The 57,671-nt window shown below is 64.3% G+C and carries 47 protein-coding genes and 1 pseudogene (1 of these 48 running past the window's edge); 17 read left to right on the forward strand and 31 right to left on the reverse strand.

Annotated elements, in window-relative coordinates; genetic code table 11:
- Positions 1–157 precede the first annotated feature (157 nt).
- The 9 genes from AC0L21_RS25530 to AC0L21_RS25570 all read right to left on the reverse strand — a co-directional run bounded on the left by AC0L21_RS25530 (position 158) and on the right by AC0L21_RS25570 (position 9,113).
- Positions 158–1,309 carry an ABC transporter substrate-binding protein gene (locus AC0L21_RS25530; RefSeq protein WP_473264499.1) on the reverse strand — a complete coding sequence of 384 codons (1,152 nt, stop codon included), beginning with the start codon at positions 1,307–1,309 and terminating at the stop codon, positions 158–160.
- A 78-nt stretch (positions 1,310–1,387) separates the two neighbouring features.
- A complete protein-coding gene (locus tag AC0L21_RS25535) occupies positions 1,388–1,819 on the reverse strand; it encodes an acyl-CoA thioesterase (RefSeq protein WP_085351696.1) in 432 nt (143 codons plus the stop codon).
- A 10-nt stretch (positions 1,820–1,829) separates the two neighbouring features.
- Positions 1,830–2,591: an SDR family NAD(P)-dependent oxidoreductase gene (locus AC0L21_RS25540; protein WP_473264500.1), complete on the reverse strand. Its 762-nt coding sequence runs from the start codon at positions 2,589–2,591 to the stop codon at positions 1,830–1,832.
- Positions 2,592–2,617: 26 nt separating this feature from the next.
- Positions 2,618–4,504 (reverse strand): feruloyl-CoA synthase, encoded by a 1,887-nt coding sequence (locus tag AC0L21_RS25545; protein WP_473264501.1) that lies wholly within the window; start codon positions 4,502–4,504, stop codon positions 2,618–2,620.
- Positions 4,501–5,310 (reverse strand): crotonase/enoyl-CoA hydratase family protein, encoded by an 810-nt coding sequence (locus AC0L21_RS25550; RefSeq protein WP_007605285.1) that lies wholly within the window; start codon positions 5,308–5,310, stop codon positions 4,501–4,503. Before AC0L21_RS25550 ends, AC0L21_RS25545 begins: the two co-directional genes overlap by 4 nt.
- A 258-nt stretch (positions 5,311–5,568) precedes the next feature.
- The gene (locus AC0L21_RS25555) at positions 5,569–6,030 is read right to left on the reverse strand and encodes a DUF3237 domain-containing protein (RefSeq protein WP_473264502.1); all 462 of its coding nucleotides are present in this window, start codon (positions 6,028–6,030) and stop codon (positions 5,569–5,571) included.
- Between the two features lie 12 nt (positions 6,031–6,042).
- On the reverse strand, positions 6,043–7,362 hold the full coding sequence (locus tag AC0L21_RS25560) for a TRAP transporter large permease (RefSeq protein WP_473264503.1): 1,320 nt from the start codon (positions 7,360–7,362) through the stop codon (positions 6,043–6,045).
- Positions 7,363–7,364: 2 nt separating this feature from the next.
- Positions 7,365–7,874: a TRAP transporter small permease gene (locus AC0L21_RS25565; RefSeq protein WP_007599673.1), complete on the reverse strand. Its 510-nt coding sequence runs from the start codon at positions 7,872–7,874 to the stop codon at positions 7,365–7,367.
- Positions 7,875–8,096: 222 nt separating this feature from the next.
- Complete coding sequence (locus AC0L21_RS25570) at positions 8,097–9,113, reverse strand: TRAP transporter substrate-binding protein (protein WP_473264504.1); 1,017 nt, start codon at positions 9,111–9,113, stop codon at positions 8,097–8,099.
- Positions 9,114–9,328: 215 nt separating this feature from the next.
- Here AC0L21_RS25570 and pobA point away from each other — a divergent pair, with 215 nt between their 5' ends.
- A complete protein-coding gene (gene pobA, locus AC0L21_RS25575) occupies positions 9,329–10,498 on the forward strand; it encodes a 4-hydroxybenzoate 3-monooxygenase (protein WP_473264505.1) in 1,170 nt (389 codons plus the stop codon).
- A 300-nt stretch (positions 10,499–10,798) separates the two neighbouring features.
- Positions 10,799–11,218, forward strand: coding sequence for a PaaI family thioesterase (locus AC0L21_RS25580; protein WP_473264506.1), 420 nt, complete (start codon positions 10,799–10,801; stop codon positions 11,216–11,218).
- A 119-nt stretch (positions 11,219–11,337) separates the two neighbouring features.
- On the opposite strand, the gene AC0L21_RS25585 is transcribed toward AC0L21_RS25580, so the two are convergent.
- The gene (locus AC0L21_RS25585) at positions 11,338–12,222 is read right to left on the reverse strand and encodes a LysR family transcriptional regulator (RefSeq protein WP_473264509.1); all 885 of its coding nucleotides are present in this window, start codon (positions 12,220–12,222) and stop codon (positions 11,338–11,340) included.
- Positions 12,223–12,342: 120 nt separating this feature from the next.
- On the opposite strand from AC0L21_RS25585, the gene AC0L21_RS25590 reads away from it, so the two are divergent.
- Positions 12,343–12,966: a pyridoxamine 5'-phosphate oxidase family protein gene (locus tag AC0L21_RS25590; protein ID WP_473264510.1), complete on the forward strand. Its 624-nt coding sequence runs from the start codon at positions 12,343–12,345 to the stop codon at positions 12,964–12,966.
- 161 nt (positions 12,967–13,127) lie between these two features.
- Here AC0L21_RS25590 and AC0L21_RS25595 read toward each other — a convergent pair whose 3' ends face one another.
- From AC0L21_RS25595 to AC0L21_RS25605, 3 genes are read right to left on the reverse strand one after another with little or no spacing between them, the layout of a single operon-like run.
- Positions 13,128–13,859: an ABC transporter ATP-binding protein gene (locus AC0L21_RS25595; RefSeq protein ID WP_473264511.1), complete on the reverse strand. Its 732-nt coding sequence runs from the start codon at positions 13,857–13,859 to the stop codon at positions 13,128–13,130.
- Positions 13,856–15,625, reverse strand: a complete 1,770-nt coding sequence (locus AC0L21_RS25600) for a branched-chain amino acid ABC transporter ATP-binding protein/permease (RefSeq protein WP_473264513.1) — start codon at positions 15,623–15,625, stop codon at positions 13,856–13,858. Before AC0L21_RS25600 ends, AC0L21_RS25595 begins: the two co-directional genes overlap by 4 nt.
- Positions 15,626–15,632: 7 nt before the next feature.
- Positions 15,633–16,673 (reverse strand): branched-chain amino acid ABC transporter permease, encoded by a 1,041-nt coding sequence (locus tag AC0L21_RS25605; RefSeq protein WP_473264514.1) that lies wholly within the window; start codon positions 16,671–16,673, stop codon positions 15,633–15,635.
- A gap of 176 nt (positions 16,674–16,849) precedes the next feature.
- Here AC0L21_RS25605 and AC0L21_RS25610 point away from each other — a divergent pair, with 176 nt between their 5' ends.
- Positions 16,850–17,371 (forward strand): MarR family winged helix-turn-helix transcriptional regulator, encoded by a 522-nt coding sequence (locus AC0L21_RS25610; protein WP_473264515.1) that lies wholly within the window; start codon positions 16,850–16,852, stop codon positions 17,369–17,371.
- A gap of 57 nt (positions 17,372–17,428) precedes the next feature.
- On the opposite strand, the gene AC0L21_RS25615 is transcribed toward AC0L21_RS25610, so the two are convergent.
- The 10 genes from AC0L21_RS25615 to AC0L21_RS25660 all read right to left on the reverse strand — a co-directional run bounded on the left by AC0L21_RS25615 (position 17,429) and on the right by AC0L21_RS25660 (position 29,654).
- Positions 17,429–19,525 carry a putative bifunctional diguanylate cyclase/phosphodiesterase gene (locus AC0L21_RS25615; RefSeq protein ID WP_473264517.1) on the reverse strand — a complete coding sequence of 699 codons (2,097 nt, stop codon included), beginning with the start codon at positions 19,523–19,525 and terminating at the stop codon, positions 17,429–17,431.
- 217 nt (positions 19,526–19,742) lie between these two features.
- Positions 19,743–21,026 carry a glycerate kinase type-2 family protein gene (locus tag AC0L21_RS25620; protein WP_473264518.1) on the reverse strand — a complete coding sequence of 428 codons (1,284 nt, stop codon included), beginning with the start codon at positions 21,024–21,026 and terminating at the stop codon, positions 19,743–19,745.
- A gap of 194 nt (positions 21,027–21,220) precedes the next feature.
- On the reverse strand, positions 21,221–22,450 hold the full coding sequence (locus AC0L21_RS25625; RefSeq protein WP_473264519.1) for an ABC transporter substrate-binding protein: 1,230 nt from the start codon (positions 22,448–22,450) through the stop codon (positions 21,221–21,223).
- A gap of 239 nt (positions 22,451–22,689) precedes the next feature.
- The gene (locus AC0L21_RS25630) at positions 22,690–23,916 is read right to left on the reverse strand and encodes an ABC transporter substrate-binding protein (protein ID WP_473264520.1); all 1,227 of its coding nucleotides are present in this window, start codon (positions 23,914–23,916) and stop codon (positions 22,690–22,692) included.
- 120 nt (positions 23,917–24,036) lie between these two features.
- On the reverse strand, positions 24,037–25,272 hold the full coding sequence (locus AC0L21_RS25635; protein WP_473264521.1) for an ABC transporter substrate-binding protein: 1,236 nt from the start codon (positions 25,270–25,272) through the stop codon (positions 24,037–24,039).
- A gap of 31 nt (positions 25,273–25,303) precedes the next feature.
- Positions 25,304–26,320, reverse strand: coding sequence for a branched-chain amino acid ABC transporter permease (locus AC0L21_RS25640; protein ID WP_473264522.1), 1,017 nt, complete (start codon positions 26,318–26,320; stop codon positions 25,304–25,306).
- Between the two features lie 2 nt (positions 26,321–26,322).
- Positions 26,323–27,201, reverse strand: a complete 879-nt coding sequence (locus tag AC0L21_RS25645) for a branched-chain amino acid ABC transporter permease (RefSeq protein ID WP_007599708.1) — start codon at positions 27,199–27,201, stop codon at positions 26,323–26,325.
- Between the two features lie 12 nt (positions 27,202–27,213).
- Positions 27,214–27,927, reverse strand: coding sequence for an ABC transporter ATP-binding protein (locus AC0L21_RS25650; protein WP_473264523.1), 714 nt, complete (start codon positions 27,925–27,927; stop codon positions 27,214–27,216).
- Positions 27,924–28,721 (reverse strand): ABC transporter ATP-binding protein, encoded by a 798-nt coding sequence (locus tag AC0L21_RS25655; RefSeq protein WP_473264524.1) that lies wholly within the window; start codon positions 28,719–28,721, stop codon positions 27,924–27,926. The genes AC0L21_RS25650 and AC0L21_RS25655 overlap by 4 nt, the downstream gene beginning before the upstream one ends.
- Before the next feature lie 66 nt (positions 28,722–28,787).
- Positions 28,788–29,654, reverse strand: a complete 867-nt coding sequence (locus tag AC0L21_RS25660; RefSeq protein WP_473264608.1) for an IclR family transcriptional regulator — start codon at positions 29,652–29,654, stop codon at positions 28,788–28,790.
- A gap of 128 nt (positions 29,655–29,782) precedes the next feature.
- Between AC0L21_RS25660 and AC0L21_RS25665 the strand changes: the two genes are divergently transcribed.
- The 6 genes from AC0L21_RS25665 to AC0L21_RS25690 all read left to right on the forward strand — a co-directional run bounded on the left by AC0L21_RS25665 (position 29,783) and on the right by AC0L21_RS25690 (position 38,511).
- Entirely contained in the window at positions 29,783–31,879 is a 2,097-nt protein-coding gene (locus tag AC0L21_RS25665; protein ID WP_473264526.1) for a 3-hydroxyacyl-CoA dehydrogenase NAD-binding domain-containing protein, read from the forward strand.
- Between the two features lie 198 nt (positions 31,880–32,077).
- Positions 32,078–33,772, forward strand: a complete 1,695-nt coding sequence (gene pimA / locus AC0L21_RS25670) for a dicarboxylate--CoA ligase PimA (protein WP_473264527.1) — start codon at positions 32,078–32,080, stop codon at positions 33,770–33,772.
- A complete protein-coding gene (locus tag AC0L21_RS25675) occupies positions 33,769–34,956 on the forward strand; it encodes an acetyl-CoA C-acyltransferase (protein ID WP_473264528.1) in 1,188 nt (395 codons plus the stop codon). The genes pimA and AC0L21_RS25675 overlap by 4 nt, the downstream gene beginning before the upstream one ends.
- 154 nt (positions 34,957–35,110) lie before the next feature.
- The gene (gene pimC / locus AC0L21_RS25680) at positions 35,111–36,301 is read left to right on the forward strand and encodes a pimeloyl-CoA dehydrogenase large subunit (RefSeq protein WP_085351714.1); all 1,191 of its coding nucleotides are present in this window, start codon (positions 35,111–35,113) and stop codon (positions 36,299–36,301) included.
- Positions 36,302–36,433: 132 nt separating this feature from the next.
- On the forward strand, positions 36,434–37,576 hold the full coding sequence (gene pimD / locus AC0L21_RS25685; protein WP_473264529.1) for a pimeloyl-CoA dehydrogenase small subunit: 1,143 nt from the start codon (positions 36,434–36,436) through the stop codon (positions 37,574–37,576).
- Positions 37,577–37,737: 161 nt separating this feature from the next.
- Positions 37,738–38,511: an SDR family NAD(P)-dependent oxidoreductase gene (locus AC0L21_RS25690; RefSeq protein WP_473264530.1), complete on the forward strand. Its 774-nt coding sequence runs from the start codon at positions 37,738–37,740 to the stop codon at positions 38,509–38,511.
- Positions 38,512–38,525: 14 nt separating this feature from the next.
- On the opposite strand, the gene AC0L21_RS25695 is transcribed toward AC0L21_RS25690, so the two are convergent.
- Complete coding sequence (locus AC0L21_RS25695; RefSeq protein ID WP_473264532.1) at positions 38,526–39,419, reverse strand: hypothetical protein; 894 nt, start codon at positions 39,417–39,419, stop codon at positions 38,526–38,528.
- A gap of 1 nt (position 39,420) precedes the next feature.
- A complete protein-coding gene (locus AC0L21_RS25700) occupies positions 39,421–40,779 on the reverse strand; it encodes an MBOAT family O-acyltransferase (protein WP_473264534.1) in 1,359 nt (452 codons plus the stop codon).
- Positions 40,780–41,195: 416 nt separating this feature from the next.
- Here AC0L21_RS25700 and glpK point away from each other — a divergent pair, with 416 nt between their 5' ends.
- Positions 41,196–42,701 carry a glycerol kinase GlpK gene (gene glpK, locus AC0L21_RS25705; protein ID WP_473264535.1) on the forward strand — a complete coding sequence of 502 codons (1,506 nt, stop codon included), beginning with the start codon at positions 41,196–41,198 and terminating at the stop codon, positions 42,699–42,701.
- Between the two features lie 266 nt (positions 42,702–42,967).
- Positions 42,968–43,561 carry a GNAT family N-acetyltransferase gene (locus tag AC0L21_RS25710; RefSeq protein ID WP_473264536.1) on the forward strand — a complete coding sequence of 198 codons (594 nt, stop codon included), beginning with the start codon at positions 42,968–42,970 and terminating at the stop codon, positions 43,559–43,561.
- Between the two features lie 193 nt (positions 43,562–43,754).
- On the opposite strand, the pseudogene AC0L21_RS25715 reads toward AC0L21_RS25710, so the two are convergent.
- Positions 43,755–43,960, reverse strand: a pseudogene (locus tag AC0L21_RS25715) (threonine/serine dehydratase); the annotation flags it as partial.
- A gap of 153 nt (positions 43,961–44,113) precedes the next feature.
- On the opposite strand from AC0L21_RS25715, the gene AC0L21_RS25720 reads away from it, so the two are divergent.
- Positions 44,114–44,743, forward strand: a complete 630-nt coding sequence (locus AC0L21_RS25720; RefSeq protein WP_473264537.1) for a glutathione S-transferase family protein — start codon at positions 44,114–44,116, stop codon at positions 44,741–44,743.
- A 262-nt stretch (positions 44,744–45,005) separates the two neighbouring features.
- On the opposite strand, the gene AC0L21_RS25725 is transcribed toward AC0L21_RS25720, so the two are convergent.
- From AC0L21_RS25725 to metF, 3 genes are all read right to left on the reverse strand, one after another.
- On the reverse strand, positions 45,006–46,013 hold the full coding sequence (locus AC0L21_RS25725) for a DUF3592 domain-containing protein (RefSeq protein WP_473264538.1): 1,008 nt from the start codon (positions 46,011–46,013) through the stop codon (positions 45,006–45,008).
- 428 nt (positions 46,014–46,441) lie between these two features.
- On the reverse strand, positions 46,442–50,305 hold the full coding sequence (gene metH / locus AC0L21_RS25730) for a methionine synthase (RefSeq protein ID WP_473264539.1): 3,864 nt from the start codon (positions 50,303–50,305) through the stop codon (positions 46,442–46,444).
- 6 nt (positions 50,306–50,311) lie between these two features.
- Positions 50,312–51,232 carry a methylenetetrahydrofolate reductase [NAD(P)H] gene (gene metF / locus AC0L21_RS25735; RefSeq protein ID WP_473264540.1) on the reverse strand — a complete coding sequence of 307 codons (921 nt, stop codon included), beginning with the start codon at positions 51,230–51,232 and terminating at the stop codon, positions 50,312–50,314.
- Between the two features lie 390 nt (positions 51,233–51,622).
- On the opposite strand from metF, the gene AC0L21_RS25740 reads away from it, so the two are divergent.
- Positions 51,623–52,636: an LLM class flavin-dependent oxidoreductase gene (locus tag AC0L21_RS25740; protein ID WP_473264541.1), complete on the forward strand. Its 1,014-nt coding sequence runs from the start codon at positions 51,623–51,625 to the stop codon at positions 52,634–52,636.
- A 69-nt stretch (positions 52,637–52,705) separates the two neighbouring features.
- On the opposite strand, the gene AC0L21_RS25745 is transcribed toward AC0L21_RS25740, so the two are convergent.
- Entirely contained in the window at positions 52,706–53,551 is an 846-nt protein-coding gene (locus AC0L21_RS25745) for a prephenate dehydratase (RefSeq protein WP_473264542.1), read from the reverse strand.
- Between the two features lie 21 nt (positions 53,552–53,572).
- On the reverse strand, positions 53,573–54,313 hold the full coding sequence (locus AC0L21_RS25750) for a 3-deoxy-manno-octulosonate cytidylyltransferase (RefSeq protein ID WP_473264543.1): 741 nt from the start codon (positions 54,311–54,313) through the stop codon (positions 53,573–53,575).
- A 218-nt stretch (positions 54,314–54,531) separates the two neighbouring features.
- Here AC0L21_RS25750 and AC0L21_RS25755 point away from each other — a divergent pair, with 218 nt between their 5' ends.
- From AC0L21_RS25755 to AC0L21_RS25765, 3 genes are all read left to right on the forward strand, one after another.
- A complete protein-coding gene (locus tag AC0L21_RS25755; RefSeq protein ID WP_007599749.1) occupies positions 54,532–55,086 on the forward strand; it encodes a c-type cytochrome in 555 nt (184 codons plus the stop codon).
- Positions 55,087–55,295: 209 nt separating this feature from the next.
- The gene (locus AC0L21_RS25760) at positions 55,296–57,197 is read left to right on the forward strand and encodes an extracellular solute-binding protein (protein WP_473264544.1); all 1,902 of its coding nucleotides are present in this window, start codon (positions 55,296–55,298) and stop codon (positions 57,195–57,197) included.
- Between the two features lie 14 nt (positions 57,198–57,211).
- Positions 57,212–57,671 carry the 5' end (the start) of an extracellular solute-binding protein gene (locus AC0L21_RS25765; RefSeq protein ID WP_473264546.1) on the forward strand. 1,421 nt of this gene lie beyond the right edge of the window, so 460 of the gene's 1,881 nt are visible here — the first part of the coding sequence; the start codon lies at positions 57,212–57,214; the stop codon falls past the right edge of the window.

Raw genomic sequence — 57,671 nt, forward strand, 5'->3', positions numbered from 1 at the left:
ACTCTCTCCGTTCCCTCCCCCACAAGGGGGGAGGGAACGGAGAGAGTGCTGCTGCTGGCCGAACTCTATTTGACGCCACGCTCGCCAATCACAAACCCAAAACAAAAGAGCCGGCCCATCGGGGCCGGCTCTCGTCGTCTCAATCCTGCGGCCGCGCCTACTTCACCAGCACGTACTTGCCGTTCTTCACGGTGAGGAGGATGCGCGAGCGGTCGTCGAGGCCGTAGCGATCCTTTTCGGTGAAATTGTAGACGCCCTGGCTGGCGGCTAGCTCCTTCTCCGACAGCAGCGCCTGGCGAATCGCCTCGCGGAATTCCGGCGTGCCGGGCTTCGCCGTCTTGAGTGCCGCCGGGATGACGCGCTTGAGGATCTCGAAGGCGTCGTAGGAATGGCCGGCGAACTGGCTGCGGCTGCTCGGCCCGTATTTGCCTTCATAGGCGGCGTTGAGCGCGAGGCCGGGCTTCTTGGTGGCGGCCTCGTCCGGCTGGTCTTCCGGATCCATCACGGGACCGGCGGCCATCAACACGCCCTCGGCGGCCTTACCCGCGATGCGGATGAAGTCCATGCTGGCGGCACCATGGGTCTGGTAGATCAGGCCTTGGTAGCCACGTTCCCGCAGCTCGGTCTGCGGCAGTGCGGCCGCAGTGCCGGAAGCGCCGATCAGGATGGCGTCCGGATTGGCGGCGACGAGCTTGAGCACCTGACCGGTCACCGACGTGTCGGGGCGAGCGAAGCGCTCCTCGTCGGCGATGGTCATTCCCATCGGCACGCCCTGGGCCTTGAAGTCGTTGAACCAGAGGTCGCCATAGGAGTCGGAATAGCCGATATAGCCGACCGTCTTCACGCCCTTCGACTTCATGTGCTCGTAGAGCACCTTGCCCATGATCGGAATCGGCTGCGGCATCGCCACCGACCACTTCATGCGCTCCGGCGTGATCGGGAAGGGCGCCAGGCCGAAATGTGGAATGCCGACTTCGTTGGCGACGTTGGACACCGCGATGGTCGGCGGCGTCAGCGCCGAGCCCATGATGATATCGGCCTTGGATTCGGTCACGAAGCGGCGGGCGTTGGTGGTCGCAGTGGTGGGATCGCCGCCGTCGTCGAGCACGATCACCTTCAGCGGCACGCCGCCGATCTCCTTCGGCACGAACTCCAGCGCATTGCGCTCGGGAATGCCCAGCGCTGCGCCCGGGCCGGTCGTGGTGGTGGTGATGCCGATGGTGATCTCGGCGGTCTGGGCCAGCGCGGGCACGGCCGGCAGCGCAAGCGCGGCCGCGGTCACGGCGGCAGTCAGGTAAAAGCGTTTCATCTATTCCTCCCTTTATGTGTTTCTTTGAAAGCAGAAATCGGGGGGTAATTCAGCCCCCTCTTTTGGTGATGTGGCGATTTAGCTTCGGGCCTCGCTCCCGGTGAATTTGGCTACCATTTCCGCGGGAAATGGTGCCGATTTCAGTTTGTCGGGGTTAACGGGGTCGCGGCCGACAAGGACGCGGGTCTCGAAACCCTCGATCGCCAGCGCCTCGCCCTTGTAGACGCTGTGCTTCACCTCGAAGCTCGAGCGCTTGATGCTCTCGACCTTCGTTTCGATGGTGATCCAGTCGCCATAAGTCGAGGGGATGTAGAACTTGGCGCGGGTGTCGACCATGGGAATGCCCACCAAGCCATATTTGCGGACCAGGTCCTGCTTTGAGAACCCGGCGACTTCGAACAGGGTCGACGTCGAATCGTCGAACATCGCGAAATAGCGCGGGTAATAGACGATGTTGGCGGGGTCGCAGTCACCCCACTGGATCTGGACATCGCGCCGGTTCACGAACATATGTCGCGCCCTATTTCGGCGCCATGCGCAGCGAGCCGTCGAGGCGCACCACTTCGCCGTTGAGGTAGGAATTCTCGACCATGTGCAGGGCGAGTGCCGCGAACTCGTCGGCGTGGCCGAGCCGGCGCGGGAACGGGATTGCGGCGGCTAGCGAGTCCTGGGCTTCCTGCGGCAGGTTGGCGAGCAGCGGGGTGAGGAACAGGCCGGGCGCGATCGTCAGCACGCGGACGCCGAACTGCGCCAGCTCGCGCGCGATCGGCAGCGTCATGCCGACGATGCCGCCCTTCGAGGCCGAATAGGCCGATTGCCCGATCTGGCCGTCATAAGCGGCAACGGAAGCCGTGTTGATGATGACGCCGCGCTCGCCGGTGGCCTGCGGCTCGAGCTTGGACATCTCGTTTGCGGCAAGGCGGAGCATGTTGAAGGTGCCGATCAGGTTGACCTTGATCACCTTGTCGAAATCCGCGAGCGCCATCGGGCCGTCGCGGCCGACGACGCGCTTGGCAACGCCGATGCCGGCGCAATTGACCAGCACGCGCGCAGGTCCATGGGACTTCGTCGCCTGGGCGATCGCAGCCTCAGCGGAAGCCGCATCGGAAACATCGCAGGTCACGGCGACGCCCTTGATCTCGGCGGCCACGGTTTCCGCGAGCTTGGCATTGAGATCGAACACCGCGACCCTGGCGCCCTGCGCCGCCAGCTTTCGCGCGGTCGCCGCGCCCAGTCCCGATGCGCCGCCGGTGACGATGACTGCCTGATCCTTCAACAACATGGCGTTCTCCCTGTAGCGATGTTTTCTTAGCCGACCGATATCACACGGTCCGATGGATTGGCAGCGTAGAGCTCCTCGATCAGGAGGCTGCGATGCTCGAGCACCGCGCGCTGGTTGATCGAGCCCTTGTCGGTGACCTCGCCCTTGTCGATCGAGAGCGGCGTGTCCATGAGGATCGCGCGCGTGATCCGCGTCGAGGATCCCGTGGCCGCGCCGAGAAAGCGGGTCAGCCGTTCGCGAAATGCCTCGCGCACCAGCCGGTCGCGGGTCGCGACGACGAGGTCGTCGGTCGGCAGCGTCGGGTTGATCAGCCGGCAGCCGTCGAGATCGAGCACGACGAGCGCCGAGACCTCGTCACGGTTGATGCCGGCGATGACGACATCGCGCACCAGCGGTGCGCAGGCCGCAACGAAGCGCGCACGCAACGGGCCGACGCTGACCCAGGTGCCGCTGCCGAGCTTGAAATCCTCACCGATGCGGCCATCGAAATCGAAGCCGGCGTTGAGATCATCGGGATCGACAGGCTTGAGTGCATCGCCGAGCTTGTAGAAGCCTTCTTCGTCGAACGAATTTGTGGTGATGTCGGGCTGGCGCCAGTAGCCGGGCATCACGTTCGGCCCCTTGCAACGAACTTCCAGCTTGCCGTTGTTCGGCACCAGCTTGGCGTCGTTGCCGGATACGGGAAGCCCGACATGGCCGGAGCGGCTGGTGCGCGGGTTGACCGACATGAAGAACGGCGCGGTCTCGGTCGCGCCGAGGCCGGTCAGCATCGGCACGCGGTAGCCCTTTTCCTTCACCGCGAGCTCGTCGAGGCTGTTCCAGACGAACGGCGACAGCGCCGCGCCCGAGAAGAACATCGCGTGCAGCCGGTCGAAGAATTTTGCGCGCAGGCCCTGGTCGTCGCGCAGATAAGGCAGCAGCGACTCGTAGCCCTTGGGGACATTGAAATAGACCGTCGGCGATATCTCCTGGAGATTGCGCACGGTTTCCTCGATGCCTCCAGGCACCGGCTTGCCGGCGTCGAGATACATCGAGCCGCCATTGTAGAGCGTCAGCCCGATATTGTGGTTGCCGCCAAAAGTGTGGTTCCAGGGCAGCCAGTCGATGATGACGGGCGGCTCGTCCTTGAGGAAGGCGAGCGTCTCGCGCAGCATCACCTGGTTTGCGCAGATCATGCGCTGGGTGTTGATGACCGCCTTGGGGTTGCCGGTCGAGCCAGAGGTCAGCAGGAATTTCGCGATGGTGTCGGGGCCGATCTTGCCGTGGACCTCGTCCAGATCGCCGCGGATCGGCGTTGCCATTAGGTCGGCGAGCAAGGTGACCTCGCGGCCCGGCACGCGGCCGTAGGACGCCGCGATCTCGGTGCCGAGCGAGACGTTGGCCGCGAGCGCGTCGGCGAACTTGTCGGCGTCCTCGGCGAAGACGAGGCCGGGCGTCAGCAGCTTCATCAGGTAGGAGAGCTTGCCGTAATCCTTGGATACCAGCGAATAGGCCGGCGACACCGGGCAGAACGGAATGCCGGCATAGAACGCGCCGAACGCCAGCAATGCGTGGTCGATCGAATTGCCGGAGAGGATGACAACCGGCCGCTCCGCCGACAGCCCGCGCGCAATGAGCCCTGAGGCGATGTGCCGGCTCGCGGCGAGCAGCTCGGCGTAGCTGATCTTGCGCCAGAAGCGGCCACCTTCGCGCTCGGCCATGAAGACGCGATCCGGCGTCGCGCTCGCCCAGTGATGCAGGCGGTCGGTGATGCGGGCCGGATAGTCTCCGAGCGGCTGTTGGGGCCGCAGATAAATCGTGCCGTCGTCGCGCCGCTCGATATTCACGACGGGATCGCCGAATGAAATGGGCCGCAGCGGGGAAGTGCTCGCGCCGCGCTCCATGCTGGAAGAGGACGACGGCTGCGCGCTCATGATTTCGGCTTCACCTTTGCGGTCTTGTGTTCGAGGAACTCGCGAATCCTGCGCTTGGCTTCCTTGTCGCTCTGCGCCACCGTCGCCATCAGCGATTCCATCAACAGGCCGGTCTGCGGATTGGCCTCCGCGATCATCGGCAGTGCCTGCAGGACGGCGAAATTCGTCAGCGGCGCGTTGGAAGCGACCTTGGTCGCAAGCTCCATCGCCTTGCCGAGGCCGTTGCCGGCTTCCGTGACATATTGCGCAAAGCCGTAGGAGGTGCCTTCGGTCGCGGAATAGACGCGGCCGGTCAGCATCATGTCCATCATTCTGGCAACGCCGATCAGCCGCGGCAGGCGCACCGAACCGCCGCCACCGACGAAGATGCCGCGCTGCCCCTCCGGCAGCGCGAAATAGGTCGAGGGCTCGGCGACACGGATATGGGCCGCGCAGGCGAGCTCCAGTCCGCCGCCGATCACCGCGCCTCTGAGCGCCGCGATCACGGGCACGCGGCTGTACTGGATGCGGTCGAACACCCGGTGCCACATCTGGGAATGGAGAAGGCCGCCGGTGGCGTCATGGTCGGTCAGTTCGGAGAGATCGAGACCGCTGGAAAAATGGTCGCCGATGCCGTGGATGACGACCGCGCCGATATCCTCGGGCAGGGACGCAAAACACTCGCCGATTTCCAGGATGATGCCGTCGTTGAGCGCATTGCGCTTCGCCGGCCGATTCAGGCCGACGGTCAAAACCCGGTCCGCCCGCTCGATCTTCAAAAGCCCGGAGGCGCCCGCGTCAGCGGTCTCGGCGTTTCCCTGTGTCATTTGCGTCCTTGTCAGAATAGTTATGTTGTATAACGAATTCCGGGGGAGTCAACAAGGGGCTGGGCGCCTCTTGGGCCAGTCAGGCGGGCAAAAGGCGCCTTCCAAACGCGGTGTCGTCCCGGCGAAGGCCGGGATCCATAACCACAGGGAGAAGTTTGGCGAAGACAAGTCGTTCGGTACTCCGACTATCCGCGATCGACAGATCACGCGGTATGGGTCCCGGCCTTCGCCGGAACGACGCGAAGGGCACTGAAGCGTTCACATCACCTGATGCACGTCGATCACCACGCGATCCGCATGCCGCGCTGCTGAACCGACAAAAATGTGCTCCATCAGCCAGCGATACTTCTCATGCCCGGTCTCGAACTTCGGCACGGTGCGGAAATAGATCAGCTTCGGGTCCACCGGCTCGCCGCGCTTGAGTTTTTGCAACAGCTCGACCGGGCCGAAGCGCATGCCCTTGTTCTCGACATAGACGATAGCACCGTCGTCGGTTTCGAACGCGTACTTCGCTTCGAGATCGATCAGCTCATTCGGGCGGATGGTCTGGAAGTCCGCGCCGAACGGCAGCACCTTGCCGGTGATCGCGCCCGTCACCTCGCCGCCGATGATCGGGATGATGCGGCGAATGCCGATGCCGGTCTCGCCGGCGGTGACGACGTCGCCGATGCGTGCGGTAACGGTAAAGACGTATCTGGTTTCCAGCGTCGGCGTGGTCATCGCTTCACCTCATCAATGCGCCATCATCCGCGTCGGCAGCCATGTCGCCAGCAGCGGGAAGGCGATCAGGATCACCAGGCGCACCAGGTCTGTCGCCACGAACGGGATCACGCCCCTGAAGATGGTGGAGAAGGAGACGTCCTTCACCACGCTCTTGATGACAAAGACGTTCATGCCCACCGGCGGATGGATCAGGCCGAGCTCGACCGTCATGACGATGATGACGCCGAACCAGATCGGGTCGAAACCGAGATGCATGATCACGGGGAAGATGATCGGCACGGTGAGGATGATCATCGCCATGGCGTCCATCAGGCAGCCGAGCACGAGATACATCACCATGATCAGCGCCAGCACGCCGTAGGGGCCGAGGCCGAGGCCGGTGAGGAATTCCGTCACCTTCTGCGGGGTCTGCGTCACCGTGAGGAAATAGCCGAAGATCAAGGCGCCGATCAGCACGGTGAACACGGCGGCCGCCGTGCGCGTGGCCTGGAGCAACGAGGCCAGAATCTTCTCGCGGTCGAGCCGGCCGGTCGCCACGCCGATGATGAAGGCGCCGGCAGCGCCGACGCCGCCCGCTTCCGTCGGCGTGAAGCGCGGCAAATAGGGCAGGCCGTAAAGGCCGCCGATCACGAACACGAACAGCAGCACCGGCGCCCAGATGTCCTTCAGGCCGGCGAAGCGCTCGCGCCACGGCAGCACTTGGCCCTTGGGCAAAAAGTCGGGCCGGAAATAGCCGATCAGGAAGATCGTGATCATGTACATGGTCATCGCCAGGATGCCCGGGATGATGCCGGCGATGAACAGCTTGCCGATGTCCTGCTCGGTGATGATGCCGTAGACGGCGAGCACGGTGGACGGCGGCAGCATCGCGCCCAGCGTGCCGCCGGCCGCGATCACGCCGGTCGCAAACGATTGCGGATAGCCGAAGCGGCGCATCTCGGGGTAAGCGACCGCGGAGAAGGTCGCTGCGGTTGCGACCGAAGAGCCGCAGATCGCGGCAAAGCCGCCGCAGGCACCGACGGTGGCGATGCCGAGCCCGCCGCGCAAATGGCCGACAAAGCCGTTGGCGGCGCGGAACAGCTCGCGGCTCATGCCGGAATTGCTGACGAAGGAGCCCATCAGAAGAAACATCGGAATGACGCCGAAGGTGTAGTCGGTCACCGTGCGCATCGAGGTCTGGCCGACCAGCTTCAGCGCCGGCGTGGCGCCGACGAGATAGGAGAAGCCGGAGACGCCGACAAGGCCCATGGCCATGCCGACCGGCACGCGCAGCAGCATCAGGGCAAACAGGGAAACAAAGCCGATAACGGCGACGGCATCGGTGCTCATGATCACTCCGTCGCCTTCAGCTTGGGGTCGTGCATTTCTTCGGGATGGAAGATCAACCGGTAGGTGCGGATCGCGATCAGGAGCACGGCCGAGACGTCGCCGATCCAGGCGATCGCGAAGAACGGCCAGGTCGGCATGTGCATGTCGAAGGTCTGGACGTTGTCGTTGTAGGTGCCGCGCACCTTGTCGAACAGCGTCCAGGTCTGCACCGTCACCACGAACAGCAGCACCAGTGTCGCGAACACGTCGATCCAGCGCTGGTAGCGCGGCCCGACATTGCCCCAGACCAAATCGACCGTGATGTGGGTGCCGCGATAGGAGGTCGCGGCGATGCCCCAGAAGATGAGGATGCCGAGCAGCATGCGGCCGATGTCGAAGCTATCCGGGATCGCGTAGTTCAGCGTGTTGCGCAGCAGCACCGACAGGAAGATGTCGAGCGCGACGATGCCGACGAAAGCCGCGGCGATCCATTCGATCGAATCGATAACGCGATCCATCCAGCTGCGCTTCATGGAGTGGTCCTAAGTGATGTCATTCTCGTTCCCGACCCGGCTGCTGCTCTTCGCCTCTCCCCGCGTGCGGGGAGAGGCCGCATCGCATCGTAGATGCGATGCGGGTGAGGGGGACTCTCCACGAGTCCATCTCTCACTATTTTTGCGGAAGCAGCCCCTCACCCCAACCCTCTCCCCGTAAGGACGGGGAGAGGGGGAGGAGAGACCGATCGCGTCGCAGCGTCACTCCGCCAGCGCGTTGTACTTCTTCAGCGACGCCTTCAGCTCGCTAAGCGCCGCGTCCGGATCCGCGCCGGCCTTCTTCGCGCCGTCAGTCCAGGTCTTCACCAGCGGCTCGGCGGCCTTCTTCCAGGCGGCGGTCTGCTCGGGCGTCAGCTTGTAGACCTCGTGGCTGGACTCCGCCTTGACCTTGTCGATGCCGGCATCCTCGAACTTGCCCCAATGCTCGCCGACCACACCGGCCATCTCGACCGTGCAATTCTTGTCGATCGCGGCCTTCTGCTTGTCGGACATCGCGTTGTACTTGTCCTTGTTCATGACGAACACGAACGTCGTGGTGTAGAGCGGCGCCTCCATGTCGTATTTGGTCACCTTGTCGATGCCGAACAGCACCAGCGATCCCCAGGGGAAGGTGACGCCGTCGGCGACGCCGCGCTCGATGATGTCGCGCACTTCCGGCGCGGAGGATTGCACATTGGTGCCGCCCAACGAGGTGACGAAATTCGCCATGGTGGCGTGGGCGGGGCGGATCTTGAGGCCCTTCACGTCCTCCGGCATTACGATCTTCTTGGTGCGGGAGTGAAAGGAGGAGGGCGAATGGACGAAGGCGAGGCAGTATTTGACGTCCTTCATCTCCTTCTCGGCGTATTTGCGATACCAGGCGTCCAGCCCCATCGAGCCGCCCTTGGCGTCCGAGATCAGGAACGGCAGCTCGCCGGCGCCGATGATCGGGAAACGGCCGGGCTGGTAGCCGGGATTGACGTAGGTGACGTCGGCGATGCCGTCGCGCGCCATGTCGTAATGGTCGAAGGCCTTGCCCATCTGCTGGGCCGGGAACACCTTGCCCTTGATGGTGCCGCCGGAATCCTTCTCGACCGCGGCTGCCCAGTCCTCGAGCGATTTCTGCAGCGGATGCGAGGCCGGCACCCAGTGCGAGATCTTCAAATCGAAGGTCTTGTCCTGCGCGAACGCAGGGCTCACGCTTGCGGCCAGCAGCAACGCCAGACAGGCTTTCCTCATCACGCGTCTCTCCCTCTTTTGACGGCGGGCTTCGATGGCCCGGTCTCGTTAATTAACATGTTATCTAATTGGCCGGCGCGTTCAAGCCGGAACTGGCGCGGCGTGCCGCCGCGCACTCCCCTTTTGCCCAACCGTTATATGATATAATTATCGTGCGCGGACGGCTGCGACAAGCGAGCCGCGACGAAAGCCTACAGGATCGGGAGGAGCAAGTATTGCGGACAAAAGTCGCAATCATCGGGGCCGGGCCGGCTGGATTGTTGCTTGGGCAACTGCTGCACCGTTACGGCATCGACAATGTCATTCTGGAGCGGCAGAGCCCGGACTATGTGCTCGGCCGCATCCGTGCCGGGCTGCTGGAGGAGGGGACTGTCGGGCTGCTCGACCAGATCGGCGCCGGCGCGCGGGCGCATGCCGAAGGCCTGGTGCATGAAGGGATCGAGCTCGCCTTCTCGGGGCGCCGGCACCGCATCGACATGAAGGCTGCGACCGGCAAGACGGTCATGATCTACGGCCAGACCGAGGTCACGCTCGACCTGATGAATGCGCGCAACGCCGCCGGTCTCACCTCGGTCTACGAGGCCAGGGACGTGCAGCCGCATGATTTCGACGGCAGTCACCCGCGCGTAACCTACGTGAAGGATGGCGTCACCCACACCATCGATTGCGATTTTATCGCCGGCTGCGACGGCTTTCACGGCGTCAGCCGCGCCAGCGTTCCGGCTTCGGCGATCGAGGAGTTCGAGCGCATCTATCCGTTCGGCTGGCTCGGCATCCTCTCCGAGACGCCGCCGGTCAGCCACGAGTTGATCTATTCCAACCACGCCCGCGGCTTTGCGCTCTGCACCATGCGTTCGACCAAACGCAGCCGTTACTATGTACAGTGTGCGCTCGACGACCATGTCGACCAATGGCCCGACGACCGCTTCTGGGACGAGCTCAAGCGCCGCCTCGACCAGGACGCCGCCGATAGCCTGATCACGGGACCCTCGATCGAGAAGAGCATTGCGCCGCTGCGCAGCTTCGTCGCCGAGCCGATGCGCTTCGGCAGGATGTTTCTGTGCGGCGATGCCGCCCATATCGTGCCGCCGACCGGCGCCAAGGGGCTGAACCTGGCCGCGAGCGACGCGCATTATCTGTCGAGCGCGTTCCGCGAGTTCTACGATGAAAAATCCAGCGCCGGCATTGACGGCTATTCGGCGAAGGCACTGGCGCGGGTCTGGAAGGCCGTGCGCTTCTCCTGGTGGATGACCTCGATGCTGCACAAATTCCCCGACACCGGCACGATCGGCGCGCGCATCCAGCTCGCCGAGCTCGACTATGTCACGCAGTCGCAGGCCGCGATGACATCGCTGTCGGAGAATTATGTGGGGCTGCCGTTCTGAAAACAGCTGTCATGCCCCGCGACCCGGCTACGCCAAGGCTTCGCCGGGGTTGAGGTCCAGGGGCGCCGAAGCTTTAGCGAAGGCGGCAGGCGGGGCATCCAGTACGCCGTGGCTCCGCGACTCAATCCCAACCGGCTCGGGATACTGGATCCCCCGCCTGCGCGCGGGATGACGGTCTTCGCGAGGCGACAGCGCGGGCCCATTTCAAACGCCCGCGCAAATGTCGTTTAAAACTTTGTAGGTGATGCAACCGTCACGTCCCTCGCGTTCAATGGCGGCAACCACCAACGCGAGACGGACATGACAAGCACCGACATTCCCGCCGGCTTCGAGCCGCATTTCCGCAAAGCGCCCCTCACCGACCCCTGGGAGCCGCTTTACTCCAGGAAGACCGACAACGGCGTCACCGTGGGATTGCGGCTGGCAACACCGCACACCAATGCACGCGGGCTGATCCATGGCGGCCTGATCGCGGCGCTGGCCGATGCCGCCATGGGCTACAGCTGCGCGCAGGCGACGGGCTGGACGACCTCGTTGGTCACGATCTCGCTGTCGGTCGACTATGTCGGCGCCGGCGAGATCGGCCAATGGCTCGCGGTCGAGGGTGAGGCGATCAAGACCGGCAGCACGATCTGCTTCGCGCAGTGCCTCGCGAAGGCCGACGGCGTCGTGATCGCGCGCGCCAGCGGCACCTTTCGCGTCGTGCCGAAGAAGGGGTGACGTCTCGTGCCCCGGACGCAGCGCAGCGCCCTTGCGTTGCGCTGCAGAGCCGGGGCCCATTCATCCACGCGCAAAGAACTGGGTCCCGGCTCGCGCTGCGCGCGTCCGGGACACGAGATCTACCCGAATTTCCACTCCGCGGTCTCCACCACGAGATCGACGAAGGCGCGCACCTTGGCGGAGAGCAGGCGCGAGGTCGGGTAGACGATGTGGATCGGCAGCGCCGGCTGCTCGTAGTTCGCCAGCACGATCTTAAGCCTCCCGCGCCGCAAGCCTTCGGCGGCCTGATAGGCCAGCACCCGGGTCAGGCCGCCGCCGGCCTCGGCATATTGCAGGGCGGCGTCGGCGCTGTTGCTGGCGAACCGTGGCTTCGGCGCCACCTCGATGTCGCGGCCGTCCTGCACGAAGCGCCAGTTCGCGGATGGACCGAAGGCGATGGTCTGGTGCGCGAGCAGTGCCTCCGGCGTCTTCGGCTCGCCATGGCGCTCCAGATAGCCTGGCGTCGCCACTACGATGCGCCGCATCTCGCCGACCTGGCGCGCGACGAGCGAAGAGTCGGCGAGATGTCCGATCCGCACCGCGACGTCGACGGCGTCTTCCACGAGATTGACCAAATTGTCCGACAGCCGCAATTCGCAGGCGACCTCGGGATAGCGCTTGAGGTAGGCGATCATGACAGGCCCGACATGGAGCCGGCCGAAGCCGACCGGCGCCGACACCACCAGCCGCCCGCTCGGCCGGTTGCGCTCCTCCCGTGCCGAGCCATCGGCTTCCTCGACATCTGCGAGGATGCGACGCGCGCGCTCGAGATAGCGCGTGCCGACGTCGGTCAGGGTGACCTGACGGGTGGTCCGCTGCAGCAGCCGCGCGCCGAGATGCTCCTCCAGCGCCGCGATCAGCCGCGTCACCGCGGAGGCGGACAGCCGCAGTTTTCGTGCCGCCGGCGCGAAGCCGCGCAAATCGGCGACGGTGACGAAAACATGCATGGCTTCGAGGCGGTCCATGGCATTATTGCATATAACGCAATGATGAAGTGTCAAGCGGGTCGATTGTTTTAGCGGGCGAAAAGTCCATCTTAGATGGCGAAGACGCAAGGACGCGCCGGGATTTCAGGAGATGATCCGATGACGGCAACTCACACTTACGCCAGCGATGTGGCATTCACGCCGGCCGTGAAGTCAATCCAGACCCGAAAGGGATCACGCGAAGGCTATGCGCATGCCGAGCAGCGCGGCTGGCGCACCGAGGTCGATGGGAACCTCGCGGCATTCCTGGCCGACGCCAACAGCTTTTATCTTGCGACCGCCTCGGCCGACGGCCAGCCCTACATCCAGCATCGCGGCGGCCCGAAGGGCTTTTTGAAGGTGCTGGACAAGCAAACGCTGGCTTTCACGGACTACGCCGGCAATCGGCAATACATCACGCAGGGAAATCTGTCCGAAAATCCCAAGGCCTACATCTTCGTGATGGACTACGCCCATCGCCGCCGGGTGAAGATCTGGGGCGAGGCGCGGGTGGTCGAGGACGACGAGGCGCTGACGACATCGCTGATGCCGAAAGGCTATCGCGCGCGGCCGGAGCAGGTGGTCCTGTTCAAGATCGAAGCGTGGGACACGAATTGCCCGCAGCACATCCCGCAGAAGTTCGACGCGGGGGATGTGGCAGCGGCGCTGGCGGCAAGGGACGCAAGGATTGCGGAACTGGAGGCGGAGGTCGCGGCGCTGAAGGGGGAGAAGGCCGCAAGTTGAGCGGCCTCCTCGCCTCTCCCCGAGCCCTCCGATGTCATGCCCCGCGAAGGCGGGGCATCCAGTACGCCGCAGCGTCTCGGTTCAAGCACATCGGTCTCTGGAATACTGGATCGTCCGCTTTCGCGGACGATGACAGTTGAGTTCGAAGAAGCGTCTCAGAACTACAGCCCGCTCGCGGCTTCGTGCTGGAAGCCGAGATAGCTGGCGGCAACGCGCTCGTTTGCCGCGATGTCGCTGGCCTTGCCACTGAGCACGAACTCGCCGAGCTCCATGACATAGGCCTGATCCGCGATCTTGAGCGCGGCCTGCGCGTTCTGCTCGACCAGCAGCACGGAGACGCCGGCGGCGCGCAGTTCGGTGACGATGCGGAAAATGTCGGCGACGATGATCGGGGCGAGGCCGAGGCTCGGCTCGTCCAGCATCAGGAGCTTGGGCTCGCCCATCAGTGCGCGGCCCATTGCGAGCATCTGCTGCTCGCCGCCGGAGAGCGTGCCGGCGAGCTGCTTGCGCCGCTCCTTGAGCCTCGGAAACAGCGTGTAGACCCGCTCCATCGAGGTTTTCGCCTTGCTTCTCTCGATGCGGAAGGCCCCCAACTCGAGATTGTCCTCGACATTCATGGTCACGAACAATTCGCGGTGCTCGGGAACGAGGCCAAGTCCCATTGCGACGCGGTCCTCGATGTCGAGCCGCGACAGATCCTGACCTGCGAATGAAACGCGCCCCTTTAGCGGCAAGATGCCCATGATGGCGGAGAGCAGCGTGGTCTTGCCGGCGCCGTTGGCGCCTACGATGGTGACGATCTGGTTCTGGCCAACTTCGAGCGAGACCGAGCGCACGGCCTCGACCTTGCCATAGGCGACATGGGCGTCGGCGACGGACAACAGCGCGCTCATGCCGCCACTCCGAGATAGGCCTTGATCACTTCGGGATTGGTCTTGATCGTCGCCGGCGTTCCTTCCGCGATCTTGGTGCCGAAATCGAGCACCACGATGCGGTCGGCAAGGTTCATGACGAAGCCCATGTCGTGCTCGACCAGCAAGACGCTCATGCCGCCGTCGCGCAGCTCCCGCAGCAGGCTCGCGAGCCGCTGCTTCTCCATGTGGCGCAGGCCGGCGGCCGGCTCGTCGAGCAGCAGCAGCATCGGATCGACGCACAACGCACGAGCGATCTCGACGATCCGTTGCTGTCCCAGCGAGAGCGAGCCCGCGAGCTGATGCATCTGCTCGCCCAGTCCGACGCGCTCGATCTGGCGAGCGGCTTCGGCGAGCAGCTTTGCCTCATCAGTGCGGTCGAGCCGCAGCATCGAGGAGATCGGCCCCGAATGGCCGCGCAGATGCGCGCCGATTGCGACGTTTTCCAGCACGGTCATGTCAGGCACCAGCTTGACGTGCTGGAAGGTGCGGGAGATGCCGAGCTTGACGATCTCCTGCGGCGGCGCCCTGTCCACCTTGTTGCCGAGCACGGAGATCGAGCCCGAGCTGGCCGACAGCACGCCGGTGATCAGGTTGAAGGTGGTGCTCTTGCCTGCGCCGTTGGGGCCGATCAGCGCGACGATCTCGCGAGCCTGAACGTCGAAGGAGACGTTGTTCACCGCGACCACGCCGCCGAATTGCTTCCGCGCCTTCTCGACCTGGAGCAGGACGCTGGATTGGCCAGGCGAGCGGGTGCGCTGCTCCAGCTTGAGCGAGGTGTCCGGCTTCTTGCCACTGGTACGCTGCGGCAGGAACGACATCAGCCAGGGCCAGACGCCGCCGGGTGCGAGCTGGAGCAGCGCCACCAGCATGATGCCGAACACGATGGTCTCGACTTGGCCGGAGCCGGGCAGGATCAGCGGCAGATAACTCTGCAGCACTTCCTTCAGGACCACGACGAGCGCCGCACCGAGGACGCCGCCCCAGACATAGCCGGCGCCGCCGACCACGGCGATGAAGAGATATTCGATGCCCGCCTGCGCGCCGAACGGTGTCGGATTCACCGCGCGTTGAAGATGGGCGTAGAGCCAGCCGGAGAGACCGGCGAGCACGGCGGCATGGATGAACACCAGCATCTTGGCCCGCGGCGTGTGCACGCCGAACGCCTCGGCCGCGACATGGCCGCGCCGGAGGGCGCGGATGGCGCGTCCGGTGCGGGAGTCCAGCAGGTTCATCGTGAGCAGCGCCGAGAGGATCACGGCAACCCAGATCGCGTAGTAGATCGAGCCGGGCGAGAGCATTTTGAACGAGCCGATCGACAACGGCGGGATCGCCGAGATGCCGTCGTTTCTTCCCAAAAATTCCAGCTTGCTGAAGAGATAGAACAAGCCGAGTCCCCAGGCCAGCGTGCCGAGCGGCAGATAGTGGCCGGAGAGACGGACGGTGACGAGGCCGAGCAGCACCGCCAGCAATCCGCTGACCACCAGCGACAGCGGCAGTGTCAGCCAGGGCGACATGCCGTAGGCCGTCGACAGCACCGCGGTGGTGTAGGCGCCGAAGCCGACAAAGGCCGCTTGTCCAAACGAGGTCAGGCCGCCGACGCCGGTGAGCAACACGAGACCCATCGCGACGAGGGCCGCGAGGCCGATATTGTCGAGCAGCACGATCCAGAACGGGGGCATGCCCGGAACAAACGGGATCGCCGCCATGACAGCTGCGAAGATGAGGATGGGGAGCCGGCTCTGCATCTTGGCGTCAGTCCTTTTCTTCCTCGACCGCAGGCGCCGCGAGCGAGCGCAGCAGCAGCACGGGAATCAAGAGCATGAAAACGATCACCTCCTTGTAGTTGGAGGCATAGAAGGACGAGAACGCCTCGACGATGCCGACGACCAGCGCCGCGACCGCGGTGAGGGGATAGCTGACAAGCCCGCCGATGATGGCGGCGACAAAGCCTTTCAGGCCGATCAGGAAGCCCGAGTCGTAATAGAGCGTCGTGATCGGCACGATCATGATGCCCGACAGTGCGCCGATGACCGACGCCAGCAGGAAGGCGATCTGCCCGGACAGCGTGGTGCGGATGCCGACGAGCCGGGCACCGAGCCGGTTCACGGCGGTCGCGCGCAGCGCCTTGCCGTAAAGTGTCAGCCCGAAGAACAGCCACAGCCCGACGATGAAGGCGATGGTAATGCCATAGACCGTGATGCTCTGGCCTGTGAAGCGCAGCGCGCCGGCGGTGAAAGAGCCGGACAGCACGGCAGGTCCGCGCTGGCCTTCGGCGCCGAAGAACAAAAGGCCCAAACCCTGAAGTGCGAGGTGGACGCCCACCGAGGCGATCAGCAGCACCAGCACCGAAGTGTGCGCCAGCGGCTGGAATGCGATGCGGTAGAGAAACAGGCCGATCATCGCCACGATCGCCAGCGACAGCGCGATGCAGACCGCAACCGGCGGCTTCTGAGCGGCGTAGTAGACGGTCAGCGCCAGCACGACGGCCGGCAGCACGATGTTGGTCAGGATGCTGCGCAGGACCAGGCGCCCGTGCAACGCCTTGCGCGCGGCGAACAGGTCGAACGCGAAGGCGCCAATGCCGAGGGCGAGCGCGAGTTTCGCGGTCCCTGGCATCTGGCCCGCGGCCAGCGAGGCATAGGTCAGCGCGCCATAGGTGACGAATTCGCCTTGGGGGATGAGGATGACGCGGGTGACGGCGAACACCAGCACCAGCGCCAGGCCGAGCAGCGCATAGATCGCGCCATTGGTAATGCCGTCCTGCAGCAGGAACAGCATGATGGTGGTATTCAAGACCGGACGCTCCCCCTCAAAGATTCAGGACCGGTCACCTGATTGTGGTGGACGGCCCGCTCACAGCCATTGAACAGCGCTGACGATATTTGATATGGTCCATAACAATTATCAAATATAACATCAAGAGTGGCGAACGATCCTCCCGAACTTAACGGGATTGCGAGCATGAGGCGATGACCGTTTCCAAAACCGCTGAAAAGTCCTCTGAAAAACCCGCCGAGACCGCCAAGGGCCGCAAGGACGCGCCCGACGGGCCTGGCGAAGCCCTCCAGCTCGGCGAGCTCTCGGAGCAGCTCGGCTATGTCCTGAAGCGCGCACAGCTCAAGGTGTTCGAGAATTTCCTCCGCTGCGTGGCCTCGCTCCAGCTCACGCCGGCGCAGTTCTCCGTGCTGCTGCTGGTCGAGAAAAACCCGGGCCGTAACCAGACCGAGATCGCCTCCACCCTCGGCATCCTGCGCCCGAATTTCGTCGCCATGCTCGACAATCTCGAGAGCCGGGATCTTTGCGCGCGGATCCGCTCCACCAACGACCGCCGCTCGCACATCCTGGTGCTGACCGACAAAGGCAAGGCCGTGCTGGCCCGCGCCAAGAAGCTCGTCGCCACCAAGCACGAGGCGCGGCTGAACGAACTGCTCGGGCCCTCCAACCGCGAAGCCCTGCTCGGGATGCTCTCGAAGATCGCCAACGAGTTTTGACGCTTTCATTGCCCCGGCGACCGGGCATCAAATCCTGAATCGCGGGCGAGCTGGCGGTTACGCCGCAGCGAACCGGTCGGGCATGGCAGGTGTTTTCGCCGACAGGAAGCGGCGCTCGATTTCCAGGGCGGGCAAGGGAGGGCTGAACAGATAGCCCTGCATTTCCGTGCAGCCCTCCGCTGCGATCCGGTCCCGTTGCTCCGCGGTCTCCACCCCCTCCGCCGTCGTCGTCATGCCCATTCCGCGCGCCAGTGCCGCCACCGCCCGCACGATGCTGAGGGATGCCGCATTGTTTTCCACGCCACTGACGAAAGACCGGTCGATCTTGATCTTGTCGAAGGGGAAGCATTGCAGATAGGTCAGTGACGAATAACCGGTGCCGAAATCGTCCATGGCGACCTTGATGCCCAGCGCGCGGAGCTGGTGCAGCGTCGTCAGCGTCCCGTTCCTGTCCTGCAGCAAAACGCTTTCCGTGATCTCGATCTCCAGCCGCCGCGGATCGAGGCCGGAGGCCGCGAGCGCGCCGACGATCACCTCCGTCAGGCCCGGCTGGCGGAATTGCACCGCCGAGATGTTGACGGCGACGTGCAGATGGTCCGGCCACCGGCTTGCAGTGGCACAGGCCTGCCGGATCACCCATTCGCCGATCGGCACGATCAGGCCGATCTCTTCCGCAAGCGGGATAAAGCTGTTCGGCGCGACCAGTCCGCGCCCTGGATGTCGCCAACGGATCAAGGCTTCGAAGCCGCTGATCTCGCCGCCGTCGGTCTTCACGACCGGCTGGTAGTGCAGTTCGAACTCGCCGGCGGCAAGTCCGTTGCGCAGGTCCTGCTCCAGCGCGCGACGGCTTTGCGCCGCTTCGCCCATGGCCGGTTCGAAGAAGCAGTGCATGCCGCGGCCGTCGCTTTTCGCGCGATACAGGGCCAGATCGGCATTGTGCAGGAGTTGCTCGGGCGTCGAGCCGTCGCCGGGCGCAATGGCGATCCCGATGCTCGCGCCCACAATAGCCTGGTGTCCGTCGAGCCCGAACGGAGCACTCAGGGTGCTGACAACATCGCGCGCCAGCGTGTCCGCTTCGCTCGAATCGGAAATCGGCGACTGGAGGATGACGAATTCATCGCCACCCATGCGCGCGATCGTATCGCTGTCGCGCCCGAGCTGCTTGAGTCGGCGGCTGACATCCTGCAGCAGGATGTCGCCGGCCTGGTGGCCCAGGCTATCGTTGACGGCCTTGAACTTGTCGAGATCGATGTGGTGGATCGCGAACATCCCGCCCTGTTCGAGCGCCTGCTTGAGGCGCTGACCGAGCAGGGCGCGATTGGCGAGATCCGTCAGCGCGTCGTGGTGCGCCATATGCGCGATCTGCAATTCCGCCTTGCGCTGCTCGGTGATGTCTTCGTGGGTCGCGACCCATCCGAGATCGGGCATCGGTCGGTGCCTGATCTTGAAGGTTCGCCCGTTCCGCATCTCGACGATGCTGTCCATGGCCTCGGCCGACGTGGCGACATCGGTCCGCCATGTGGCGTATTCCTCCCGCGTCATCGCCGGCACGCTGCCGGCTTCGAAGCGCAGGTCGAGGATCTCCTGGAGCGGCGTGCCCGGACGAACGCGGTCGGGCGGCAGGCCGTACATTTCGATATAATGCGTGTTGCAGACCAGCAGCCGATGGTCGGCGCTGAAGAAGCAAAGTCCCTGCGACATGTTGTTGATCGCAATGTCGAACTGAAAATTACGTTCCTGTAGCCGCGCACTGAGCTCTTCGCGCTCTGTAATGTCCTCGTGCGTCGCCATGCCGCCGCCGTCGGGCAGGGGATGGATGGTGTAGGCGATGATTCGTCCGTCGGCGAACTGCTGGACCGTCTGCTCGCTGACGACCGAGCCCTCCGTGCGGGCGCGGACATAGGCGCCGGCTTCTCCGCCGACGTTCAGGCCCAGTTTGAGCCGATGCTCGATCAGGTCCTTGATCGGCGTGCCCGGGTGCACCTGGTCGGGCGAGAGCGCGTACATCTCGCGGTAGCGCGGATTGCAGAAAATGACCCTGCGGTCGCTGCCAAAGAGGATGATCCCGAGCCACAGATTGTTGGCGGCGCACTTGAGTAGCTCGCCGAGCACGAGCGGATCAATGCTTGCGACCTCCTGATCACTTTCCGCCATGCACGTTGCCCCCGGGACGACGCGATTAGAGCAGGCGGTGGTGAATGAGCCCAACAATTCGCCCAATTCGGGACATGTTCCTGAAACTGCGGCGAACGCGAGGTTAAGGGCGGCGATGCCCGGCCCTGGAAAAGAGGATGCCGACGAGAATTAAGAGATCGTTAACCATGCCGTCGCGCCGAACGCGCGGAGCCGGCGGGATAGCGATGCCGCCGCGTCAGTCGACCAGGATCACCCTGATATCGTTGACATTGGTCAGCGTGGGACCCGGCAGCAACAGGTCGCCCGTCGCCTCGAAGAACGCCGTCGCGTCGTTGTTGTCGAGATAGACCTGCGGCTGCAGCCCCTGCGCCGTCATCTTCACGAACGTCGCCGCGTCGATCAGCGCACCGGCGGGGTCGGTGGGATGGCCGGCGCCGCCATCGGCGCCGTCGGTGTCGCCGGCAAGCGCGGAGATGTCAGGCGTGTCTTTCAAGAGGCCGGCCAGCGCCAGCGCGTATTCCTGGTTCGGGCCGCCGCGGCCATTGCCGCGCACGGTGACCGTGAGCTCGCCGCCGGAGAGGATCGCGACGCGCTTGCCCTGCGCGCGAGCCTGAAGCGCCAGCCTGGCGTGATCGGCGGCAATTTCGCGGGCTTCGCCTTCGAGGTCGGCGCCGAGATCGATCGTCTCGTAACCGGCCTCATGCGCCAGCTTCACCGCAGCGTCGAGCGATTGCTTCGGACGCGCGATCAATTCGAAATGCGCGCGCGCGAACGCGGCATCACCGGGCTTGCAGCTCTCGTTGGCGGGGTCGTCCAGCGCGCGGCGGACGGCATCGTCGATGTCGAGCTTGTACCTGGCGACGATCGCGCGCGCATCATTGAGCGTGGTCGGATCAGGCACGGTCGGACCCGACGCGATCGCGGAGGGGTCGTCATGCGGCACGTCGGAGATCGCAAGCGTCACGATCTCGGCGGCATTCTTGCCCGCGCGCGCCAGCCGGCCGCCCTTGATCCGCGACAGATGCTTGCGCACGACATTCATCTCGCCGATCGGCGCGCCGGAGCGGAGCAGCGCCTTGTTGACCGCCTGCTTCTGCGCGAAGCTGATGCCGTTGACGGGCGCGATCCAGTTCGCCGAGCCGCCGCCGGTGAGCAGCACCAGGAGCAAATCGTCTGGCCTAGCCTCGGCCGCGAGCGCGAGCGTATCGGCCGCGCCCTTCAACCCGGCTTCGTCGGGCACGGGATGACCGGCCTCGACCACGCGGATGCGGCGGGTCGGTACGCCGTAGCCGTGACGCGTGGTGGCGATGCCGACGAGGCGCTCCGGTGCGAGCCCGAGCGTGTCGAGGTAGTGCCGCTCGGCGGCGGCGGCCATCGCGGCCGCGCCCTTGCCGGCGGCGAGGCAGATCACGCGTCCCCTCGGCGCGGGCCGCAGGTGCGGCGCCAGTATCGTGCTCGGATGAGCGGCGGCAACGGCGGCGTCGTAGAGCGCGCGGAGCAGGGGGCGTCGGTCGGTCATGACGAAAGGCCTTGAGCGGACAGATAAAGACTGGCGGCAAACGCGCCGCTCACCTGCCTACCGCATCATGCGCCAAAGCGTAAGCCGGCTTTGCCATCATTCGATTGTGCAATCGCGTGATCATAATCGACGCCCAAGCAAAAACCCCCTGCGATGGTTCGCAGGGGGTTTTCATGGTCGTTGGTATCAGGTGGTTAGCCGCCGACGTCGGCGCTGATCACGTCACCGAACAGCTCCCACTTGTCGCCCTTGAACTTCTCGAGCTGGAGCTGGCTGATCGGCGCGAAGTCGGTCGGAGACGTGTTGATCTGCACGCCCGGCAGCAGCACCTCGGTGCGGAAGTTCTTCAGGCTGGCGGCCTGCTTCATGACGTTCGCGCGTGTGAGATCGTCGCCGCACTGCTTGAGCACTTGGACCAGGGTCTGTGCCACGCCGTAGCCGACGATGGTGCCGTGATCGAGCTTGTCGCCGTCGGGAAAGTACTTGTTCATGAACGCAACGAAGTCTTTCATGCCGGGGTCGCTGTTCCACGCCGGATCCGAAATGTCCTTCAGGTAGTCGGCGGAGATGATGTCCTGCGAGTTCTCGAACCCGGCGGGCTTGAGCACGCTGCCGACGGAGGCCGAGACGTTGTTGAGGAAGTGCAGCGGCTTCCAGCCGATCTCGGCATTCTTCTTGATCGCCTGCGCCGCGAATTTCGGCGTCGTGATGTTCATGAAGACGTCGGCGCCCGTCGACTTCAGCTTGACGATGTGGTTGTCGATGGTCGGCTCGGAGGTCTCATAGCTCTCCTCCATGACGATCATCGACGCGGCCTTGGCGCCGAGGCCGTCCTTCAGGCCCTTGAGATAATCCTTGCCGTAATCGTCGTTCTGGAACAGCACGGCGATCTTGGCGTCCGGCTTGTTCTTGAGCAGCCACTTCGCGTAGATCTGCGTCTCGCTCTGGTAGTTGGGCTGCCAGCCCATGGTCCAGGGGAAGTTCTGCGGATCGTTCCACTTGGTGGCGCCGGTGGCGACGAACAGCTGCGGCACCTTCTTCGAGTTCATGTATTTGTGGATCGCCGAGTTCGGCGGCGTGCCGAGCGAGTTGAAGATAAACAGCACCTCGTCGCTCTCGACCAACTTGCGCGCCTGCTCCACCGTCTTCGGCGGCGAGTAAGCGTCGTCATAGGAGATGAAGTTGATCTTGCGGCCGTTGATGCCGCCTTCGTCGTTGATCTTCTTGAAATAGGCGGCTTCGGTCCGCCCGATGATGCCGTAGGCGGAGGCCGGTCCGCTGTAGGGCATGATGTTGCCGATCTTGATCTCGGTATCGGTCGCGCCGGTATCGTATTTCTTCTGGGCCGATGCCGTGGAGGCCGAGGCCGCAATGAGCGCGAGCGCAAGTGACGCGGCCGCAAGTTTGCCGGTGACAGCGGGCATTCCTATCTCCCTATTTTCTTGGTGTGTGTGCGTCCCTTTTCTTGTGTTGCTCGTTTTTGGTGACGCGGCCGCAATTCAATACGATTTACCTGATGCCTACAACAGAAAGCCCCTGCGGCGGGGTCGCAGGGGCTGCTTCTTTAGTAGTCAGGGGCGCTCGTGCGTTCGTGTGCGACTGCGAGAAGGTGCATCCGTCTGAGTTGATGAACCCATCGGGAGCGAGTTTGAGTTGCGCGGCTTCAGTGGCCGAGCTCGCTCGAGATGACGTCGCCGAACAGCTCCCATTTCCGGCCCTTGAACCGCATCATCTGGAGCTGCTCGATCGGGGCGAAATTATCGGCCGCGGTGTTGATCTTGATGCCGGGCAACAGGGTGTCGGGCTCGAAATCCTTCAGGCTTGCCGCCTGCTTCATGACGTTCTCGCGGGTGAGATCGTCGCCGCACATCTGCAGCACCTTCACCATGGTTTGGGCTGCGGCGTAGCCGAACACTACGCCGGCATCGAGCTTGTTGGCCTTGGGATCGTATTTGGCGAGGAAGTTGTAGAACTTCTTCATGCCGTCATCGGCATTCCATTGCGGGTCGGAGCCGTCCTTGGTGTAGCTCGCCGACAGGATGCCTTGCGAGATCTCGAGCCCGGCCGGCTCGAGCACGCCGCCGACCGAGGCCGAGACGTTGGAGATGATGTGGACCGGATGCCAACCGATCTCGGCCGCCTTCTTGATCGCTTGCGCTGCAAATTTCGGCGTGGTGATGCTGACGAAGATGTCGGCGCCGGAGGCTTTCAATTTCACGACGTGCTCGTCAATTGCCGGCTCCGAAGTGTCGTAGCCGTCTTCCAGCACGATCATCGAGGCCTTTGGCCCAAGGCCGTCCTTCAGCCCCTTGAGATAGTCCTTGCCGAAATCGTCGTTCTGATAGAGCACGCCGATCCTGCCGTCCGGCTTCTCCTTCATGATGTACTTGGCGTAGATGCGCGCCTCGCTGGCGTAGCTCGGCTGCCAGCCCATGGTCCAGGGATATTGCTTTGGATCGTTCCACTTCGAAGCGCCGCTCGCCACGAACAATTGCGGCACCTTCTTCTCGTTCATGTATTTGCGAATGGCGCCGTTGGTGGAGGTGCCGAGCGAGCCGAAGATCAGCAGCACCCCGTCGCTCTCGACCAGCTTGCGGGCCTGCTCCACCGTCTTCGGCGGCGAATAGCCGTCGTCGTAGGAGATGAACTTGATCTTGCGGCCGCCGATGCCGCCCTCGGCATTGATCTTGTTGAAATAGGCTTCCTCGGCCTTGCCGATCGCCGCATAGGCGGAGGCCGGGCCGCTATAGGGCATGATGTTGCCGATCTTGATCTCGGTATCGGAGGCGCCGCTGTCGTATTTCTTTTGCGCCAGTGCCGGGCTGCCCATCGCAGTGCACAACGCGAGTGCGGCCAGAACGCCCGCAACCTGAAATCGAACGGCAGTCATCTTTCTCCACCCGGAACGGATCGCCGCCGCATTGAACAAGATTGATGCGGGACGTCAACAAAAAGCCCCCGCGATCGTCCGCGGGGGCTTCTCGATGTGTCGGACTATCGCGTCAGGGTGTCACTCGGTGGCGATGTCGCCGCTGATGATCTCGCCGAAGAGTTCCCACTTCTCGCCCTTGAAGCGCTGCATCTGAAGCTGCGCGATCGGGGCGAAGTCGGTGGGTCCGGTGTTGATCTTGACGCCGGGCAGCAAGGTGTCCGGTGCAAAATCCTTCAACGAGGCCGCCTGCTTCATGATGTTGGCCCGGGTCAGATCGTCGCCGCACATCTCCAGGACCTTGGCCAGCGTCGACGCCGCGCCGTAGCCATAGACCATGCTGGTGTCGGACTTGTCGGCACCCGGCATGTACTTGTCGACGAACTCGTTCCACTTCTTCATGCCGGGGTCGTTGGCCCACTGCGGGTCCGTGGAATCCTTGGCATAGGCTGCCGACAGCACGCCCTGCGCAGCCTCGAAGCCGGCCGGCTTCATCACGCTGCCGACCGAGATCGACACGTTGGTGAGGATCTGCAGCGGCTTCCAGCTCAGCTCGGCGGTCTTCTTGATGGTCTGGGCCGCGAATTTCGGCGTCGCGTAGATCAGCAGGACGTCGGGATTGGCCGCCTTGATCTTGACGATGTGACCGTCGATCGAGGGCTCGGACACCTCGTAGCTCTCTTCCATGATGATCATGGACGCGCCCTTGGCGCCCAGGCCGTCCTTGGTGCCCTTGAGGTAGTCTTTGCCGAAATCGTCGTTCTGATAGAGGATCGCGATCTTGGCGTCCGGCTTCTCCTTCAACAGCCATTTCGCGTAGATCTGCGCTTCGCTCTGGTAGGAGGGCTGCCAGCCCATGGTCCAGGGGAAGTTCTTCGGGTCGTTCCACTTGGTGGCGCCGGTGGCGACGAACAGCTGCGGGATCTTCTTGGCGTTCAAATACTTCTGGATCGCGCTGTTCGAGGGCGTGCCGAGCGGGTTGAACACGACGATCACTTCGTCGCTCTCGACCAGCTTGCGGACCTGCTCGACGGCCTTCGGCGGCGAATAGCCGTCGTCATAGGTGACGAAGTTGATCTTGCGGCCGTTGATGCCGCCCTTGTCGTTGATCATCTTGAAATAGGCTTCTTCGGTCTTGCCGATGATGCCATAGGCCGAGGCCGGACCGCTGTACGGCATGATGTTGCCGATCTTGATCTCGGTATCGGATGCGCCGGTGTCGTATTTCTTCTGGGCGAATGCGGCGCCGGAGGTGAGAGTGATGACCGCCGTTGCCGTTACCAGCGCAGCGGTTCGCAGTGTTCTTTCAAAAAGCAATTCGGGTCTCCTTGGCTTAATCAACGGGTTGTCAGTTCTTTCTGAGCCGGCCGACGAGTTGCTGGCCCATGATCGCGATCTGCCTCGCGCCGTGTGGCACGAGGTAGATGACGGCGAACAGGAGTACGCCGAATACGGCGCCGGAGAGGCCCTTGGAGATGCCCTCCGCCATGTTCGGCACGAAGATGATGAAGGCTGCGCCGACGAACGAGCCGGGCAGCCAGCCGACGCCACCGACGACCATGCCGAGGAACAGCGAGATCGCCAGCGTGATCGTGTAGCTGTCGGGCGCGACGAACTGCACGGCGATGGCGCCAAGCGAGCCGGCAACGCCGGTGATGCCGGCGGACACGCCGAAGGCCAGCGTCTTGTACAGTGCGACGTTGACGCCCATCGAGGAGGCCGCGATCTCGTTGTCGCGGATCGCCATGAAGGCGCGGCCCGAGCGGGAGCGCAGCAGGTTGACCGAGAAGATGTAGATCGCGAGCACGACGGCGAGCGAGAAGTAGTAGAGCCACGTGTCCTGCGACATCGGCAGCCCGAACGGTGCGTCGGGCTTGGTGACGACGAGGCCCTGCACGCCGCCCGTCCAGTGCTCCAGGAAGTTCAGCTTCAAGAGCTGCGGCATCGCGGTGGCAAGCGCAAAGGTCGCGAGCGCGAGATAGACGCCCGACAGCCGCAGCGCCGGCTTGCCGAACAGGTAGCCGAATGCGAAGCAGACCGCCGCGGAAACCGGAATTGTCAGCGCATAGTTGACGTTGAAGTACTCCATCAGCACCGCCGACGTATAAGCGCCCACGGCGTAGAAGGCGCTCTGGCCGAGCGAAAACTGGCCGGAGCCGCCCGTCAGGATGTTCAAGGCCAGCACCGCGAGCCCGTAGATCAGGAGCATCGTCATCTGGAAGATGATGAAGTTCTTGACGAACACCGGCACCACCAACAGCACCGCCAGCACCAACAGGGAGGTGCCCGTGCCCAGCGTCATCGCCCGCTTCGGAACCGCCTCGACGGCCGGGGCTTCCGTGACGACGTCTTCTGCAGCGCTCATGATCAAACTCGCTTGACGATTTGCCGGCCGAACAGGCCAGCGGGTTTGACGACCAGGACGGAAATGATCAGCGCGAGCGCGATCGGGAGTTTCAACTCGTTGCCGACGCCGGGAATGTAGGTGCCGGCGAGGTTTTCGAAGACACCGACCAGGAAGCCGCCGACCACGGCGCCGAACGGGCTGGTCAGTCCGCCGAGCACCGCCGCGGCGAAGCCGTAGATCAGCACGCCGCCCATCATGTTGGGCTCGAGGAACACGACCGGTGCGATCAGCATGCCGGCGATCGCACCGATCGCGGAGGCCATGCCCCAGCCCAGCGCGATCATCCAGCTTGTGTTGATGCCGACCAGCCGGGCCGATTCAGGCACGGAGGCGGCCGCACGCATGGCGAGGCCGATCTTGGTGTACTGGAAGAAGAAGTAGAGGCCGAGAAGCAGCAGCACCGTGACGCCGATCATGCCGGCCTGGTGGGTCGAGATCAGCTGGCTGCCGAGGAACGGCGAGGAGCCGAACGGGGTCGGATACTGCTTGATGGTGAAGTCCCAGATCAGGCCGGCGGAGGAGTTGATGATCGCGAACAGCGCGATGAAGCCGGCGACGTTGGTCAGCACCGGCGCCTTGGCGAGCGGCTTGAACAGGATGCGCTCGATCGCGATGCCGCCGACGAAGGACAATGCCAGCGTGATCACGAAGGCAGCCCAATAGGGAATGCCCCATTGCATCAGCTGCCAGGAGATGAAGGTCGAAAACATCGCCATCTCGCCCTGCGCGAAGTTGAGATGGTCGATCGCCTGGTAGATCATGACCACCGCGAGCGCCATGCAGGCGTAGATCGCGCCCGTGGCGATGCCGGCCAGCACTTGGTTGGTGAACAGCTCCATCGTGCCGGCTCCTCAGTAACCCAGGTAGGATTTGCGGATTTCTTCGTTGTTCGCGATGTCCTTGGCGTTGCCCGACATCACGATGCGTCCGGTCTCGATCACATAGGCCTGGTCGGCGAGCTCGAGCGCGAGCTGGGCGTTCTGCTCGACCACCAGGATCGACACCTTGTCCTCGCGATTGATCTTGCCGAGGATGCCGAACAGGTCGCGCACCACGAGCGGCGCCAGGCCGAACGAAGGCTCGTCCAGCAGCATCAGCCGCGGCCGCAGCATCAGGGCGCGGGCGACCGCGAGCATCTGCTGCTCGCCGCCCGAGAGCGTGCCGGCCTGCTGGGTATTGCGCTGCTTGAGCACCGGGAAATGCGCATACATGCGCTCGATGTCGGAGACGATGCCGGCGCTGTCCTTGCGGGTGATGGCGCCGAGCTGGAGGTTTTCCTCCACCGTCATGGTGGTGAAGGTGCCGCGGCCCTGCGGCACATGGGCGATGCCGAACCGCACGATGCTTTCGGTGGAGCGGTTGTTCAGTGGCTTGCCGTCGAACTCGATGCCGCCGGTCGAGCGCACCATGTTGCAGATCGCGCGCAGCGTGGTGGTCTTGCCGGCGCCGTTGGCCCCGAGCAGCGTGGTCAGCGATCCCTCGCTGAGCGAGAAGGACAGGCCGTGGAGCGCCTGGACCTGGCCGTAATAGGCGCGCAGGTCCTTGACGTTGAGCAGCGTCGTCATTGGTCCTTGCTCCCGAGATAGGCCTTGATGACGTCGGGATCCGCCTGCACCTGGGCGGGCGTGCCTTCCGCGAGCTTCTTGCCGAAATTCAGCGCGACGACGTGGTCGGCGATCGACATCACGAGGCCCATATGATGCTCGACCAGCAGCACGGTCATGTGGCGTTCGTCGCGGATGCGGCGGATGAGGTCGCCGAGCACGTAGACTTCCTCGTGGTTGAGGCCGCCGGCGGGCTCGTCGAGCAGCAGGATCTTCGGATCGGCAGCGAGCGCGCGCGCCAGCTCGACGCGCTTCTGCGTGCCGAACGGCAGGCCCGACACGACGGTGTGGGCGACGTCCTCGAGGTCGAGATAGGCGAGGATCTCATGCACCTTCTTGTTGACGTCGCTCTCGCTGCGGCGAACCCAGGCCAGCCGCAGCGAGTCGCTGATGATGTCGCTGGAGGTGCGGGCATGGGTGCCGACGCGGACATTGTCCATCACCGACAAATTCGGAAACAGCGCCACGTTCTGGAACGTGCGGCCGATGCCGATCTCCGCGATCCGGTGCGGCGGCCGCGTCAGGATGCTCGCGCCCTCCATCAGGATGTCGCCGGACGACGGCTGGTAGAGCCGCGAGAGGCAGTTGAAGAGCGTGGTCTTGCCGGCGCCGTTAGGGCCGATCAAGCCGAGGATCTGGCCCTTGTGCATGTCAAAGGACACGCCGTTGAGCGCAATGATGCCGCCGAACACGACGCTGACGTCGCGAACCGCGAGCAGGGGCGATGTCCCCTGCGCGAGCTGTGCCTGCGTCATCTCGTCTCGCCCACTCTGTTCGGTGAGCGAAGGAGCGATGTGAACCACTCCCGATGATGACAAAGGCTATCTGATCCCCTCGGCCACACGCGCAACTTTCCCTCCTGATTTCAGCTTTTTGCTGACGTCTTTTTTGGAATGCGGCATCAGACCCCCAAGTGCCGCTTCGATGTTCCTTACCATCGCAAGCAGACGCGGTCCAATGTCGTTGATCAAACGCTCTTCCGTGAAGCGGAATGCCGGCGCGCCGCAATTGAATGCGTAAGGGCCGGTTCCGTCGTTGAGCCTGAGCGCGACGCCGGCGGCGCCGATGTCGTCGTGCCAGTCGCCGACCGAAATCGCAAATCCGTATTTCGCGACGGTCTCGCCAGAACGTTCCAGCCCGTCGCGCATCTTCGGCCAGCGGCTGCCGTAATGTTCGCGCAAGACACGGGACAGTTCCGCGCGATCGTTCTCCTCGAGCGCCCAGAAATAGGCGCGGCCCATCGCGCTGGTTGCAATCGGCACGCGGGAGCCGACGTCAAGTTGAACGCCGACCGTCTCGCTGCCGCGGCTTTGCCCGAAATAGATCATGCTGTGACGGTCGCGGCCGCCGACGGCAACGGCTCCCCCGGTCGCGCGCATCATTTCCTCGCGGAACGGTTCGGACAAATGCCGAACGCCGAGATTGGACAAAGCGGCGTAGCCGAGTGCCATCGCGGCCGGCGCAAGCTGATATTTCTCGAAGCGGGGAACCGGCGTCAGATAGCCGAGCTTGGTCAAGGTATAGGTCAGCCGCGAAACGGTCGGTTTGGGCAAATTGGTGCGGGCCGCGATTTCCTGATTGCCAAGAAGTCCGTCGCTGGGCTGGAATGCGCGCAATACGTCTAGTCCGCGGGAAAGCGCGACGACGAAATTCCGATCGGTCGCTATCTTCTTTCCTGTACGCTTCATCCCTGATCTGCTTCTTGCGCGGAGTCGTTGACAAGCCACGTGCTTCAAAATAACCCTGCCGTCAAGATGCGGAATTAAATTCCGCAGTGCGAAATTGAACAAAAATTACCCCACCAAGGAGGGACACCGTGAGCGAAGTGGTCAAGCTTGAGCGTCATGACGAAGTCGGGATCGTCACGGTCGACAGCCCTCCGGTCAACGCGCTGAGCGCCGCGGTTCGCGGCGGAATTCTGGAATGCATCAAGGCCGCGGTCGCCGATCCCGCGATCAAGGGCATCGTGCTGACCTGTGCCGGCCGCACCTTCATCGCGGGCGCCGACATCACTGAATTCGGCAAGCCGCCGAAGCCGCCCGCCCTCAACGACGTGCTTTCCGAGATCGAGAATTCACCGAAGCCGGTCGTGGCCGCGATCCACGGCACCGCGCTCGGCGGCGGCCTTGAGGTCGCGCTCGCCTGTCATTTCCGCGTTGCGGTGAAGGAAGCCAAGCTCGGCCTGCCCGAGGTGAAGCTCGGCCTGCTGCCGGGCGCCGGTGGCACCCAGCGCCTGCCGCGCGCGGTCGGGCCGGAGCTTGCGGTCAAGATGATTGTCGGCGGTGATCCGATCGGCGCTGCGGAAGCGCTGAAGAACGGGCTGATCGAGGAGATCGTCGAGGGCCCGGCTGCCGGAGGCGAAGCTTTCGTGCGAAAGCTGTTGGCTGAAAAGCGTCCGCTGCGCCGTCTGCGCGACGACGACTCCAAGATCGCGGCGGCCAAGGCCGACCGCTCGATCTTCACCAACGCGGTCGCGGCCATGACCAAGAAGTCGCGCGGCCTGGAAGCGCCGTTCGCGGCGGCCGACGCCGTCGGCTACGCCATCGACCTGCCGTTCGACGAGGGCCTCAAGAAGGAGCGCGAGGGCTTCCTGAAGCTCGTCGCCAGCGATCAGTCCAAGGCGCAGCGTTATGCCTTCTTCGCCGAGCGCGAGGCCAGCAAGATCGCCGGTGTTCCTGAAGGGACCAAGCCGCGGCCCGTGAACCGCGTCGCCATCCTCGGCGCCGGCACGATGGGCGGCGGCATCGCGATGTCCTTTGCCAATGCCGGCGTTCCCGTCACCCTGATCGAGACCGGCGAGGAGCAGCTCAAGCGCGGCATGGGCATCATGCAGAAGAACTGGGAAGCGACCGCGGCGCGCGGGGGCATCCCGGCGGATGCGCCCGCCAAGCGCATGGCGCTGATCAACGGCGTCGTGGGCATCGAGAACGTCGGCGATGCCGACCTCGTCATCGAAGCCGTGTTCGAGACCATGGCAGTGAAGAAGGAAGTGTTCGGCAAGCTCGACCAATACGTCAAGCCGGGCGCCGTGCTCGCCTCCAACACCTCCTACCTGAACATCGACGAGATCGCGAAGTCGACCAAGCGTCCGCAGGACGTGCTCGGCATGCACTTCTTCTCGCCCGCCAACGTCATGAAACTGTGTGAGATCGTGCGCGCCGACAAGACCGCGCCGGATGCCCTCGTGACCGCGGTCAACATCGCACGGAAAATCGCAAAAGTGCCGGCCGTGGTCGGCGTCTGCGACGGCTTTGTCGGCAACCGCATGCTGGCCCAGCGCGGCAAGCAGTCGGAGAAGTTGCTGTTCGAAGGTGCCTTGCCCCAGCAGGTCGACGCCGTCGTGACGAAATTCGGCATGCCGATGGGGCCGTTCGCGATGGGTGACCTCGCCGGCCTCGACATCGGCTGGCGCTCGCGCAAGGACCGCGGCATCAAGTCGGAGATCGCGGACGCGCTCTGCGAAGCCGGCCGCTTCGGCCAGAAGACCGGCAAGGGCTATTACAAATACGAAGCCGGCTCCCGTTCGGCGCTACCGGATCCGGAAGTCGAGAAGCTGATCGACGAGACGCTGCTGCGTTTGGGCCGCAAGAAACGCGTCGTCAGCGACGACGAGATCCTCGAGCGCATGATGTATCCGATGATCAACGAGGGCGCGAAGATCCTGGAAGAAGGCATCGCCGCGCGCCCCTCCGATATCGACGTGGTCTGGCTCTATGGCTATGGCTGGCCGATCTACCGCGGCGGCCCGATGTTCTGGGCCGACACCGTCGGCCTCAAGCACATCGCCGATCGTCTCTCCTTCTATGCGAAGGAGACCAATGACCCCAGCCTCGAGCCCGCGCCACTGCTGAAGAAGCTCGCGGAGGAGGGCAAGACCTTCGCCTCGCTCGCGGCGGGCTCGAAAGCGGCGTGATGGTATTGGGGTGGCTGTGATGTCTCGCCCCGAGCAACGCTCTCTCCGTTCCCTCCCCCCTTGTGGGGGAGGGTCAGGGAGGGGGGTAGGCCCGGGCGCCGGCGCTTGTGGCCACCGCCTTCCCCAACCCTTCCCCACAAGGGGGAAGGGAGCCCGTCTGTCCGTGCCCGCCTCACGTTTGCAGAGTAACGACCCTTAATGACCCATCCCGGCGAACAGTTTTATCCCGAGGGCGTGCGCTGGGACGACGCCATCGTCCAGGGCACGCTGCCTGACCTGCTGGCAAAAGCCGCCGCTGACTACGGCCCGCGCACCGCGCTGGAATTCCGGGATCGTCCGATCACCTACACCGAACTCGCCGCGATGGCGGAGCGTGCGGCTGCCGCGTTCCTGCGCGCCGGCTGCGGCAAGAACACTTCCATCGCCCTGTTCCTCGGCAACACGCCCGATCATCCCGTCAATTTCTTCGGCGCACTGAAGGCAGGCGCCCGTGTCGCGCATCTGTCGCCGCTCGACGGCGAGATCGCGCTGACGCACAAGGTCTCCGATTCCGGTTCGCGCCTGCTCGTCACCACCAACCTCGCGGCGCTGCTGCCGACCGCGCTGAAATTCCTGGAGAAGGGCCTGATCGATCGCCTGGTCGTCTGCGAGGACGACAACTGGGGCAAGGTCGGCACACCGCAGGCTGCGATCCCCAGCGATCCCCGGATCGTCACCTTCAAGGCATTTGTCGAGGGCGCAACCGCGCCGGCAGAGTGGCCGCAAGTGAACGCCGACGATGTCGCGCTGCTGCAATATACCGGCGGCACCACCGGCCTGCCCAAAGGCGCGATGCTGACCCACGGCAACCTCACCTCGGCCGTGTCGATCTACGACGTCTGGGGCAAGCCGTCGCGCGCGACGCGCGGCGACGTCGTCGAGCGCGTGATCTGCGTGCTGCCACTGTTCCACATTTATGCGCTCACTGTCGTGCTGCTGTCCTCGCTCAGCCGCGGCTATCTGATCTCGCTGCATCAGCGTTTTGACGTCGAAGCGGTGATGCGCGACATCGAAATCAAGCGCGCGACTTATTTCCCCGGCGTGCCGACGATGTGGATCGCGATCGCCGCGCTCCCAGATCTCGACAAGCGCGACTTCTCCTCGCTCGCCACCATCGGCTCCGGCGGTGCGCCGCTGCCGGTGGAGGTCGCAAATTTCTTCGAACGCAAGGTCGGCAAGAAGCTCCGCAGCGGCTGGGGCATGACCGAGACCTGCTCGCCCGGCACCGGCCATCCGCCCACCGGTCCCGACAAGCCGGGCTCGATCGGCCTGATGCTGCCCGGCATCGAACTCGACGTCGTCGCGCTGGACGATCCGACACGCGTATTGCCGCCGGGCGAAGTCGGCGAGATCCGGATCAAGGGCCCGAACGTCACCAGGGGCTACTGGAACAGGCCCGAGGGGTCCGCGGAGGCCTTCGTCGACGGCCGCTTCGTCACCGGCGACATCGGCTATGTCGACACCGACGGCTATTTCTTCCTGGTCGACCGCAAGAAGGACATGATTATCTCCGGCGGCTTCAACGTCTACCCGCAGATGATCGAGCAGGCGATCTACACCCTACCAGGCGTGCACGAGGTGATCGTGCTCGGCATTCCGGACTCCTATCGCGGCGAGGCCGCAAAAGCCTTCATCAAGCTCAGGCCCGGCGCAAATCCGTTCTCGCTCGACGAACTGCGCGCGCAGCTCACCGGCAAGCTCGGCAAGCACGAATTGCCGGCGGAGGTCGAATTCGTCGACGATCTGCCGCGCACGCCGGTCGGAAAGCTGTCGCGCCATGAGTTGCGCCAGCAGCAGAAACCATCACAATCCGCCCAACTTGCCACCCGACTTGCATCAGGAGATCGCTCTTGACCGACGCCGTCATCGTTTCCACCGCTCGCACCCCGATTGGCAAGGCCTATCGCGGCGCGCTCAACGCCACCGAGGGCGCAACCCTGCTCGGCCACGCCATCGGCGAAGCCGTCGCGCGCGCCAAGGTCGACCCCAAGGAGGTCGAGGACGTCGTGATGGGCGCTGCGCTGCAACAGGGCGCGACCGGCGGCAACATCGCGCGCAAGGCGCTGCTCCGTGCCGGTCTCCCCGTCACCATCGCCGGCACCACCATCGACCGGCAATGCGCCTCGGGCCTGCAGGCGATCGCGCTCGCCGCACGTTCGGTGATTTTCGACGGCGTCGAGATCGCGGTCGGCGGTGGCGGCGAGTCCATCTCGCTGGTGCAGAACGACAAGATGAACGGCTTCCATGCGCAGGACCCGGCGCTGCTCGAGATCAAGGGCGAGGTCTACATGCCCATGATCGACACCGCCGAGATCGTCGCCAAGCGCTACGGCATCTCACGGGAGAAGCAGGACGAATATTCGCTGGAGAGCCAGCGCCGCACCGCCGCGGCCCAGCAGGGCGGCAAATTCAAGGACGAGCTCGCGCCGATCACCACCAAAATGGCGGTGACCGACAAGGCGACCGGTGCAGTCTCGTTCAAGGACGTCACGCTCTCGCAGGACGAGGGCCCGCGCCCCGAGACCACCGCAGAAGGCCTCGCCGGCCTCAAGGCCGTGCGCGGTGAAGGATTCAGCGTCACCGCCGGCAATGCCAGCCAGCTTTCGGACGGGGCTAGCGCCTCTGTGATCATGAGCGACAAGGAAGCGGCGAAGCGCGGGCTGAACCCGCTCGGCATCTTCCGCGGCTTCGTCTCCGCCGGCTGCGAGCCGGACGAGATGGGCATCGGCCCGGTGTTCGCCGTGCCGCGCCTGCTCAAGCGTCATGGCCTCACCGTCGACGACATCGGCCTGTGGGAGCTGAACGAAGCCTTCGCGGTGCAGGTGCTGTATTGTCGCGACAAGCTCGGCATCGACCCCGACAAGATCAACGTCGACGGCGGCGCGATCGCGGTGGGCCATCCCTACGGCATGTCGGGCGCGCGTCTCACCGGCCACGCTCTGATCGAAGGCCGCCGCCGCAAGGCGAAGTACGCGGTCGTCACCATGTGCGTCGGTGGCGGCATGGGCGCGGCGGGGCTTTTCGAGGTGTTGCAGTAGTTCTGGTCCAGCAGCCGTCGTCCCGGCGAAAGCCGGGACCCATACTCCGCAGCAGGAGTTTGGCGCACGAACAACAATGGCCTTCGCAAGACAACGAGGTCGGTGGTTATGGGTCCCGGCTTTCGCCGGGACGACACATTCACAGGAGGATCCGATGGATCTCGCATTCACGAAAGAAGAGCAGGCGTTTCGCGAGGAAGTGCGATCATTCTTCCGCGACAACGTGCCGCCGGATACGCGGCGCAAGCTGGTCGAGGGCCGCCACCTCTCGAAGGACGAGATGGTGACGTGGTGGCGCATCCTCAACAAGAAGGGCTGGGGCGTCAGCCACTGGCCCAAGCAATATGGCGGCACCGGCTGGACCTCCGTGCAGCACTACATCTTCAACGAGGAGCTGCAGTCCTATCCGGCGCCGCAGCCGCTCGCCTTCGGCGTCAGCATGGTCGGCCCCGTCATCTACACCTTCGGCAATGAAGAGCAGAAGAAGCAGTATCTGCCCCGCATCGCCAATGTCGACGATTGGTGGTGCCAGGGCTTCTCCGAGCCCGGCTCCGGCTCCGACCTCGCCTCGCTCAAGACCAAGGCCGAGCGCAAGGGCGACAAATGGATCATCAACGGCCAGAAGACCTGGACCACGCTCGCCCAGCACGCCGACATGATCTTCTGCCTCTGCCGCACCGACCCCTCCGCCAAGAAGCAGATGGGCATCTCCTTCATCGTGTTCTCGATGAAGTCCAAGGGCGTCACTGTGCGCCCGATCCAGACCATCGACGGCGGCGCCGAGGTCAACGAGGTGTTCTTCGACGACGTCGAAGTGCCCATCGAGAACCTGATCGGCGAGGAGAACAAGGGCTGGGACTACGCGAAATTCCTGCTCGGCAATGAGCGCACCGGGATTGCCCGGGTCGGCGTCTCCAAGGAGCGGCTCCGCCGCATCCGCGATCTCGCCGGTAAGGTCGAATCCGGCGGCAAGCCGATCATCCAGGACGCGGCCTTCCGCGACAAGCTCGCGGCCTGCGAGATCGAGCTCAAGGCGCTCGAACTCACCCAGCTCCGCGTCGTCGCCGACGAAGGCAAGCATGGCAAGGGCAAGCCCAATCCGGCGTCGTCAGTGTTGAAGATCAAGGGCTCCGAGATTCAGCAGACCACCACCGAGCTGCTGATGGAAGTGATCGGCCCGTTCGCGGCACCCTACGATGTGCACGGCGATGACGGCTCGAACGAAGCCATGGACTGGACCGCCCAGATCGCGCCGAGCTATTTCAACAACCGCAAGGTCTCGATCTACGGCGGCTCCAACGAGATCCAGCGCAACATCATCGCCAAGGCGGTGCTGGGGCTTTGATCGTACACTATCAACACGCACTCACCGTCATGGCCGGGCTCGACCCGGCCATCCACGCCTAGCGCTACGAAAGAACGTGGATGCCCGGCACAAGGCCGGGCATGACGACATCGATACCGGAGAGCAACGAACATGGATTTTGATCTGAACGAGGAGCAACGGCTTCTCAAGGAAAGCATCGACGGACTCTTGACCGATTCCTACGATTTCGAGAGCCGCAAGAAGTACATGAAGGAGAAGGGCGGCTGGAGCAAAACCGTCTGGGGCAAGCTCGCCGAGCAGGGCCTGCTCGGTCTGCCCTTCGCGGAGGCCGATGGCGGCTTTGGCGGCGGCGGCGTCGAGACCATGATCGTGATGGAGGCGCTCGGCAAGGCGCTGGTGCTCGAGCCTTATCTCGCGACCGTCGTGATCGGCGGCGGCTTCCTGCGCCATGCGGGCAGCGATGCGCAGAAGGCCGCGCATGTGCCCGGCATCGTCGACGGCAGCAAGACGCTCGCCTTTGCCCAGCTCGAGAAGAACTCGCGCTACGATCTCTTCGACGTCACCACGACGGCGAAGAAGAAGGGCGACGGTTGGGTCATCGACGGCGAGAAGTTCGTCGTGCTCAACGGCGAGAACGCCGACACGCTCATCGTGACCGCGCGCACCAAGGGCGAGCGCCGCGACAAGAGCGGCATCGGTTTGTTCCTGGTGCCGGCCGACGCCAAGGGCGTCGCCAAGAAGTCGTACCCGACCCAGGACGGCCTGCATGCCGCCGACATCACCTTCACCGGCGTCGAAATCGGTGCCGATGCGGCGCTCGGCAATCCCGACGACTCGCTCGCGCTGATCGAGCGTGTGGTCGACGAAGCTCGCATCGCGCTTTGCGCCGAAGCGGTCGGCCTGATGGACGAGTCGCTGAAGACCACGGTCGAGTACATTAAGACGCGCAAGCAGTTCGGCGTGCCGATCGGTTCGTTCCAGTCGCTGCAGCACCGCGCCTCCGACATGTTCGTCGCCGCCGAGCAGGCGCGATCGATGTCGATGTTCGCGACCATGGCTGCTGATTTCGAGGACGCCAAGGAGCGCAGCAACGCCGTTGCGGCGGCCAAGGTGCAGATCGGCAAATCGCTGAAGTTCGTCGGACAGCAGGCGATCCAGCTCCACGGCGGCATCGGCATGACCATGGAGGCGAAGATCGGCCACTATTTCAAACGCCTGACCATGATTGAGAACTCGTTCGGTGACACCGACTACCACCAGCGCCGCGTGGCGGATGGTGGCGGGTTGATCTGAACTGAGCCGGCCACACGAAGACTGTCATGCCCCGGCTTGACCGGGGCATCCAGTACTCCGCGGCGGCTGTTCGTTCACACAGCTTCAGCCGCGGCGTACGGGATCGCCCGGTCAAGCCGGGCGATGACACCGAACAAGTGGACGCAGGGACCCCGACACCAATGAAAAACACCCCGTTCGATCTCACCGGCAAGGTCGCCGTGGTCACCGGCTCCAGCCGCGGCATCGGCCGCTCCTCCGCCGAGCTGCTCGCAAAACTCGGCGCCAAAGTGGTGGTCTCCTCGCGCAAGGCCGACGCGTGCCAGGAGGTCGTCGATGGCATCAAGGCGGCCGGTGGTGACGCCACCGTCATCCCCTGCAACATCGCGCGCAAGCAGGAGGTCGAGGCGCTGATCGCGGGCGCGACCAAGCATTACGGCAAGATCGACATCCTGGTCTGCAACGCCGCCGTCAACCCGTATTACGGCCCGCTGCTCGACATCACCGACGAAGCCTTCGACAAGATCATGGGCAGCAACGTCAAGAGCAACATCTGGCTCTCCGCGCTGGCGATCCCGCAGATGGCCGAGCGCGGCAACGGCTCCGTCGTCATCATCTCCTCGATCGGCGGCCTGCGCGGTTCGACCGTGATCGGCGCCTACGGCATCTCGAAAGCCGCCGACTTCGCGCTGTGTCGTTCGCTCGCCGGCGAATGGGGCCCGAAAGGCGTCCGCGTCAACTGCATCGCGCCCGGCCTGGTCAAGACCGACTTCGCCCGCGCGCTGTGGGAAGACGAAGCGAATCTGAAGCGCCGCACCGCCACCACGCCGCTTCGCCGCATCGGCGAACCCGACGAAATCGCGGGCGCAGTCGCCTACCTCGCCTCGGATGCGTCGAGCTTCATGACCGGACAGACCATCGTCATCGACGGGGGCGTGACCACGGCGGCGCCGTAGTCGCCGCTCGTCCGCTACGGGCGGCGCTCGGCCAAGGTGCGTTCGATGGCGCTTTCGATGGCGCGGACGACGATCAGGGCCGAACGTTCGTCGAGATGCACGCCGTCGTCCCAACGCAGCTCGCGTCGCGGCGGATCGATCGGCAGCCAAAGCGCGCGATCCGGGAAGGCTTCGTTGACGATCTCGTTGGTGATCCGGACCATGCGGGAGCCTTCGATCTCCGGCGCAAACGGAACGTGGATCAGAAACACGCGGGTGCCGCGCCGCTGCAGCTCGTCGATGAGCTGCCTGACGCGGACCACATTCGCGCGTACCGGCACGGTCGGGTCAGCTTCGTTCATCTGCTCCAGCGCACGGTCGAGATAGACCTTGTTGTCGAACGTGCCCGGCGGCTGGCTGAGCAGGCGATCCCGCTCGGCGCGCGCCCGGGCGGGATCGGGTTCACCGTGCTTCCACGTTTCATAGCCCGCGACCGCTGTTCGCACCGGGCGCAACAGCAGCGCTTCCGTGCCCGCGCCGCCGGAAAATTTCTCGATCAGCGCGCTGTCCGACTCGCGCGTCAGGACATTCGTCTCGATCAGCACGATCTTTGGCGGGTTCGGCCGGTTCGCGACGATCTCGAGACCTGTCACCGGCGAGCCGCCCGCCAACGAAAGATTGCGGACGCGCGGCGGCGAGAAATACTCCTCCTTGAGGCGCCAGGCGACCGAGCTGCCGACCACCACGACTTCAGGCGTGGGATCCCGCACAAAGCGGTTGAGACTGATCAGGCTGCCGCCGCGGGTCGTGACCGCCGGCTGCTGCAGGGCCGAGCCGAAGCGCGCCTTCGTGAAGGCGCAGGCCAGCAGCAGCGCGGCTGCAGCCGCCGCGCACTTGATCAGCCATGAAAGCGTTAAATTCTGCTGCATGTCAGAACTGGAAGTAGATGAAGGTGCTGTCGGGCCCCGCCTCGAGACAGGCGAGCGCCGCGAGCGCGCCATAGAGATACGGCTCCCATCGCCGCAACCGGCCTTCGACCAGCGCGCCGATGCCGACATGCTGGATGATAACCGGCAAGGCATAGAGCAAAGCGAGGTTGGTGAACAGTTTTGGCGGATTGGGCGTGTCCGTCGCGATGAACATTCCCTTGAGGTAGCTGAGCGCGTGGTCGAAGTTCGGCAGCTTGAAGAAGATCCAGAGCATCGTGACGCAGAAGAACACAATGCCCATCCGGATCACCCGCACCGCCGGGCTTCGATCGCCCAGGAGCTTCAGGAACGGTCGTTCGATCACGAGCAGGATTCCGTGCGCCATGCCCCACAGGGCGTAGCTCAGGCTGGCACCATGCCAGAGTCCACCAAGCGTCATCACGATCATGAGGTTGAGGCAGGTTCGAGCCGGTCCATGACGGTTGCCGCCGAGCGGAATGTACAAATAGGTCTTGAGCCAACTCGACAACGAGATGTGCCAACGTGTCCAGAACTCCGAGAACGAGGTCGAGATGTAGGGCAGGTTGAAGTTCACGGGCAGGCGATAGCCGAACAGCAGGCCGAGGCCGAGCGCGATCGCCGAGTAGCCGAAGAAGTCGGCGTAGATCTGGTAGCTGTAGAGGAACACCAGCAGCCAGCGGTCCTGCGTGCGCAGCGTCTCGTAGAGCGGGAAGTCCATATAGGACGTCATCTCGTTGAGATTGTTCGCCACATACAGCTTGAAGAAATAGCCGACCAGGATCCATTTCGCGGCCTCGACGAAGGCAACGTCACCGATCCGCTTGGGAACGATCTGCGGCATGAACTGGGCCGCGCGCGTGATCGGGCCGGACACCAGCTGCGGAAAGAAGATGATGTAGAGGAACACCTCGCGCAAGCGCACGGTGCGCTTCTCGCGCGTCAGGTCGACCAGCAGGCTGATGTTGTGGAACACGAAGAACGAGATGCCGATCGGCAGCGGCAGCCGCAGCAGGAAGTCAATCGGCGCGGTGCCGGTGAGATGGGTCGCGGCGGCGTCAACGAACAGGAACTTGTATTTGAAGAACGCCAGCAGGCCGAGATTGAAGACGATGCCGGCCGGCATCCAGAAAGTTCGATTATCGAACGCAAGCACCAGGCAGAGATGGGTGCCGAGCACCGCGACGAGCAGCAGCGGCAGCAGCTCCGGCTGGCCGAAGCCATAGAAGAACACGCTTGCGAGGACGAGCAGCGGGACCTGGAAGCCGCGCAGGGAAGGCAGGTAATAGACGCCGAACACGATCGCGACGAAGATGCCGAACTGAAAAGAAGTGAAGGTCATGCCGCCCCATTTGCCGGCCCGGCATGTAGCATTTTCGCATTCTCTGTCCTAGCCCGGTGTCCTCCCCCGCTCCGGGGAAGTGGCATATGAAATTCAAAAGGACCGCGCCGCTTGCTCCGCCTCGCCCGCTTGCGGGAGAGGCCGACGCGCCCCGGGCGATGCGAAGCATCGTCCGCGCGCGGCGGGTGAGGGCTCTCACCCGTGGGGATTCCCTCCGCAATTCTCGACATCCCATTGCGGAGACAGCCCTCACCCCAGCCCTCGCCCGCAAGCGGGGGAGGGAGCGCACTGCCGATGCCGCCGCACCCCCCAGGGGAGGATCAACGCCCGCGCCTTGACCTGCTGCCGGCAATCCCGTTTTCTCTGCCCCAACACAACAACCCCTCCTCACGGGAACACGCCAAGGGCAAGCCGCCATGTCTTTCGTCCTCGCCATCGACCAGGGCACCACCTCCTCGCGCGCGATCGTGTTTCGCGGCGACATTTCCATTGCGGCGAAGGCGCAGGCCGAGTTTCCGCAGCATTTCCCCGCCTCGGGCTGGGTCGAGCACGAGCCTGAGGACATCTGGACCTCGACCGTGACGGTCTGCCGCGACGCGATCGCGCAGGCCGGCATCAGCGCAAAGGACATCGCCGCGATCGGGATCACCAACCAGCGCGAGACCACCGTGGTGTGGGACCGCGCGACCGGGCAGGCCGTGCACCGCGCCATCGTCTGGCAGGACCGCCGCACCGCCGACATCTGCGCCAAGCTGAAAGCCGACGGCCGCGAGCCCGTGATCTCGCAGAAGACCGGCCTGATCATCGATCCCTATTTCTCCGGCACCAAGGTCGCCTGGATTCTCGACCACGTCCCCGGCGCACGGGCGCGCGCCGCCCGCGGCGAGCTGATGTTCGGCACCGTCGATTGCTATCTGCTGTGGCGCCTCACCGGCGGCAAGGTGCATGCCACCGACGCCACCAACGCCTCGCGCACGCTGCTGTTCAACATCCACACCGGCGAGTGGGACGACGAGCTCTTGGAGATCATCGGCGTGCCGCGCTCGATGCTGCCCGAGGTGAAGGATTCCTCCGCCCGTTTCGGCGAGAGCACGCCGGACCTGTTCGGCGGCGCGATTGCGATCTCCGGCATCGCCGGCGACCAGCAGGCCGCGACCATCGGCCAGGCCTGCTTCCGCCCGGGCATGATGAAGTCGACCTACGGCACCGGCTGCTTCGCCCTGCTCAACACCGGCACCACGCCCGTGGCCTCGAAGAACAAGCTGCTCACCACCATCGCCTACCAGCTCGGCGGCAAACGCACCTACGCGCTCGAAGGCTCGATCTTCGTCGCAGGCAGCGCGGTGCAATGGCTGCGCGACGGCCTCGGCATCATCAAGCATGCCGCCGAGACTGGACCTCTTGCTGATCAGTCCGACTCGATGCAGAGCGTCTATCTCGTCCCGGCCTTCGTCGGCATGGGCGCGCCGTACTGGAATCCGCGCGTGCGCGGCGCGCTGTTCGGCCTCACCCGCAACACCGGCCCGGCCGAGCTTGCCCATGCGGCGCTCGAAAGCGTCTGCTACCAGACGTTTGACCTCTGGGCCGCGATGCGCGCCGACTGGCCAAGCTCGGAAACCGCAAGCGTCGTGCTCCGCGTCGATGGCGGCATGACCGCATCCGACTGGACCATGCAGCGCCTCGCCGACCTGCTCGACGCGCCCGTCGATCGCCCCGTGATCCAGGAGACGACGGCACTGGGCGCCGCCTATCTCGCGGGCCTCCAGGCCGGCGTCTATCCCGAGCCGACGAAGTTCGCCGACAACTGGCGCCTCGAGCATCGCTTCAAGCCGAACATGAGCCAGGCCACGCGCGAGCGGAAGCTCGCCGGCTGGGCGAGGGCGGTGAAGGGCGTGCTGGCAAGCGACGAGGGCGAGGGGTAGGCCGGTCTCGTAGCCCGGATGGAGCGCAGCGAAATCCGGGGGTCTCCAGAAGCGATTACCCTGACGCCGCGGTGAATGAGGCGTATCCACAAACTCCGCCGTCGTCCTGGCGAAAGCCAGGACCCATAACCACCGAGCTAAGTTGCCTTGGACCGCTGGTCGCCCCAACCTGCCGCAACCGCGACCAGCTGTGGTAATGGGTCCTGGCTTTCGCCAGGACGACACGGAAGGTGTGGCCGGCGTTCAGCTTCAAAGGGACGCATCCCATGATCCTCCCCGACGGCTATTCCGACATTCCCGCCGGCAAGATCGCTGCCGTCGTCACGCATCTCGAGATGACCGCGCGCCCGGCGCCGCGTGACGATCCTCCCGGCGCCTGGACCCTTCGCAAGGTCGATACCCCCGCGCTTCATTGGTATCGCGACCTCCATCGCCGCGTGGGCGAAGAGTGGTTGTGGTTTTCGCGCGCGCGCATGAACGACGCCGAGCTCGCCGCAATCGTCCACGCACCGGGCGTCGAGGTCTATGCGCTTGCCGTGGACAGCCACGATGAAGGCCTGCTGGAGCTGGACTTTCGGGAGGCCGGCCAGTGCGAGCTCGTGTATTTCGGTGTCACCGCGAAACTGATCGGCAGCGGTGCCGCCCGCTTTATGATGAACCGCGCGCTTGAGGTCGCATGGTCACACGATCTGTCCCGCGTCTGGGTGCACACCTGCACCTTCGATCATCCGTCGGCCGTCGCATTCTACCAGCGCTCAGGCTTCCGTGCATTTCGGCGCCAGATCGAGGTCGCCGACGACCCGCGTCTCAATGGCACCGCGCCGCGGACGGCGGCAAAGCATGTGCCGATTATCGGCTAGTGCGCAGCTGCCTCCCCACCGTCATTGCGAGGAGCCCTTGCGACGAAGCAATCCAGACTGTCTCCGCCGAGAGATCCTGGATTGCTTCGCTGTGCTCGCAATGACGGAGTGCCGGCATCACGACCCTCGTTAGCCGTTGAAATTCACCGCATTGGTGTTGGCGCCGCAAACCAGCACCGTGACCCGCTCGCCGCTGGCGCAACAGCAGATTGGCAAAGGCACCCCGCGCCTTGAACGATCCGGAATGCTGCAACAGCTCGAGCTTGAAAATGACCGGTACGGGCGGCAGGCCAAAATCAGCGAGATCGGCTGGACGAGCGGCGTGCACCGTATGTGCGGGCGGATGACGGCCTCAGTCGCCGCGATCCGCTCCCGATTGATGTCCATTGTTGCTGTCATGATACCGTCCTTGACAGCGCATCCGGCGGACGCTGTCGCGGTGCCGTTGCATCCGGCGCAATGCTCCACTTCCGTGATTTTGCTTGCGCCACTGCGGCCTTGCCGTGGAAACTGATTGGCCCTGCCTTGTCCAAAGCCAGAAGAGCGCAAAACATGTTCCTGATCGGCCAATATGATTCCCCCTTTGTCCGCCGTGTCGCGATCGCGCTGCGGCTTTACGGCCTCGCCTTCGAGCACAAGCCGTGGTCGACCTTCGGCGATGCCGAGAAGATCGCGCCCTATAACCCGCTGCGACGCGTGCCGACGCTGGTGCTCGACGACGGCGAGGCGCTGATCGAGAGCACGGTCATCCTCGATTATCTCGACGAGTTGGTCGGGCCGGAGAAGGCGATGCTGCCGCGCTCCGGCGCCGAGCGCCGGCGTCATTTGCGCATCTGCGCGCTCGCTTCCGGCCTCGGCGACAAGGCGGTGAGCCTGCTCTACGAGCGGGTGCTGCGGAAGGAGCAGCTTGCACTGTGGGTGGAGCGTTGCGAGGCGCAGATCGCGGACGTGCTGAAAGCGTTGGAGGCCGAGCGCGCCAAGGTGACCACGCCGTACTGGTTAGGTGATCGCATCGGTCACGCCGACATCGCGGTGGCCTGCGTCGTCCGCTTCACCCGCGAGGCGCACCCTCAATCGTTCGAGCCGTCGCGGTATCCGGCGCTGTCGGCGCATGCCGCCGCTTGCGAGGCGCTGGCGCCGTTCAAGGAGATCGTGCAGCCGCTGGCACCGCCGAAGGGGTGAGCCGTTTTCAGGCTCTCCCGCAATTGCAGGGGATTTCACGAGGACGGCGCGGCTTGCTCCGGGCGATGCGAAGCATCGTCCCGCGCGCGGCGGGTGAGGGCTCTCACCACACGGGGGACATCCTCCGTAATTCTCGACAACGCCAACGCGGAGACACCCCCACCCCAGCCCTCCCCGCAAGTGGGAGAGGGAGCCCACTGCCGATGCTGTTGCATCGTGCACGCCATATGCGATCGTGCTGCGCAGGCGAGGAGAAGCGCCGCTACGCAAACCCGATTTTGATCAGGATCATCAGGAACAGGCCGCCGACGACCGCGCAGACCGCGGCACCGATCAGCGGCCCCAGCGCGCCTTTCCGGCTTGCGGGCTCCAGCACAGCCTGCCCCGGCTGGTCCGGATCGTAATAGACCTGGACGCTCTTCCCGGGCCGATATTTCGCCGCGGCGTCTTCGGCGACCTCGCGCAGGCCGGAGATCATGGTGCCGTTCCAATCGACTTCGGTGCCGATGAAGTCGCGCTTGCCGACCCTGTAGGCGTAGCGCAGGTCGACCTGATAGCGGTGGACGAGCTTTGACGTCGTCGGTCGATTGTCGTGCTCGGTCTTCTCTTCGATGATTTCCTCGATCACGTCGCAATGGATGACCCTGCCCGACGCGGTCGGCCAGCGCAGGCTGGCGCTCGCCAGCCGGCGCGTCCGGACATAATCGGCGGCGAGGAACACCCCGCCCACGAGCACGATGATCGGCACCGCGAACGCGAATAGCGGGACGCCCTTGTCGGCGTAGAGCACGTGGCCTGCGAACGAATGCGCGGTCAGGGTGGCGGCGATGATGCCGAACACCATTGTGAACGCAACCAGTGCCGCGACGTTCTGCGCGGCGGCGGGCTCCAGCAGCGCCTCGGTCGGCTGCTTGGGATCGACATGGACGTCGACATGGGCGCCGACCGGATAACGTCCGGTCAGTTTTGCGGCCAGGACCCTCGTGGTGATGACGGTGCCGCCGACAAAGACCTTGTCGCCTTCCAGCTCCTGGCCGCCGGCCTGATAGCGGTAGCGGATGATGGGCTTGGCGTCGTTCCGGTCGTCCGAGGAATGCGCCGCCGGCTGGTCGACCCGCGAGACCGTGATGATGCCCTCGACCTTGTCCCAGCTCCGCGCCGCCACCATCCGGCCGCGCATGCGGACCAGGTTGAACAGCGTCAATCCAAACAGCAGCACGGCGATGCCGGCGGCAATCTGGGTCCACATCAATTGTTGGGCGTTCAGCATCCGATTCCCCTGCGCTTCGGCGGCGACCGGCATTGGTCGCAGCGAACACGCGTTGCGTTCGATGCTGCGCGTTGCCCGGCACATGCCAGGCGTTGCTTCACCAACGTCGTCCTGGCGAAAGCCAGGACCCATGACCCCAGCGGGTCATTTGGCGAGGATTGGTCGTTCGGGAGTGCCAGCGATGGTCACCGATGGACGCGGTATGAATCCTGGCTTTCGCCAGGACGACATCGAACGTCTGGCATGCGCCCATGATCGCGGCGGACGGGGCAGCGAGTATCAAACGGACACGGTCGGCGATGATGGAATGTTACAGGTGTTTTGCCCGACGCCGCAAGCAATTTCGGTAAGGCCGAATTTATCGTGCTTTTTCAACCCCATGCCTACTGTGCATGGGGTTGATTTCTCGTTTTGTGTTTGGAGGGCGCCTAGCCCGCGCCCGCGCGCTTCTTCTGCCAGACCAGGTGCACGGCGCAGGTGCAGCCCGGCGGATGCGAGGCAAGCTCCTTCGACGTTTCGTCGTTGGCCGGTGTTGCCACGAAGGTCGCCTTGTCGCTCGCGCTCTCTCGCGCCGGGATGTAGTTCAGGATCGGTGCGAGCCAGCGCTCGGTCTCGGCGACGCTCATGCCCTTGCGCGCGGCATAATCCTCGACCTGATCGCGCTCGATCTTGCCAACGCCGAAATAATAGCTCTCGGCATTCGCGAGATAGAGCCCCGACACGGAAGAGCCCGGCCACATCGCGAAGCTCTCGGTCAGCTTCACGCCGGCAGTGTTCTCGGCGTCGAGCAGGTCGAACAGCGTGGCCTTCTCGGTGTGATCGGGCTGCGCGGGATAGCCGGGGGCGGGACGGATGCCCTGGTATTTTTCGAGGATCAGATCGTCGGTCGAGAGCGCCTCATCCGGCGCATAGGCCCAGAACTCGCGGCGCACGCGGGCATGCATGCGCTCGGCGAAGGCCTCCGCAAGGCGATCGGCCAGCGCCTTGCACAGGATCGAGGAGTAGTCGTCATTGGCCATCTTGAACCGGTCGGCGACCACATCCTCGCCGATGCCGGCGGTGACGACGAACCCGCCGACATAATCGGGCACGCCGGTGCCTACAGGCGCGACGAAGTCGGACAGCGCCGCGTTGAAACGGCCCTCGCGCTTCTCGAGCTGCTGGCGCAGCGTGTGCAGCGTCGCGATCGTCCTGGTCCGGCTCTCGTCGGCATAGAGCACGATGTCGTCGCCCTGCGCATTGGCCGGCCAGAAGCCGACGGTGGCCCGCGCGCGGAACCATTTCTCCTTGACGATCAGGTCGAGCATCTTGCGCGCGTCATCGTAGAGCGAGCGCGCGACTTCGCCGACCTTGGCATCGTCGAGGATGGCGGGGAAGCGCCCGGCGAGCTCCCAGGTCTGGAAGAACGGCGTCCAGTCGATATAGGGCACCAGCTCGGCGAGATCGTAGTCGTCAAAGCTCCTGGTGCCGAGGAAGGTCGGCTTCACCGGTTTGTTCGCGGCAAAGTCGACCGGCACGCGGTTGGCGCGGGCGGTCGCCAGCTTCAGCCGCTTCTTGTCGGCCTGGGCGCGCATATGCGCATCCGAGATCTTTGCGTATTCGGCCCGGACTTCGGCGGCATAGGTCTCGCGCCTCTCGGGCGACAGCAGAGCAGATGCAACACCCACCGCGCGACTGGCGTCGTTGACATGCACCACGGGGCCTGCGCGATAGCTCGGGTCGATCTTCACCGCCGTATGCACGCGGCTCGTCGTGGCGCCGCCGATCAGCAGCGGCAGCTTGAGGCCTTCGCGCTGCAATTCGCCAGCGAAGAACGCCATCTCGTCGAGCGAGGGCGTGATCAGGCCGGACAGCCCGACGATGTCGGCCTTCTCCGCCTTCACGGTCTCGACGATCTTGGCCGCGGGCACCATGACGCCGAGGTCGATCACCTCGTAGTTGTTGCACTGGAGCACGATGCCGACGATGTTCTTGCCGATGTCGTGGACGTCGCCCTTGACGGTCGCGAGCACGATCTTGCCGGCGGACGAGGAGCCTTCCGTGCCGATGCCGTTGGCGAGGTTGCGCGCCTTCTCCTCTTCCATGAACGGCATCAGCCAGGCGACAGCCTGCTTCATCACGCGTGCCGACTTCACCACCTGCGGCAGGAACATCTTGCCGTCGCCGAAGAGATCGCCGACCACGTTCATGCCCGCCATCAGCGGTCCCTCGATCACGTCGAGCGGCCGCTTCGAAGCCTTGCGGGCCTCCTCGGTATCCTGCTCGATGAACTCGGTGATCCCATGCACCAGCGAATGCGACAGCCGCTTCGCCACCGGCCATTCGCGCCAGGCGAGATCGGCTTCCTTGGTCTGGGTCTTGTTACCGCGGAATCTTTCCGCTAGCGCCAGCAGACGCTCGGACGCACCGGGGTCGCGGTTGAGGATGACGTCCTCGCACACCTGGCGCAATTCGGGATCGATGTCGTCATAGACGATCATCTGCCCGGCATTGACGATGCCCATGTCCATGCCGGCCTTGATGGCGTGATACAGGAACACCGAGTGCATGGCCTCTCGCACCGGCTCGTTGCCGCGGAACGAGAACGACAAATTGGATACACCACCGGAAATGTGCGCGCCCGGCAGGTTCTTGCGTATCCAGCGCGTCGCCTCGATGAAGTCGACGCCGTAATTGTTGTGTTCCTCGATGCCGGTTGCGATCGCGAAAATATTCGGATCGAAGATGATGTCTTCCGGCGGGAAGCCGACGCGGTTCACCAAAATGTCGTAGGCGCGCTTGCAGATATCGGTCTTGCGGGCGAACGTGTCGGCCTGGCCGACCTCGTCGAACGCCATCACCACGACGGCCGCGCCGTGGCGGCGGGCGATCTTGGCCTCGTGAATGAACTTGTCCTCGCCTTCCTTCATCGAGATCGAATTGACGACGGGCTTGCCCTGCACGCATTTCAGGCCGGCCTCGATCACGGAGAATTTCGAGCTGTCGACCATCACGGGCACGCGGGCGATGTCGGGCTCGGCGGCGACGAGGTTGAGGAAGGTCACCATCGCGGCTTCCGAGTCCAGGAGACCCTCGTCCATGTTGACGTCGATGATCTGTGCGCCGTTCTCGACCTGGTCGCGAGCTACCTGCAACGCGGCGGTGTAGTCGCCGGCGGTGACCAGCTTGCGGAAGCGGGCGGAGCCGGTGACGTTGGTGCGCTCGCCGACGTTCACGAAAGGAATGGCGTCGGTCAGGATGAACGGCTCGAGGCCGGAGAGCCGCAGGCGAGGTTCGATCTCCGGCACGATGCGCGGCTTGTGCGGCGCGACCGCAGCCGCAATCGCCGCGATATGGTCCGGCGTGGTGCCGCAGCAGCCGCCGACGATGTTGACCAAACCATCACGCGCGAACTCGCCGACCAGCCGGGCCATGTATTCCGGGGTCTCGTCATACTGGCCGAACTCGTTGGGCAGGCCGGCATTGGGATAGGCACAAACAAGCGTGTCGGCGACCCGCCCGATATCGGCGATATGCGCGCGCAGATCTTCCGCGCCGAGCGCGCAGTTGAAGCCGATGGTAACGGGCTTCGCATGCTGCACCGAATGCCAGAACGCTTCCGGCAACTGGCCGGACAGCAGGCGGCCGGACTTGTCGGTGATGGTGCCCGACACCATCACGGGCACGTCGATGCCGCGCTCCTCGGTGATCTCGGCGATCGCGTAGAGCGCAGCCTTGGCGTTCAGCGTGTCGAAGATGGTCTCGACCAGCAGCAGATCGACGCCGCCGTCGAGCATGCCGTTGATCTGCTCGCCATAGGATTTGCGCAGATCGTCGAACGTGACGGCGCGGTAGCCGGGATTGGACACGTCGGGCGAGATCGAGGCGGTGCGGTTGGTCGGTCCGATCGCGCCGGCCACGAAGCGCGGCTTGCCGTCCTCGGCCTCGACGCGGCGTGCGGCGTTGCCGGCGAGGCGGGCGCCTTCGCGCGCCATCTCATAGACGATGTCGGCGAGATCGTAATCGGCCTGGGCAATCGAGGTCGTGGAGAAGGTGTTGGTGGCGACGATGTCGGCGCCGGCACGCAAATAGGCGGCGTGGATGTCCTCGATCGCCTGCGGCTGGGTCAGGATCAGGAGGTCGTTGTTGCCGCGCAAATCGCGATGGAAGGTCTTGAAGCGCTCGCCGCGGAAGGCGGCCTCGTCGAACTGGAGGTTCTGGATCATCGTGCCCATGGCGCCGTCGAGCACGAGAATGCGCTCGCGCGCGGCGTCGAGCAGGGCGGTTCGCTTGGGAGAAGTGGATACGATCATGGTGTCTCAAGCCGCCTTCTGCGCGCTCTTGGCGCGGATGCCGAGCAAATGGCTGATCGCGAACACGAGATCGGCGCGGTTCATGGTGTAGAAATGGAAGGTGTCGACGCCGTGCTTGGCGAGCTTCTGCACCTGGGCCGCGGCGACCGTCGCCGCCACCAGCTTGCGGGTCTCGGCGTCTTCATCGAGGCCCTCGAACTTCGCGGCGATCCAGTCCGGCACGGAGGTGCCGTTGCGGGTGACGAAATTGCGAGCCTGCTTGAAATTATGCATGGGCATGATGCCCGGCACGATCGGGATGTTGATCCCCCGCGCGCGCACGCGGTCGAGATAACGGAAGTAGAGGTCGTTATCAAAGAACACCTGCGTGATCGCGCGGGTCGCACCCGCATCGACCTTGGCCTGCAGCGTGTCGATGTCATCATCGAAGTCGCGCGCCTCGGGATGCTTCTCGGGGTACGCCGAGACCGACACCTCGATATCGCCGTGCCGCTTCCTGATGCCGGCGACGAGGTCGGCGGAGCTCTGGTAGCCCTCGGGATGGCTGGAATAGGCCGTGCCGATGCCGCCGGCGGGATCGCCGCGCAAGGCCACGATGTGGCGGACGCCGACCTCGTGATAGCGATCGACGATCTCGTCGATCTCCCCGCGCGAGGCGCCGACGCAGGTCAGATGCGCGGCCGGCAGCAGCGCGGTTTCTTTCAGGATGCGCGAGATGGTCGCGTGGGTGCGCTCACGGGTCGAGCCGCCGGCGCCATAGGTGACCGAGACGAATTTCGGGTCGAGCGGGGCCAGCCGGTTGATGGTATCCCAGAGATTGCGCTCCATATCTTCCGTCTTGGGCGGAAAGAACTCGAATGAGATCGCAGGCCGCTTCAGGTACCCGTCTTGCCCGTTGGTATGGGCAGGCGTCGTCACGTCAGTCATGGGCACCACTCACTCCAAGGGCTCGCCGGGTCGTTGGCGGTTCGGCGGTCAGGTCTAGATTGGGAGAGGCTAAGATAAGCCAAAACGGCCGCACTCGACAGCCCATCAGAGATGGGAAATTGCCCACTTTCTGCACATCGATTAAAAATCGTGTGAGGTCAGAGGTCGAGGTGGGAAGACGATCTAGGATAAATCATATTACATCAGGTAGATAACAGAAGATGGAGACTTGTTCGGTGCAAATTTGTCCGTGGGCAATATGAAAGTCATACTATCAGCGCGGTAACTGTCCCAACGCTGCGGTGAAGTCGCGCGAGGCGGCCGCCTGCACGTCAGACCTGCGCGCCCTGCCCATTGCCGCTGCGCCGCCCTCCGCTACGTTAGCGCGCCATGATCCCGCTCTCAGTCCTCGATCTCTCCGTCGTCACAACTGGCACAAAGCCCGCCGCGGCGCTGCGCAACAGCATCGACCTGGCGCGCCATGTCGACGGGCTCGGCTATGTCCGCTACTGGCTCGCCGAACATCACAACCTCGCCTCCGTCGCGAGTCCTGCGCCCGACGTGATGATCGGGCAGATCGCGGCGGTGACCAAGCACATCCGCGTCGGCTCCGGTGGTGTGATGCTGCCCAATCACGCACCATTGGTCGTAGCCGAGCGCTTCAAGATGCTCGAGGCGTTGTTTCCCGGCCGTATCGATCTCGGCCTCGGCCGCGCGCCCGGCACTGACGGCGCTACGGCCTATGCGCTGCGCAGCCGGCTCGACCGCCGCGAAGGCGACGATTTCCTCGAGCGGCTGCACGAATTGATCCTGTGGCAGACCCGGGAATTCCCCTCGGGCCATCCCTACCACAACGTCGTCGCGATGCCCGACGATACGCCGTTGCCGCCGATCTGGCTGCTCGGCTCCAGCGATTATTCGTCGGAGCTCGCCGCGCAAGTCGGCATGGGCTTCGCATTCGCCCATCATTTTGCGTCCCACGATGCGATCGACGCGATGGTGCATTATCGCAATCGTTTTCAGCCCTCGGCCTGGAGTGCGAGCCCGCGCGCGATCCTCGCGGTCGCCGTCATTGCGGCCGACACGGATGAGGAAGCCGAAAAGCTCGCCGCGTCTTTCGACCTCAACCGCCTGCGCCGCGACCGCGGCCAGTATCTTCCGTTGCCGAGCGTCGAAGAGGCGCTGGCCTATCCCTATACGGATTCGGAGCGCATCTCGATCCGGCGCAACCGCTCGCGCCTGTTCGTTGGTAACCCGGCGACCGTGCAGGAGACGCTTCAGCCGCTGATCGATGCGAGCAAGCCGGACGAGTTGATGGTGATCACCGCCGTGTACGATCACGAGGCGCGCAAGAAATCGTATTCGCTGCTGGCAGAGGCGTTCGGGCTTAAAGCGGTCGGATAAGGCTCTCACGCCCCTGCGCTGAGCAGCGTCTCGATCCCGGCTCGCGCTTCGCGCGTCCGGGACACAAAACTACTCCATCGTCGCGCGGAACGGATGCCCCGGATACACGCCGACGATGCGGAATTCGCGCGAGAAGAATTTCAGCTCCTCGATCGCGAACGCGAGACCCTTGTCTTCGGGGTGGCCGTCGACGTCGGCGTAAAACTGGGTAGCGAAGAAATTGCCGTCGACCATGTAGCTCTCGAGCTTGGTCATGTTGACGCCGTTGGTGGCAAAGCCACCGAGCGCCTTGTAGAGCGCGGCCGGCAAATTGCGCACCCGGAATACAAAAGTCGTGACCAGCGGACCGGAGCCCTGTGCGGCCCATTTCGGTTCGCGCGCGAGCACCACGAAGCGCGTGGTGTTGTGGGCCTCGTCCTCGATGTCCTCCGCCAAAATGTCGAGGCCGTAGATCTGCGCAGCCAGGCGCGAGGCGATCGCGGCGACGGACCTGTCGTTACGCTCGGAAATGTCGCGGGCGCTGCCGGCGGTATCGGCGTGCACGATCGGCTTGATGCCAAGCTTGCGAATGATGCGCCGGCATTGGCCGAGCGCGTGCACATGGCTCTCGACGCTCTTGATGTCTTCGAGCCGGGTGCCCTTCACCGCCATCAGCTGATGCCGGACCGGCAGAAACCATTCGCCGATGATGAAGAGGCCGGAGGCCGGCAGCAAATGATGGATGTCGGCGACGCGGCCCGCGACCGAATTCTCGATCGGGATCATGCCGAGGTCGGCTTCGCCCGACGAGATCGCCGACAAGGCGTCCTCGAAGGTGGCGCAGGGAATCGGCTCGGCGTCGGGATAGGCCTCGACGATGGCGATGTGGGAATTGGCGCCAGGCTCGCCCTGGAATGCGATTTTCAGCTTGCTCATGCTCGGCCTTGTAACAGCGGCTCAGGATTTGGAAAGGATGCTGCGGGCGGTTTCCAGGTCCGCCGGCGTGTCGACCCCGCGGGGCACGGTATCGACAATGGTGAAGTCGATGCGCATTCCGGCCTCGAGCGCCCGGAGCTGCTCGAGCTTCTCCTGCAATTCCAGCGGCGAAGGCGGAAGCCGGACGTAGCGCTCCAGCGCGGCGCGGCGATAGGCGTAGAGGCCGATATGGTGGTAACGGGGCCCATCGCCGGTCGGCGCGGTTGCGCGGGTGAAATAAAGTGCGCGCATGCGCCTGCCACCGAGCGAGGTCCCGATCGCCTTCACGACGCTCGGCGCGAGGTCCTCCTCCTCGGTGTGGATCTGCGAAGCCAGCGTTGCGATGTCCACGACGGGGTCTTGCAGCGGCGGCAACACCTCGCGGATGTTGTCGATCGTGATGGTCGGGAAATCGCCCTGCAGATTGACCACGATCTCGGCCTTGCCGTCCGGATCGAGCTTTTGCATGGCCTCGTGGATGCGGTCGGAGCCGGACGGGTGCTCCGCGCGGGTCATCACGGCCTCGCCGCCATGGGCGGTCACGACGGACGCGATCTCCGCGGTGTCGGTTGCGACCGCCACCCGGCCTATCCCGGCCGCCTCCGCGCGGCGCATCACGTGCACGATCATCGGCTGCCCCGCGATATCGGCGAGCGGCTTGCCGGGCAGGCGGGTGGCGGCCATGCGGGCTGGAATCAGCACCAGGATGCGGGGATCGATCATCGTTCAAGGGCCTGGAAACGGGGCGTTTTCCGCGCCGAGAAATGGGGTGGGGACGGGCGTGAAGCCCGCTCGCTTATACGGGTTGCCAGACCCCGGGCAAACCGATATCTCAATGGCAAAACTCGGGGAAACAGTAAGGAACGTTGATTCTCCGAGGCTCGTCCTGGCGGCCGCATTGGGCCGCTCGATCCTTCTTGCGGTGTGGGGCCTGGCCGGAAATGGACTCTTTCGAACTAAACAAGATTCTCGGTGCCGTGCTCGGCACCTGTCTCCTTCTGCTGGTGACAAGCTTCACCGCCCAGGCGTTGTTCTCGCCCAAGATGCCGGAAAAGCCGGGCTTCGAGATCGCAGTGAAGGAAGACGCCGGCCACGGCAAGGAAGGCGGCGCTGCCCCCGCGGCCGCCGAGCCGATCGAAAAACTGCTCCAGACCGCCTCGGTCGAGAAGGGCGCCGCCGCCGCCAAGAAGTGCGGCGCCTGCCATACCTTCGAGAAGGGCGGCCCGAACCGTGTCGGTCCGAACCTCTACGGCGTGGTCGGCGACCATGTTGGCGAGGGCCGCGGCGGCTTCAACTTCTCGGCCGCGATGAAGGCCAAGGGCGGCACCTGGGACTTCGATGCGCTCAACAAGTTCATCGCCAATCCCAAGGCGGCTGTCCCGGGCACCGCGATGGGCTTTGCAGGCATCCCGAAGGATAGCGAGCGGGCCGACGTGATCGCTTACCTGAACAGCCTTTCCGACAGCCCGAAGCCGCTGCCCACCGCGGCCAAGTAAGGCCTATCGACTACGATCTTAGTACGCGGCCAGGCTGAAAAGCCTGGCCGTTTGCTTATCCGGGCCTCGCGGCGTTGTTATCGGGGCGTTTGGCCGCAGCGATCGGCCAGCCGGCCTTCCAAGATGAGGAAAAAGCAACATATTCCGTCGAAACCTCGCCTATATTGGGACCTTAAAGGAGTAGCCTCCTTCAAGACAGGAATGTTGATTTGGCCCTTACCCGACGCGATCTCCTGCTCACTGGTACCGCTGCCGCAGCGCTCCCCGCCCTTGGTTCCGTAGGGGGCCTTCCTGGCGTCGGCGTGGCACGCGCGCAATCCGCCAGCGAGCCCACCTGGCGGCACGCGCTGTCGCTGTTCGGACAGGTGAAGTACCCCGCGGACTTCAAGCGCTTCGACTACGTCAATCCGGAAGCGCCCAAGGGCGGCGTCGCGCGCCAGATCGCCGTCGGCACATTCGACAATTTCAACATCGTCGTCTCCGGTGTGAAGGGGCAAGTCGCCGGTGCCGTGGCATTCATCTACGAATCCCTCACGACGGCCTCGCTCGACGAAGTCTCGACCGAATATGGCGCACTGGCCGAGGCCGTCAGCCATCCGGATGATTTCTCTTTCGTGACTTACCGCTTGCGACCGCAAGCCAAATGGCATGACGGCAAGCCTGTTACCGCGGACGACGTGATCTTCTCGCTCGATTCCTTCAAAAAGCATCACCCGATGTACTCGGCCTATTACAGCCATGTGGTGAAAGCCGAGAAGGTCGGCGAGCGCGAGGTGAAGTTCGTGTTCGACGCACCGGGCAACCGGGAACTTCCGCAGATCGTCGGGCAGCTCACGGTCCTGCCGAAGCATTGGTGGGAGGGCACGGACGCGCAGGGCCGCAAGCGCGATGTCTCCGCCACCACGCTCGAAGTGCCACTGGGTTCCGGCCCCTATCGAGTCAAGGAATTCGTTGCCGGGCGGTCGATCGCGCTGGAGCGAGTCAAGGATTATTGGGGGCGCGACCTCGCCGCCAATGTGGGCCGAAATAATTTCGACGAGCTGCGCTACGAGTATTTCCGCGACGCCACCGTGGCGATCGAGGCGTTCAAGGCCGATCAGGTCGATTGGCGCACCGAGAACAGCGCGAAGAACTGGGCGACAGCCTACGACTTCCCGGCGGTCACCGAAAAGCGCGTGATCCTCGAGGAGTTCGCCAATCGCAGCTCGGGCGTCATGCAGGCCTTCGTGCCCAACCTGCGCCGCGCCAAGTTCAAAGATGCGCGCGTGCGACGCGCGCTCAACTACGCGTTCGACTTCGAGGAGATGAACAAGCAGATCTTCTACGGCCAGTACAAGCGCATCAGCAGCTATTTCGACGGGATCGATGAGCTGATGGCGACCGGGCTGCCGCAGGGTAAGGAGCTCGAGATCCTCGAGACGGTCCGCGCCGAGGTCCCGCCCGAAGTCTTCACGACGGCCTATACCAATCCAGTCGGCGGCAGTCCGGAAGCCGTGCGCGACAATCTTCGCGAAGCGCTGCGCCTGTTCAAGGAAGCCGGCTATGAGGTGCGCGACCGCAAGCTTGTCGACGTCAAGACCGGCACCCAGTTCTCCCTGGAATTGCTGAACTCGGATCCGAGCTTCGAGCGAATCACGCTGTTCTACAAGCCCTCGCTGGAACGGCTCGGCATTGCCGTCAGCGTGCGGACAGTCGATCCGACCCAATACGAGAACAGGACGCGCGAGTGGGATTTCGACATCGTCACCAACTCCTGGGGCGAGTCGCAGTCACCGGGCAACGAGCAGCGCGAATTCTGGTCGTCGAAGACGGCCGACATCGCGGGTTCACGCAATATTACCGGCATCAAGAATCCGGCGGTCGACAAGCTGATCGAGCGGGTGATCTACGCCAAGGGGCGCGACGATCTCGTCGCGGCAACCAAGGCACTCGACCGCGTGCTGTTGTGGAATCACTACGTCGTGCCGCAGTGGACTTATACGAAGGTGCGCACCGCGCGCTGGGATCGTTTCGGCCGGCCGGCGGAATTGCCTAAATACGGCCAGTCCGGCTTCCCGTTCATCTGGTGGTACGACGCGGACAAGGCGGCGCGGATCGCAAAGAAGTCGTGAGGGACATTTCTCGCATGGCGCAGCTTTCACGACGGCATGTGCTGGCCCTGGGTGCCGGTGGCGCGTTCAGCGCCGTCTGGCTCCGGGGCGCGACAGCGTCCGAGATGCCCGCCGAGGCCCACGGCATGTCGGCCTTCGGCGACCTCAAATATCCCGCCGACTTCAATCACTTCGACTACGTCAATGTCGACGCGCCGAAGGGCGGTACCTTCTCGCTGATCCCGTCGGTGCGCGCCTACAACCAGTCCTACCAGACCTTCAACTCGCTCAATGCCTTCATCCTCAAAGGCGATGGCGCGCAGGGCATGGACATGACCTTTGCGCCGCTGATGGTGCGAGCCAATGACGAACCGGACGGGATGTATGGGCTTGCCGCCAAGTCTGTAACTATATCGGCAGACAGGCTGGTCTATCGCTTCAGCATGCGGTCCGAGGCGAAATTCCATGACGGCACCAAGCTCACTGCTCACGATG

The sequence above is a fragment of the Bradyrhizobium sp. WSM4873 genome (assembly GCF_055811355.1).

What these genes read in the sequence shown, in the direction of transcription:
- AC0L21_RS25530 (WP_473264499.1), bottom strand. Translation starts at nt 1,309, where the DNA reads ATGAAACGCTTTTACCTGACTGCCGCCGTGACCGCGGCCGCGCTTGCG.
- AC0L21_RS25535 (WP_085351696.1), bottom strand. Translation starts at nt 1,819, where the DNA reads ATGTTCGTGAACCGGCGCGATGTCCAGATCCAGTGGGGTGACTGCGAC.
- AC0L21_RS25540 (WP_473264500.1), bottom strand. Translation starts at nt 2,591, where the DNA reads ATGTTGTTGAAGGATCAGGCAGTCATCGTCACCGGCGGCGCATCGGGA.
- AC0L21_RS25545 (WP_473264501.1), bottom strand. Translation starts at nt 4,504, where the DNA reads ATGAGCGCGCAGCCGTCGTCCTCTTCCAGCATGGAGCGCGGCGCGAGC.
- AC0L21_RS25550 (WP_007605285.1), bottom strand. Translation starts at nt 5,310, where the DNA reads ATGACACAGGGAAACGCCGAGACCGCTGACGCGGGCGCCTCCGGGCTT.
- AC0L21_RS25555 (WP_473264502.1), bottom strand. Translation starts at nt 6,030, where the DNA reads ATGACCACGCCGACGCTGGAAACCAGATACGTCTTTACCGTTACCGCA.
- AC0L21_RS25560 (WP_473264503.1), bottom strand. Translation starts at nt 7,362, where the DNA reads ATGAGCACCGATGCCGTCGCCGTTATCGGCTTTGTTTCCCTGTTTGCC.
- AC0L21_RS25565 (WP_007599673.1), bottom strand. Translation starts at nt 7,874, where the DNA reads ATGAAGCGCAGCTGGATGGATCGCGTTATCGATTCGATCGAATGGATC.
- AC0L21_RS25570 (WP_473264504.1), bottom strand. Translation starts at nt 9,113, where the DNA reads ATGAGGAAAGCCTGTCTGGCGTTGCTGCTGGCCGCAAGCGTGAGCCCT.
- AC0L21_RS25580 (WP_473264506.1), top strand. Translation starts at nt 10,799, where the DNA reads ATGACAAGCACCGACATTCCCGCCGGCTTCGAGCCGCATTTCCGCAAA.
- AC0L21_RS25585 (WP_473264509.1), bottom strand. Translation starts at nt 12,222, where the DNA reads ATGGACCGCCTCGAAGCCATGCATGTTTTCGTCACCGTCGCCGATTTG.
- AC0L21_RS25590 (WP_473264510.1), top strand. Translation starts at nt 12,343, where the DNA reads ATGACGGCAACTCACACTTACGCCAGCGATGTGGCATTCACGCCGGCC.
- AC0L21_RS25595 (WP_473264511.1), bottom strand. Translation starts at nt 13,859, where the DNA reads ATGAGCGCGCTGTTGTCCGTCGCCGACGCCCATGTCGCCTATGGCAAG.
- AC0L21_RS25600 (WP_473264513.1), bottom strand. Translation starts at nt 15,625, where the DNA reads ATGCAGAGCCGGCTCCCCATCCTCATCTTCGCAGCTGTCATGGCGGCG.
- AC0L21_RS25610 (WP_473264515.1), top strand. Translation starts at nt 16,850, where the DNA reads ATGACCGTTTCCAAAACCGCTGAAAAGTCCTCTGAAAAACCCGCCGAG.
- AC0L21_RS25615 (WP_473264517.1), bottom strand. Translation starts at nt 19,525, where the DNA reads ATGGCGGAAAGTGATCAGGAGGTCGCAAGCATTGATCCGCTCGTGCTC.
- AC0L21_RS25620 (WP_473264518.1), bottom strand. Translation starts at nt 21,026, where the DNA reads ATGACCGACCGACGCCCCCTGCTCCGCGCGCTCTACGACGCCGCCGTT.
- AC0L21_RS25625 (WP_473264519.1), bottom strand. Translation starts at nt 22,450, where the DNA reads ATGCCCGCTGTCACCGGCAAACTTGCGGCCGCGTCACTTGCGCTCGCG.
- AC0L21_RS25630 (WP_473264520.1), bottom strand. Translation starts at nt 23,916, where the DNA reads ATGACTGCCGTTCGATTTCAGGTTGCGGGCGTTCTGGCCGCACTCGCG.
- AC0L21_RS25640 (WP_473264522.1), bottom strand. Translation starts at nt 26,320, where the DNA reads ATGAGCGCTGCAGAAGACGTCGTCACGGAAGCCCCGGCCGTCGAGGCG.
- AC0L21_RS25645 (WP_007599708.1), bottom strand. Translation starts at nt 27,201, where the DNA reads ATGGAGCTGTTCACCAACCAAGTGCTGGCCGGCATCGCCACGGGCGCG.
- AC0L21_RS25650 (WP_473264523.1), bottom strand. Translation starts at nt 27,927, where the DNA reads ATGACGACGCTGCTCAACGTCAAGGACCTGCGCGCCTATTACGGCCAG.
- AC0L21_RS25655 (WP_473264524.1), bottom strand. Translation starts at nt 28,721, where the DNA reads ATGACGCAGGCACAGCTCGCGCAGGGGACATCGCCCCTGCTCGCGGTT.
- AC0L21_RS25660 (WP_473264608.1), bottom strand. Translation starts at nt 29,654, where the DNA reads ATGAAGCGTACAGGAAAGAAGATAGCGACCGATCGGAATTTCGTCGTC.
- pimA (WP_473264527.1), top strand. Translation starts at nt 32,078, where the DNA reads ATGACCCATCCCGGCGAACAGTTTTATCCCGAGGGCGTGCGCTGGGAC.
- pimC (WP_085351714.1), top strand. Translation starts at nt 35,111, where the DNA reads ATGGATCTCGCATTCACGAAAGAAGAGCAGGCGTTTCGCGAGGAAGTG.
- pimD (WP_473264529.1), top strand. Translation starts at nt 36,434, where the DNA reads ATGGATTTTGATCTGAACGAGGAGCAACGGCTTCTCAAGGAAAGCATC.
- AC0L21_RS25690 (WP_473264530.1), top strand. Translation starts at nt 37,738, where the DNA reads ATGAAAAACACCCCGTTCGATCTCACCGGCAAGGTCGCCGTGGTCACC.
- AC0L21_RS25695 (WP_473264532.1), bottom strand. Translation starts at nt 39,419, where the DNA reads ATGCAGCAGAATTTAACGCTTTCATGGCTGATCAAGTGCGCGGCGGCT.
- AC0L21_RS25700 (WP_473264534.1), bottom strand. Translation starts at nt 40,779, where the DNA reads ATGACCTTCACTTCTTTTCAGTTCGGCATCTTCGTCGCGATCGTGTTC.
- glpK (WP_473264535.1), top strand. Translation starts at nt 41,196, where the DNA reads ATGTCTTTCGTCCTCGCCATCGACCAGGGCACCACCTCCTCGCGCGCG.
- AC0L21_RS25710 (WP_473264536.1), top strand. Translation starts at nt 42,968, where the DNA reads ATGATCCTCCCCGACGGCTATTCCGACATTCCCGCCGGCAAGATCGCT.
- AC0L21_RS25720 (WP_473264537.1), top strand. Translation starts at nt 44,114, where the DNA reads ATGTTCCTGATCGGCCAATATGATTCCCCCTTTGTCCGCCGTGTCGCG.
- AC0L21_RS25725 (WP_473264538.1), bottom strand. Translation starts at nt 46,013, where the DNA reads ATGCTGAACGCCCAACAATTGATGTGGACCCAGATTGCCGCCGGCATC.
- metH (WP_473264539.1), bottom strand. Translation starts at nt 50,305, where the DNA reads ATGATCGTATCCACTTCTCCCAAGCGAACCGCCCTGCTCGACGCCGCG.
- metF (WP_473264540.1), bottom strand. Translation starts at nt 51,232, where the DNA reads ATGACTGACGTGACGACGCCTGCCCATACCAACGGGCAAGACGGGTAC.
- AC0L21_RS25740 (WP_473264541.1), top strand. Translation starts at nt 51,623, where the DNA reads ATGATCCCGCTCTCAGTCCTCGATCTCTCCGTCGTCACAACTGGCACA.
- AC0L21_RS25745 (WP_473264542.1), bottom strand. Translation starts at nt 53,551, where the DNA reads ATGAGCAAGCTGAAAATCGCATTCCAGGGCGAGCCTGGCGCCAATTCC.
- AC0L21_RS25750 (WP_473264543.1), bottom strand. Translation starts at nt 54,313, where the DNA reads ATGATCGATCCCCGCATCCTGGTGCTGATTCCAGCCCGCATGGCCGCC.
- AC0L21_RS25755 (WP_007599749.1), top strand. Translation starts at nt 54,532, where the DNA reads ATGGACTCTTTCGAACTAAACAAGATTCTCGGTGCCGTGCTCGGCACC.